Annotated in this window: 49 protein-coding genes, 1 tRNA gene and 3 rRNA genes (2 of these 53 cut by a window edge); 20 read left to right on the plus strand and 33 right to left on the minus strand. The window is 72.5% G+C overall.

Annotated elements, in window-relative coordinates; all coding sequences use genetic code 11:
* Positions 1-109, minus strand: the start of a protein-coding gene (gene trpC / locus H0S66_RS19515; RefSeq protein WP_179616838.1) for an indole-3-glycerol phosphate synthase TrpC. 674 nt of this gene lie to the left of the window's left edge; 109 of the gene's 783 nt are visible here — the first part of the coding sequence; it begins with the start codon at positions 107-109; the stop codon falls past the left edge of the window.
* Between the two features lie 197 nt (positions 110-306).
* On the opposite strand from trpC, the gene H0S66_RS19520 reads away from it, so the two are divergent.
* The gene (locus tag H0S66_RS19520; protein WP_179616839.1) at positions 307-627 is read left to right on the plus strand and encodes a CD225/dispanin family protein; all 321 of its coding nucleotides are present in this window, start codon (positions 307-309) and stop codon (positions 625-627) included.
* Between the two features lie 5 nt (positions 628-632).
* A complete protein-coding gene (locus H0S66_RS19525) occupies positions 633-1,088 on the plus strand; it encodes a DUF2752 domain-containing protein (protein WP_179616840.1) in 456 nt (151 codons plus the stop codon).
* A gap of 22 nt (positions 1,089-1,110) precedes the next feature.
* On the opposite strand, the gene H0S66_RS19530 is transcribed toward H0S66_RS19525, so the two are convergent.
* From H0S66_RS19530 to H0S66_RS19560, 7 genes are all read right to left on the minus strand, one after another.
* On the minus strand, positions 1,111-1,551 hold the full coding sequence (locus H0S66_RS19530) for a DUF2752 domain-containing protein (protein WP_179616841.1): 441 nt from the start codon (positions 1,549-1,551) through the stop codon (positions 1,111-1,113).
* A gap of 13 nt (positions 1,552-1,564) precedes the next feature.
* A complete protein-coding gene (locus tag H0S66_RS19535) occupies positions 1,565-1,768 on the minus strand; it encodes an HGxxPAAW family protein (RefSeq protein ID WP_179616842.1) in 204 nt (67 codons plus the stop codon).
* Between the two features lie 58 nt (positions 1,769-1,826).
* Positions 1,827-2,480, minus strand: coding sequence for a Trp biosynthesis-associated membrane protein (locus H0S66_RS19540; protein WP_179616843.1), 654 nt, complete (start codon positions 2,478-2,480; stop codon positions 1,827-1,829).
* Positions 2,473-2,838 (minus strand): phosphoribosyl-AMP cyclohydrolase, encoded by a 366-nt coding sequence (gene hisI, locus H0S66_RS19545; protein ID WP_179616844.1) that lies wholly within the window; start codon positions 2,836-2,838, stop codon positions 2,473-2,475. Before hisI ends, H0S66_RS19540 begins: the two co-directional genes overlap by 8 nt.
* A gap of 85 nt (positions 2,839-2,923) precedes the next feature.
* Positions 2,924-7,297: a carboxypeptidase regulatory-like domain-containing protein gene (locus H0S66_RS19550; protein ID WP_179616845.1), complete on the minus strand. Its 4,374-nt coding sequence runs from the start codon at positions 7,295-7,297 to the stop codon at positions 2,924-2,926.
* A 175-nt stretch (positions 7,298-7,472) separates the two neighbouring features.
* Positions 7,473-9,284: an ABC transporter ATP-binding protein gene (locus tag H0S66_RS19555; RefSeq protein WP_179616846.1), complete on the minus strand. Its 1,812-nt coding sequence runs from the start codon at positions 9,282-9,284 to the stop codon at positions 7,473-7,475.
* Positions 9,281-11,170: an ABC transporter ATP-binding protein gene (locus H0S66_RS19560; protein ID WP_219633595.1), complete on the minus strand. Its 1,890-nt coding sequence runs from the start codon at positions 11,168-11,170 to the stop codon at positions 9,281-9,283. The genes H0S66_RS19555 and H0S66_RS19560 overlap by 4 nt, the downstream gene beginning before the upstream one ends.
* A gap of 123 nt (positions 11,171-11,293) precedes the next feature.
* Here H0S66_RS19560 and H0S66_RS19565 point away from each other — a divergent pair, with 123 nt between their 5' ends.
* Positions 11,294-12,895 carry an amidohydrolase gene (locus H0S66_RS19565; protein ID WP_179616847.1) on the plus strand — a complete coding sequence of 534 codons (1,602 nt, stop codon included), beginning with the start codon at positions 11,294-11,296 and terminating at the stop codon, positions 12,893-12,895.
* Positions 12,896-12,924: 29 nt separating this feature from the next.
* Here H0S66_RS19565 and H0S66_RS19570 read toward each other — a convergent pair whose 3' ends face one another.
* The 3 genes from H0S66_RS19570 to H0S66_RS19580 are packed head-to-tail and all read right to left on the minus strand — an operon-like array spanning position 12,925 to position 16,105.
* Positions 12,925-14,172, minus strand: coding sequence for a bifunctional RNase H/acid phosphatase (locus H0S66_RS19570; protein ID WP_179616848.1), 1,248 nt, complete (start codon positions 14,170-14,172; stop codon positions 12,925-12,927).
* Positions 14,169-14,966: a zinc ribbon domain-containing protein gene (locus H0S66_RS19575; RefSeq protein ID WP_258017008.1), complete on the minus strand. Its 798-nt coding sequence runs from the start codon at positions 14,964-14,966 to the stop codon at positions 14,169-14,171. The genes H0S66_RS19570 and H0S66_RS19575 overlap by 4 nt, the downstream gene beginning before the upstream one ends.
* A complete protein-coding gene (locus H0S66_RS19580; protein ID WP_179616849.1) occupies positions 14,909-16,105 on the minus strand; it encodes a Nif3-like dinuclear metal center hexameric protein in 1,197 nt (398 codons plus the stop codon). Before H0S66_RS19580 ends, H0S66_RS19575 begins: the two co-directional genes overlap by 58 nt.
* A gap of 45 nt (positions 16,106-16,150) precedes the next feature.
* Between H0S66_RS19580 and H0S66_RS19585 the strand changes: the two genes are divergently transcribed.
* On the plus strand, positions 16,151-16,456 hold the full coding sequence (locus tag H0S66_RS19585; protein WP_179616850.1) for an antibiotic biosynthesis monooxygenase family protein: 306 nt from the start codon (positions 16,151-16,153) through the stop codon (positions 16,454-16,456).
* Between the two features lie 13 nt (positions 16,457-16,469).
* On the opposite strand, the gene H0S66_RS19590 is transcribed toward H0S66_RS19585, so the two are convergent.
* The gene (locus H0S66_RS19590; RefSeq protein WP_179616851.1) at positions 16,470-18,023 is read right to left on the minus strand and encodes an AMP-binding protein; all 1,554 of its coding nucleotides are present in this window, start codon (positions 18,021-18,023) and stop codon (positions 16,470-16,472) included.
* 225 nt (positions 18,024-18,248) lie between these two features.
* On the opposite strand from H0S66_RS19590, the gene H0S66_RS19595 reads away from it, so the two are divergent.
* From H0S66_RS19595 to H0S66_RS19620, 6 genes are all read left to right on the plus strand, one after another.
* On the plus strand, positions 18,249-18,995 hold the full coding sequence (locus H0S66_RS19595; RefSeq protein WP_179616852.1) for a hypothetical protein: 747 nt from the start codon (positions 18,249-18,251) through the stop codon (positions 18,993-18,995).
* A 67-nt stretch (positions 18,996-19,062) separates the two neighbouring features.
* Positions 19,063-19,719 (plus strand): copper chaperone PCu(A)C, encoded by a 657-nt coding sequence (locus H0S66_RS19600; protein ID WP_218876382.1) that lies wholly within the window; start codon positions 19,063-19,065, stop codon positions 19,717-19,719.
* Positions 19,716-20,936, plus strand: a complete 1,221-nt coding sequence (locus tag H0S66_RS19605) for a Dyp-type peroxidase (protein ID WP_179616853.1) — start codon at positions 19,716-19,718, stop codon at positions 20,934-20,936. The genes H0S66_RS19600 and H0S66_RS19605 overlap by 4 nt, the downstream gene beginning before the upstream one ends.
* A 184-nt stretch (positions 20,937-21,120) precedes the next feature.
* Positions 21,121-21,450: a hypothetical protein gene (locus H0S66_RS19610; protein ID WP_179616854.1), complete on the plus strand. Its 330-nt coding sequence runs from the start codon at positions 21,121-21,123 to the stop codon at positions 21,448-21,450.
* An 80-nt stretch (positions 21,451-21,530) separates the two neighbouring features.
* Positions 21,531-22,925, plus strand: a complete 1,395-nt coding sequence (locus H0S66_RS19615) for a sensor histidine kinase (protein WP_258017011.1) — start codon at positions 21,531-21,533, stop codon at positions 22,923-22,925.
* A complete protein-coding gene (locus H0S66_RS19620; RefSeq protein WP_179616855.1) occupies positions 22,910-23,590 on the plus strand; it encodes a response regulator transcription factor in 681 nt (226 codons plus the stop codon). Before H0S66_RS19615 ends, H0S66_RS19620 begins: the two co-directional genes overlap by 16 nt.
* Positions 23,591-23,596: 6 nt before the next feature.
* On the opposite strand, the gene H0S66_RS19625 is transcribed toward H0S66_RS19620, so the two are convergent.
* From H0S66_RS19625 to H0S66_RS19685, 12 genes are all read right to left on the minus strand, one after another.
* Positions 23,597-24,475 carry a serine/threonine-protein kinase gene (locus H0S66_RS19625; RefSeq protein ID WP_179616856.1) on the minus strand — a complete coding sequence of 293 codons (879 nt, stop codon included), beginning with the start codon at positions 24,473-24,475 and terminating at the stop codon, positions 23,597-23,599.
* Positions 24,472-24,804 (minus strand): hypothetical protein, encoded by a 333-nt coding sequence (locus H0S66_RS19630; RefSeq protein WP_179616857.1) that lies wholly within the window; start codon positions 24,802-24,804, stop codon positions 24,472-24,474. The genes H0S66_RS19625 and H0S66_RS19630 overlap by 4 nt, the downstream gene beginning before the upstream one ends.
* 119 nt (positions 24,805-24,923) lie before the next feature.
* On the minus strand, positions 24,924-25,862 hold the full coding sequence (locus H0S66_RS19635) for a lysophospholipid acyltransferase family protein (protein WP_179616858.1): 939 nt from the start codon (positions 25,860-25,862) through the stop codon (positions 24,924-24,926).
* Between the two features lie 10 nt (positions 25,863-25,872).
* Positions 25,873-27,456, minus strand: coding sequence for an NPN-dependent hydroxyacid isomerase, LarAH14/15/16 family (gene larAH, locus H0S66_RS19640; RefSeq protein ID WP_219633596.1), 1,584 nt, complete (start codon positions 27,454-27,456; stop codon positions 25,873-25,875).
* Between the two features lie 10 nt (positions 27,457-27,466).
* A complete protein-coding gene (locus H0S66_RS19650; protein WP_258017012.1) occupies positions 27,467-30,997 on the minus strand; it encodes an HAD-IB family hydrolase in 3,531 nt (1,176 codons plus the stop codon).
* Positions 30,998-31,072: 75 nt separating this feature from the next.
* Positions 31,073-31,537: a hypothetical protein gene (locus tag H0S66_RS19655; RefSeq protein WP_258017013.1), complete on the minus strand. Its 465-nt coding sequence runs from the start codon at positions 31,535-31,537 to the stop codon at positions 31,073-31,075.
* Positions 31,534-32,913: a DUF4331 domain-containing protein gene (locus H0S66_RS19660; RefSeq protein WP_179616861.1), complete on the minus strand. Its 1,380-nt coding sequence runs from the start codon at positions 32,911-32,913 to the stop codon at positions 31,534-31,536. Before H0S66_RS19660 ends, H0S66_RS19655 begins: the two co-directional genes overlap by 4 nt.
* Before the next feature lies 1 nt (position 32,914).
* Positions 32,915-33,097, minus strand: a complete 183-nt coding sequence (locus H0S66_RS19665; RefSeq protein ID WP_180923696.1) for a hypothetical protein — start codon at positions 33,095-33,097, stop codon at positions 32,915-32,917.
* A 184-nt stretch (positions 33,098-33,281) separates the two neighbouring features.
* Positions 33,282-33,353: transfer RNA gene (locus H0S66_RS19670), tRNA-Val, on the minus strand.
* A 208-nt stretch (positions 33,354-33,561) separates the two neighbouring features.
* Entirely contained in the window at positions 33,562-34,047 is a 486-nt protein-coding gene (locus tag H0S66_RS19675; RefSeq protein ID WP_179616863.1) for a peroxiredoxin, read from the minus strand.
* Positions 34,044-35,669, minus strand: a complete 1,626-nt coding sequence (locus H0S66_RS19680; protein WP_179616864.1) for an AMP-binding protein — start codon at positions 35,667-35,669, stop codon at positions 34,044-34,046. The genes H0S66_RS19675 and H0S66_RS19680 overlap by 4 nt, the downstream gene beginning before the upstream one ends.
* A gap of 79 nt (positions 35,670-35,748) precedes the next feature.
* Complete coding sequence (locus H0S66_RS19685) at positions 35,749-36,189, minus strand: DUF3052 domain-containing protein (RefSeq protein WP_179616865.1); 441 nt, start codon at positions 36,187-36,189, stop codon at positions 35,749-35,751.
* Positions 36,190-36,521: 332 nt separating this feature from the next.
* Here H0S66_RS19685 and aceE point away from each other — a divergent pair, with 332 nt between their 5' ends.
* Positions 36,522-39,260, plus strand: coding sequence for a pyruvate dehydrogenase (acetyl-transferring), homodimeric type (gene aceE / locus H0S66_RS19690; RefSeq protein WP_258017236.1), 2,739 nt, complete (start codon positions 36,522-36,524; stop codon positions 39,258-39,260).
* 83 nt (positions 39,261-39,343) lie between these two features.
* On the opposite strand, the gene H0S66_RS19695 is transcribed toward aceE, so the two are convergent.
* Positions 39,344-40,315 (minus strand): alpha/beta fold hydrolase, encoded by a 972-nt coding sequence (locus H0S66_RS19695; RefSeq protein WP_219633598.1) that lies wholly within the window; start codon positions 40,313-40,315, stop codon positions 39,344-39,346.
* A gap of 171 nt (positions 40,316-40,486) precedes the next feature.
* Between H0S66_RS19695 and H0S66_RS19700 the strand changes: the two genes are divergently transcribed.
* From H0S66_RS19700 to H0S66_RS19715, 5 genes are all read left to right on the plus strand, one after another.
* A complete protein-coding gene (locus H0S66_RS19700) occupies positions 40,487-41,488 on the plus strand; it encodes a PucR family transcriptional regulator (RefSeq protein WP_258017014.1) in 1,002 nt (333 codons plus the stop codon).
* Positions 41,446-41,682, plus strand: a complete 237-nt coding sequence (locus H0S66_RS20730; protein ID WP_258017015.1) for a PucR family transcriptional regulator — start codon at positions 41,446-41,448, stop codon at positions 41,680-41,682. The genes H0S66_RS19700 and H0S66_RS20730 overlap by 43 nt, the downstream gene beginning before the upstream one ends.
* Before the next feature lie 127 nt (positions 41,683-41,809).
* Positions 41,810-42,994, plus strand: coding sequence for an acyltransferase domain-containing protein (locus H0S66_RS19705; RefSeq protein WP_179616867.1), 1,185 nt, complete (start codon positions 41,810-41,812; stop codon positions 42,992-42,994).
* Positions 42,994-44,007 (plus strand): beta-ketoacyl-ACP synthase III, encoded by a 1,014-nt coding sequence (locus tag H0S66_RS19710; RefSeq protein ID WP_179616868.1) that lies wholly within the window; start codon positions 42,994-42,996, stop codon positions 44,005-44,007. The genes H0S66_RS19705 and H0S66_RS19710 overlap by 1 nt, the downstream gene beginning before the upstream one ends.
* 98 nt (positions 44,008-44,105) lie before the next feature.
* Positions 44,106-44,351: an acyl carrier protein gene (locus tag H0S66_RS19715; protein WP_179616869.1), complete on the plus strand. Its 246-nt coding sequence runs from the start codon at positions 44,106-44,108 to the stop codon at positions 44,349-44,351.
* On the opposite strand, the gene H0S66_RS19720 is transcribed toward H0S66_RS19715, so the two are convergent.
* Complete coding sequence (locus H0S66_RS19720; protein ID WP_179616870.1) at positions 44,327-44,467, minus strand: hypothetical protein; 141 nt, start codon at positions 44,465-44,467, stop codon at positions 44,327-44,329. The two genes, H0S66_RS19715 and H0S66_RS19720, sit on opposite strands and share 25 nt — an antisense overlap.
* A 6-nt stretch (positions 44,468-44,473) precedes the next feature.
* Between H0S66_RS19720 and fabF the strand changes: the two genes are divergently transcribed.
* From fabF to H0S66_RS19735, 3 genes are all read left to right on the plus strand, one after another.
* Positions 44,474-45,715, plus strand: coding sequence for a beta-ketoacyl-ACP synthase II (gene fabF, locus H0S66_RS19725; protein ID WP_179616871.1), 1,242 nt, complete (start codon positions 44,474-44,476; stop codon positions 45,713-45,715).
* Between the two features lie 17 nt (positions 45,716-45,732).
* Positions 45,733-47,190 (plus strand): acyl-CoA carboxylase subunit beta, encoded by a 1,458-nt coding sequence (locus H0S66_RS19730; RefSeq protein WP_179616872.1) that lies wholly within the window; start codon positions 45,733-45,735, stop codon positions 47,188-47,190.
* 86 nt (positions 47,191-47,276) lie between these two features.
* A complete protein-coding gene (locus tag H0S66_RS19735) occupies positions 47,277-47,723 on the plus strand; it encodes a hypothetical protein (RefSeq protein WP_179616873.1) in 447 nt (148 codons plus the stop codon).
* Positions 47,724-47,739: 16 nt separating this feature from the next.
* Here the strand turns inward: H0S66_RS19735 and H0S66_RS19740 are convergent, their stop codons facing one another.
* Together H0S66_RS19740 and H0S66_RS19745 are read right to left on the minus strand one after the other, a co-directional pair.
* Positions 47,740-48,273, minus strand: a complete 534-nt coding sequence (locus tag H0S66_RS19740) for a DUF3145 domain-containing protein (RefSeq protein ID WP_179616874.1) — start codon at positions 48,271-48,273, stop codon at positions 47,740-47,742.
* A 138-nt stretch (positions 48,274-48,411) separates the two neighbouring features.
* Positions 48,412-49,338, minus strand: coding sequence for an alpha/beta fold hydrolase (locus H0S66_RS19745; RefSeq protein ID WP_258017017.1), 927 nt, complete (start codon positions 49,336-49,338; stop codon positions 48,412-48,414).
* 27 nt (positions 49,339-49,365) lie between these two features.
* Here H0S66_RS19745 and H0S66_RS19750 point away from each other — a divergent pair, with 27 nt between their 5' ends.
* The gene (locus tag H0S66_RS19750) at positions 49,366-49,887 is read left to right on the plus strand and encodes a hypothetical protein (RefSeq protein ID WP_179616875.1); all 522 of its coding nucleotides are present in this window, start codon (positions 49,366-49,368) and stop codon (positions 49,885-49,887) included.
* Positions 49,888-49,900: 13 nt separating this feature from the next.
* Here H0S66_RS19750 and H0S66_RS19755 read toward each other — a convergent pair whose 3' ends face one another.
* From H0S66_RS19755 to H0S66_RS19775, 5 genes are all read right to left on the minus strand, one after another.
* On the minus strand, positions 49,901-50,851 hold the full coding sequence (locus tag H0S66_RS19755) for a tetratricopeptide repeat protein (RefSeq protein ID WP_179616876.1): 951 nt from the start codon (positions 50,849-50,851) through the stop codon (positions 49,901-49,903).
* Positions 50,852-50,929: 78 nt separating this feature from the next.
* A 5S ribosomal RNA gene (rrf, locus tag H0S66_RS19760) occupies positions 50,930-51,046 on the minus strand.
* Between the two features lie 139 nt (positions 51,047-51,185).
* A 23S ribosomal RNA gene (locus H0S66_RS19765) occupies positions 51,186-54,323 on the minus strand.
* A gap of 427 nt (positions 54,324-54,750) precedes the next feature.
* Positions 54,751-56,275 (minus strand): 16S ribosomal RNA (locus H0S66_RS19770).
* Together the 16S, 23S and 5S rRNA genes form the textbook arrangement of a ribosomal RNA operon.
* A 421-nt stretch (positions 56,276-56,696) precedes the next feature.
* Positions 56,697-57,671: the 3' portion of an alpha-hydroxy acid oxidase gene (locus H0S66_RS19775; protein ID WP_179616877.1), read on the minus strand. Its footprint extends 90 nt past the window's final position; 975 of the gene's 1,065 nt are visible here — the last part of the coding sequence; its start codon lies beyond the right edge, outside the window — the gene reads right to left on this strand; it ends in the stop codon at positions 56,697-56,699.

Genomic DNA, 57,671 nt, shown 5'->3' on the forward strand with positions numbered 1-57,671 from the left:
GCGCGTCGACGTCGGCGAGCGCCGCACGCAGGTCGCTCAGCGACGTGGTGGCCTGGCGCTCGGCGAGGTCGACCCGGACGCCGGCGACGATGTCGTCGAGGACGGACACGGGGACTCCTGGAACGGTGGTGGGGACGCCCCTGAGTCTGTCACGCCGCTGGCTGCGCACCCGCCGCGCGGTCCTGTCGCGGGCACCCGGAGATGGTCCTCCGCCTGTTGGCGCGTCCTGCAGCGGCGGGCGGGCAACGGCGATACGTTCGCCCCGTCCTGTCCCGGCCCGCGTGGGCCCACCCCCAGAGGAACCCGATGAGCTACTCCGAGCCGCCTCCCCCGCCGCCCCAGTACGGCCAGCCCGCCTACGGCGGCGGCCCCGACTCCGCCCCGCCGCCCAACAACCTGGTCTGGGCGATCCTCAGCACCCTCTTCTGCTGCCTGCCGCTGGGCGTCGTCTCGATCGTCTTCGCCGCGCAGGTCAACAGCAAGTGGCAGGCCGGCGACCACGCGGGGGCCCGCGAGTCGGCCGACAAGGCCAAGAAGTTCGCGATCTGGTCGGCGGTGGCCGGCATCGTCGTCATCGTGCTCTACGTGGTCGTCGTCATCGCGGTCATGGGTGCCGGCACGGTGTGATGCCGATGCTCGACGAGCTCGACGAGCACCCCGTCGTCCCGGCGCCCGCCGCCCGGCGGGCGCCGGGACGCGCCTGGCTGCCCTTCGTGGCGACCGGCCTCCTGGGGCTGGGCGCCGCCGCCGTGGTCGCCACCGTCGACCCGCACGAGCCGGGGCACTACCCGACGTGCCCGTTCCTGTCCGTCACCGGGCTGTACTGCCCGGGCTGCGGCAGCCTGCGCACGCTCAGCTCGTTGGCCGGCGGCGACCTGGTCGGGGCGGCCGCGCGCAACCCGTTGACGCTGCTGGCCCTGCCACTGCTCCTGCTCGCCTACCTGCAGTGGGGCCGCCGGCTGGCCGGGCGGGGCACCTGGTCGCCCACCTCCCTGCCCGCACGCTGGATCTGGCTCCTGCTGGGCGCGCTGCTGGCGTTCTGGGTGCTGCGCAACCTGCCCGGCTGGGACGTCCTGTCCCCTGCGTGACCTGGGTGACCGCCCCGGAGGGTCAGGGGGCGAGCCAGCCGCCGAGGGGCAGCGGCAGGTTCCGCAGCAGGGTGAAGGCCGCGACCGCGGCCAGCGCCGTCACCAGGACCACCGGGGCGGCACGCCCGCGCAGCCGCGCCACCGGCCGGCCGCGCCAGCGCGAGAGCGCCCACAGGCCCAGCAGCACCACGACGACCGGCGCGAGGACGACCAGCAGCAGGTTGCTCGAGGCCGCGGCGGCGACGTCGCCGTGGGTGAGGTCGTTGACCGCGCGCAGCCCCCCGCACCCGGGGCACCAGAACCCCAGCGCGGCGGAGGGGCACAGCCCCCAGCTGCCGGCGACGTGCGGGTCGCGCAGGCGCAGGGCCAGGGTGGCCAGCGCCAGCCCGCCGACGACCAGCCCCGGCGCCCGGAGCCGCTCGCGCCGCGTCGGCGGCGAGGGGGCGGGGGCCAGGACGCTCATCGGCGCGGCAGGCTCAGTGGCCGGACTCCTCGTGCAGGCCCATCTTGGCCATCACGAGGAAGACGAGGCCGGCGGCGACGGTGATCGCCACGCCCGCCCAGAAGACCGGGTAGCTCACGGGGCTGAAGAGCAGGCCCACGCTGCCGACGGTGAACCCGAGGAGTCCCACGACCACCGCGGTCCAGGCTGCGGGGGTGTTGCCGTGGCTGTTCGACATGTCTGGGCTCCTCGGGGGTACGTCGATCGGTGCGGCCGAGTGTAGTGGCGCGGGCCGCTCAGCCCGCACCCCGGTCCGGCCCGGACGTGTCCTCGTCGTCGGGGGCGGTCGGGTCGTGCCCCTCGTCGAGCGCGCGCCACAGGTCGAGGTCGGAGAGCTCCTCGACGGGGCGGGTGGCCGCAGCGGTCGCGGCGGCGCCCGCGCCACCCGACGGGGCGTCGTAGCGGCTGCCCATCTCGGGCCAGTGCGGCACCAGCCGCAGCGCGGCCAGCGAGGCGGCCACGAGCAGCACCGAGCCGGCGACGGCGGCGGCGTACCAGCCGGTGTGGGAGACGTCGGCGTCGGCGGCCCCCACCTGCTGCAGGGCGGTGCGCAGGTCGTCGGCCAGGCTCCCCCAGGCGGTCGCGGCGGCCGCGAGCGCACCCAGTGCGGCGACGACGCCGACGACCACGACGCCGCGGCGCACCACGCCGCGGGTCACCAGGACCACGCCCCAGGCCGCCAGCGCGACCAGCGCCAGCGAGGTCACCAGCGGCATGTCGTAGGCGGTGTCGGTCCCGCCGAGCCCGACCGAGGCGGTGACGCCGGAGCCGGGGTCGCCGTCGACGTCGACGCCCGGGCGGGTGCCGGCCACCGCCACCAGGGCACCGGCGGCCAGGCCGAGCAGCACGACCGGCGCGAAGGTGCGCCGCGCGCGAGCGGGCTCAGCCACGGTCGGCGGCACCGGTCAGGGGGAGCAGGTCGGCGTCGAAGCAGGTGTGCTCGCCGGTGTGGCAGGCGGCCCCGACCTGGTCGACCTTGACCAGGAGGGTGTCGCCGTCGCAGTCGAGGCGCACCTCGACGACGTGCTGGACGTGCCCGGAGGTGTCGCCCTTGACCCAGTACTCCCCGCGGCTGCGCGACCAGTACGTCGCCCGCCCGGTCGAGAGGGTGCGGGCCAGGGCGGTGTCGTCCATCCAGCCCAGCATCAGCACCTCGCCGGTGTCGTGCTGCTGGGCCACGGCGGGGACGAGCCCGTCGCTGGTGCGCTTGAGCCGTGCGGCGACGGCCGGGTCGAGCTGGTCGGTCATGGGCCCATCATCCCCCGCGCGCACCACCGCCCCCGCGCCGGGAGGCACGGGGGCGGTGGTCGGGGACCGCGGCAGCGGTCGGACGTCAGCGGATGCGGAAGCTGATCGTCTTCTTGGCGTTGCGGACGTCCTCGGAGCCGCTGAGGAACTTGACCCGCACGGTGTGGAAGCCGCGCGAGAGGCCGCGGACCACGATCTTGTGCGTGCCCCCGGTCAGGGACTTCCGGGCCAGGGTGCGCCTGTTCTCCTTCAGCACCAGCTCCCCGGGCACCGTGTCGACGGCGTCGGCGAGCACCGCGACCTTGAGCACGAGCTTGGTGCCCTTGGTCCGCTTGACGACGTCGAGCCGGGGCTTCTCCGGACCGGTCGTCCCCTCGCGCACCGTGCCCGCCGTGACCGTGCGCACCGCCTCGGCGCGCTCGGGGTGGGTGTAGGTGACGCGGGCCGAGAGGAGCGTGCCCAGGTCGGCCCCGGTCGGGCGGTAGCGGGTGCCGATGGCGCCCGGGACGGCCTGGCCGTCGCGCAGCCACTGCACGGCGCGGGTCGCGCCGGCCGGGTCGGTGGTGCCGGTGTCGACGACCACCTCCTCACCGACCTCCGCACGCCCCGAGACGCTGGGGGCGGTGAGGACCACGACCGGCTCGACGGGCTCGGCGGCGACGGTGCGCGCCTTCGAGGTGGCCGAGGCGCTGTCGCCGCCCCGGCGGGCGGTCACCACGGCGGCGACCGCCTTGCCGACGAGGCTCTCGGTCACCACGATCGACGACGAGGTCGCGCCGGCGACCGGGGTGCCGTCGGCCAGCCACTGGTAGGAGTACGTCAGGCCGGTGGCGGGGTCCCAGGTGCCGTCGGTGGTGCTGAGCGTGCCGCCGGGGGCGGCGGTGCCCGAGACGACCGGCAGCGCCGTGTTGGTCAGCGGCCCGGAGGCCACCGGGCCGACCGGGTCGGCGGTGGCGGTCCCGGAGGTGAGCCCGGCCTTGCTGGCCGTGACCCGCACCGTGACCAGCTTGCCGGCCTCGGCGGCCCCCAGCTCGTGGGTCGACCGGGTCGCGCCGCCGATGGCCACGCCGTCGGCGAGCCACTGGTAGGAGAACGACGTCGGCTCGTTGGTCCAGGTGCCCTCGGTGGTCGAGAGCGTCTGGCCGACCTGCGGGGTGCCGGTGATCCGGGGTGCCGTGCGGTTCGACACGGTGGTGGGGTCGGGGGCGACGAGTGCCGTCGACTCCGAGGTCGCCGTGCCCGGGTCCATGGCCTGGGCCACGCTGGCCGCCACGCGCACCGCGACGGGCTTGCCCTCGTCGGCGGCGCCGGGCGTGTAGGTCGTGCCGGTCGCGCCGGGGACGGCGCGGCCGTCGACCAGCCACTGGTAGGCGAACGTCGGCGCGTCGGCGTTCCAGGTGCCCGGCTGGGCGGTCAGCGGCTTGCCGACGAACGGCTGGCCGGTGACGCTGGGCAGCGTGGTGGCGCGCAGGCTGCCGCGCACGACCGCCACGGTGGTGCGCGAGACGGCGACCCGGTCGGGCTCGTTGGTGGTCTCGGTGACCTTCAGCGAGATCTTGCGGCCCAGCTGGGCCGCGCCGAGCCGCAGGCTGCTGGTCGTGGCGCCGGCGACGGCCTGGCCGTCGGCGAGCCACTGCAGCTCGAAGGTGCCGCCCTTGCTCCACTCGCCGGTGGTGCCGGTCAGGGTCTCCCCGACGACCGCCCTGCCGGTGACCTGCGGGTCCTGCCGGTTCTCGGTCGTCGGGTCGGCCGGGGCGTAGAACGGCGAGGCCTTCGCCTTGCCGGTCGGCTTGCTGCTCGCCGCCTCGCTGACGTCGCCGGTGGCGCGCCGCGCGGTCAGGTGCACCAGGTAGTGCTTGGCGTCGAAGGTCCCGATGATCGGCGTCGCGCTGGGGATCTCGTAGGTCGCCTTGTCGGAGGTGCCCGACGCCTTGGTCCAGGGACCGGCGGCGGTGTCGGACTGGAACCACTGGTAGGCGTAGGTGACGTCGGCGGCCGACCAGGTGCCGGGCTTGGCGGTCAGCGTGCCGCCCTCGACGGCCTGCCCGGCGATCCACGGCGGGGCCAGGTTGACCGGCCGGCCGTCGCTGAGGCGCACGTCGACACCGGTCGCGGCGACGGAGCCGAGCGTGACGTCGTCGGCGTCGGCGAGGGTCTCCTGGGGCGTCCCGTCGACGGTGTGGAACCCCTTGCCCGGGACCCCGACGCGGTAGGTGCGCGCCCGCACCTTCAGCTCGTAGGTGCCGTCGGTGGTCGTGGGCGCGGTGGCGGCGGGCAGCCGCCAGCTGCTGAGCACGGGGGCACCGTCGCGGATGTCCTGCACGAAGCGGTAGTGCGCGCGCACGGTCTCACCGCGGGCGGGGGCGCCCGTGGTGGTGGTGACGGTGCCGCGGACGGCCGAGACCGGCGGCAGGGCGTAGGTCTGCAGGGTGCGGCTCTGCTCGGGCGCCAGGCTGATGTCGGGCGCCTGGTCGAGGCCGACCAGGCCGGGCAGGAACCCGTCGTTCTCGCCGGTCAGGCGGGCCAGCATCCGGTAGCTGCCGCTGGGCACGGAGAAGGAGAAGCTGCCGTCGGAGCCCGAGACGGGCTTGGCGGCCACCGGGCGCCACTCGGTGTGCGCGGGGCCGCCCCGCTCGCCCTGCTCGGTGTAGGAGACCTTGCGCCACAGCGACACCTCGCCGCCGTCGTCGTACGCCGACCCGTCGGCCTCGGTCAGCGCGCCCGCGAGGACGGCCAGCGTGGGCAGGGTGACGTCGCGGCCGCTGAGGACCTGGTGCTTGGCGACCGAGAGGTTCTGGCCCTCGTCGGCGACCGTAGCGGCCGGGAACCAGCGGGGCTCGCGGCCCGGCTTCTGGAAGCGCAGGCGGAAGGGCTCCTCGAGCCCGGCGTCGAGGACCGACACCGCGTAGGCGCCGGACCGGCCGGTGGTGGTGCCCTCGGCGAAGTCGGCCGGGCCCCACTCCCCGGTCGCGGGGTCGAGGACCACCGGGGTCACCGTGACGCCCTGCACCGGCTGGCCGGTGGTGTCGCGCACGGTGCCGACGACCTGGGCGACGCGCTCCAGCTGCGCGTTGACGCCGCCCCTCGGAGTGGCGAACGAGGTCTGCACCTTGGTGGCCTCGCTGCGCGTGCCCTTGCGCTCGAAGAACTGCGGGCGGTAGCCGGGCGCGTGGAAGCCCACGACGTAGCCGCCCCCGGGCGGCACCTCGGCGGAGTAGAAGCCGTCGGCGCCGGTCGTGGCCTGCGTCTTCTGGGCCTCGGTCCACACCGGCTGGCCCGAGGCGTCCGTGGTGCCGGTCTCGACCGAGATCGTCACCCCCTTGACGGGCTGCTCGGTGCCGGCGTCGCGCACGATGCCCTGGATGGTGGTGGTGCTGCGGCTGCCGAGCCGGGCGTCGAGGGGACGGGCGGTGCCCTCCTCGATCCGCACCAGGGCGGCGCGGGACTTGTCCTGGCTCATCGAGCCGTTGTCGAAGTAGTAGGTGCCGAAGGCGGGGGCCTTCACCTCGACGACGTAGTCGCCGAAGACCTGGTCGACGAGCCAGCGGCCCTCGACGTCGGTCGTGTCGCTGACCTCCGACGACTCCTTGCCGTCGGCGTCGACCTGGGTGTGGCTCACGGCCCCGGTGCCTCCGTCGGCGTAGCGCCGGGTGAAGACCCGGATCTCCGCGTCCTTGACGGGGGTGCCGTCCGTGGTCACGACCGTGCCGCCCATCTGCGAGCGGGTCGTCTGGGTGAGGAAGCCGTGGACGGTGCTGGCGCTCTGCTTGTCGGCGAGCGTCACCGAGCCGGCCGCCGCGGGGTCCGCGGTGCTGGCCGTGCTCGAGAGGTAGTGGTGGGTGCGGTAGCCGGTGCGCGCGAAGGACAGCTGGTAGCTGCCGGGCAGCAGGCCGTCGAAGCGGTAGGCGCCCTTGGCGTCGGTGGTCGCCGACCGGGGGGTGGTGCCCGTGCGCGACAGGGTGACGGTCGCGCCCGCGACCGGGTCGCCGGCGAGGCTGCCCTTGCGGGTGACCACGCCGCTGAGCTCGGCGCTGCCGACCTCCAGCTGCTCGTCGACGGCCGTGCGTCCGCCGGTCACGGTCACGTAGGTGGCCTGGGCGAGGTCGGTGGTAGCGCTGCCGCCGTCGCGCAGGTAGGCCGGGTCGTAGCCCTGCGCGGTGTAGCCGACCAGGTAGGTGCTGCGGGTCGCGTCGTCCAGCGTGGTCGACCACGCCCCGTTGGCGTCGGTGGTGCCGGCCACGGCCACCAGCTCCTTGAACGCGCCGTTCTCCCGGTCGCCGAGCTTGACGACGACCCCGGACAGGGGCGCTCCGTCCTGCCCGAGCACCTTGCCGGAGACGGTGACCGTCGCAGCGTGGGCGGCCACCGAGAAGGTGCCCAGCACCAGCGCGAGGACGGTCAGGAGCAGCAGCGGCAGCGAGAGCGCTCTGCGGGGGTGGCGGGACGATGACGAGGGCATGGAACACCTCTCCGGTGGGGGACGCGGCACCGCCCGAGAAGGGTCGGCACTGGCCCCAACCGCCGGCTGTGACCGGTGTTACGGCAGGGGCCCGAGAAACCCCCGAACCGCGTGGGAGGTCTGGACCCACCGGTCCAGACCCGTTGCGCGAAGTAAAAAGTAAAGGTAAAGGAACTCAGCGGCCCTGCTGGGCGACCCACGAGGCGTGCAGGCCGGCGTAGACCGAGCCGGCCTCGGCGACCAGCGTGGCGTGCGGGCCGCGCTGCACGATGCGGCCGCGGTCGACCACGACCACCTCGTCGGCGGCCTCCGCCGTCGACATGCGGTGCGCGATCGTCACCGAGGTGCGCCCGCTCATCAGCCGCTCCAGCGCGCGGCCGATGCGCATCTCCAGCGACGGGTCGACCGCGCTGGTGGCCTCGTCGAGGACCAGGAGGTCGGGGTCGGCGAGGTGGGCGCGCAGCAGGGCCACCAGCTGCCGCTCCCCCGCCGACAGCGACTCGCCGCGCTGCCCCACCCGGGTCCCGAGCCCGGCGGGCAGGCCGGCGAGCCAGTCACCCAGGCCCAGCTCCTCGGCGCTGGCCCAGATCTCGGCCTCGGAGGCCTCCAGGCGCCCGTAGCGCACGTTGGCGGTGATCGTGTCGTCGAAGAGGAAGCCCTCCTGCGGCACCAGCACCACGCTGCGGCGCAGCGTCGCCTGCGCGATGTCGCGCACGTCGACGCCGTCGAGGAGCACCGCACCCTGCGAGGGGTCCATCAGGCGGGTCAGCAGCTTGGCGAAGGTCGACTTGCCCGACCCCGTCTCCCCCACGATCGCCACCCGGCGCCCGGCCGCGATGGACATGGTGACGTCGCGCAGCACCGGCGGACCGCCGGGATAGGCGAAGGTGACGTCGTCGAAGCGCACGTCGATCGGGCCCGGCGGCAGGTCGTGGCCCTCGGGGCCCGGGTCCACCAGGTCGGCGGGGGTGTCGAGGATGCCGATGACCCGGCGCCAGCCCGCGATCGCGAGCTGGGCGTCGGTGAGGATCTGGGTGCCCATCTGCACCGGCCCCACGAACAGGGTGACCAGGAACGCGAAGGCGAGGATCTCGCCGGCGGTGATGTCGCCGGCCAGGCCGAGCAGCACCCCCACCACGATCACGCCGGCGTTGGCCAGGCCCGCGGAGACCCCGCCGAGGGAGAACGAGAACGCCGTGAAGCCCTGGGCCCGGGTGCTCGCGACGCGGTGCGCGTCGACGGCCTCGTCGATGCGGTCCTGGGTGCGCGACTGCACGGCGTACGAGCGCACGACGGCAGCGCCCACGACCGGCTCGGAGATGGCCGAGAGCATCACGCCGACCTGGCGGCGCACGGTGCCGTAGGCCTGCGAGAGCTTGCGCTGGAAGTACTTCAGCGACGCGAAGAGCGGCGCGAAGCACAGCCACACCACCAGCGTGAGCTGCCAGGAGTAGACCAGCATCACCGCGGTCGCGATGACGACCTGGCCGATGCTGACCACGAAGAGCAGGCCGCCGAAGACCAGGAACTGGCTGACCTGGTCGACGTCGCTGGTGACCCGCGCGACCAGGGCCCCGCGCCGCTCGGTGTTCTGGGTCAGCAGCGGGAGGTCGTGGACGTGGCGGAAGGCCTTGGTGCGCAGCGTCGCCAACCCGCCCTCGGCGGTGCGGAACAGCCGGCTGGTCATCTTGTACGACGCCCACGAGGTCAGCACGATCGCGAGCGCCGCCAGCACCCCCATCCACGCGGTGAAGGCCAGGTCGGGCCCGCCCGCGGCGCCGAGCCCGCGGTCGAGCGTCTGCTGGACCGCGATGGGTACCACCACCTGGCCCGCGGAGGCGAGCACCGCGTAGGCCAGGGTCGTGCGGATCCCGACGGTCAGCTCGGGCGAGTGGTGCAGGCCGCGACGGATCGTCTCGACCGCCCGCATCTCCTCGCCGGTGTCGAGGGCGGTGCCCGAGCTCGAGGCGGCGCGCACGGCGCTCATGAGGACTCCTCCGTCGTGGTGCCGGGGGCGGGGTGCTCGTCCTCGTAGGCGTTGACGAGGGCGGCGTAGGAGGGGCTGCGGCCCAGCAGCTCCTGGTGGGTGCCGCGGTCGGCGACCCGGCCACCCTCGAGGTGCACCACCTCGTCGGCCAGCCCGATGGTGGCCTTGCGGTAGGCCACCACGAGCAGGCTCGGACGGTCGGCGGGGTCGTCACCCGGGCCACCCGCGCGCAGCGCGGCCAGGATGCGCGCCTCGACCTCGGGGTCGACCGCGGAGGTGGCGTCGTCGAGGACCAGCAGGCGGGGACGGCGCACCAGGGCGCGGGCCAGCGAGATCCGCTGGCGCTGGCCGCCGGACAGCGACGTGCCGCGCTCGCCGAGACGGCTGTCGAGGCCGTCGGGCAGGGCGGCGACGAAGTCGTCGGCCTGCGCGGCGCGCAGCACCTCCCAGACCTCCTCGTCGCCGATGTCGGCGCCGAGCGTGATGTTGCCGCGCACGGTGTCGTCGAAGAGGAAGGCCGTCTGGGCGACCAGCGAGACCGCCTCGGCCAGCTGGCCGGGCGCGAGGTCGCGCAGGTCCTGGCCGTCGAGGGCGATCCGCCCCTCGTCGGGGTCGACCAGCCGGGTGACCAGGGAGGTCAGGGTGCTCTTGCCCGACGCGGTGGCGCCCACGAGCGCCACGGTGCGGCCCGGCTCGACGGTGAGGGCCAGGTCGTCGAGGAGCCGCTGGCCCGGCTGGTGGGAGTAGCGCAGGCCCTCGATCTCGAGGCGGGCGCCGCGGCGGCCCGTGGGCGTCAGCGACGCGTCGCCGTACGGCATCTCGCCGGTGGCCTCGAGCACGCTGGTGACCCGCCGGAAGCCGACGACGCTGCGGGGGAACTCGCCCAGCAGCCAGCCGATGGAGCGGATCGGGAAGGAGACGATGGTCAGCAGGTAGGCCACCTGCACCACGTCGCCGGGGTCGGTGGCGCCGCTCTGCACCCGGGCCACGCCGACGGCCAGCACGACGAGCACGCCCAGGTTGGGCAGCGCGGCCAGGGCGGGGTCGAACATGGCGCGGATGCGCCCGGCGCGCACCAGCACGCCGCGCAGCTCCTGCGCCTTGGCCGAGAAGCGAGCGGTCTCCTCGCCCTCCCGCCCGAGGGTCTTGACCACCATGGCGCCGTCGAAGGACTCGTGGGCGACCTCGGAGAGCTCCGCGCGCAGCTGCTGGGCGCGGGTCATCAGCGGCGAGCTGAGCCGCTGGAAGACGACGTTGGCGGCGATCACCGCGGGGAAGATCAGCAGCCCGACCAGGGCCAGGACCAGGTCGGCGACGAGCATCTGCGCGACGGCGATCACCATCATCGCGACGGTGCCGACCGCCATCGGCAGCGGCGCGACCGGGCCCCAGGCGGCCTCGACGTCGGAGTTGGCGTTGGAGAGCAGCTGGCCGGTGGGGTGGCGCTGGTGCCACTCCATGGGCAGGGCGAGGTACTGCCGCGTCACCGCCCGGCGGGTGTGGGCCTGCATCCGGTACTGCATGATGCCGGCGCCCAGGCGACGCGCCACGATGCCCACCGCGCGCAGGATGGCGACGCCGAGGAACAGCGCGAGCACCGCCCAGAGCATGCCGGCGCCGATCTCGCCGGTCTCGAAGGCCGGCAGCACCACGTTCTCGGTCGACCAGCCCAGCACCCAGGCGTCGGCGACGGTCAGCGCGCCGAAGAGCACGCTGCCCAGGGTCGAGACCGCGAAGACCCAGGGCTCGCGCTTGATCGCCACCCACAGCACGGCGAAGCCGTCCCGGGTGGTGGTGGCGCGGTTGACCGGACCGGGCGGCGCAGCCGCGTCGACCTCGTCCGTCCCGGTCGCGACCTCGTCGACCTCGTCCGCGACCTGGCTCACCGCTCCCCCACCCGTCTGCTCCCGGGGTCCGCCCGTGCGTCCCCGACCGCGGGCCAACCCCGCGACCCCCGAGGCTATTCCTGCGCCCCCACCGGCCGCACACCCCGGCCCTAGGGTGGCGCCATGGACCACGCCGCCCCCCGCTCCCGTGCCCGACGCACCGTGCTGAGGGGAGGCCGGGTGCTCGACCCCGGCACGCCCGGGCCGCTCGCCGCGCGGCCCACGGCGCTGGCCGTCGAGGACGGCCGGGTCGTCGCGCTCGGCGACGACGACGCGGCGCAGGCGTGGGCCGGCACCGGTGACGAGGCCCCCGAGGTCGTCGACCTCCGGGGCGCCCTGGTCACCCCCGCCTTCGTCGACAGCCACGTGCACACCGTGCGCACCGGCTTCGCGCTCACCGGGCTCGACCTCTCCGGGCCGTCGTACGCCGCCGCGTCGGGGCTCGAGGACGTGCTCGACGCGCTCGCCCGCCACGCCGCCCGCCACCCCGACGACGCGGTGCTGGTGGGCCAGGGCTGGGACGAGACCCCGTGGCGCGCGGGGCGCCCGCCCACCGGCGACGAGCTCGAGCGGGCCGCGCCCGGGCGCCGCACCTACCTGACCCGGGTCGACAGCCACTCCTCGGTCGTCAGCCCCGCCCTGGCCTCCCTGGTGCCCGGCCTCACCGACCTGCAGGGCTGGTCGCCCGACGGCCGCGTCGAGCGCGACGCCCACCACGCGGTGCGGCACACGCTCGAGGGCCTCATCGGCGACGCCGAGCGCCTCGACGCCGCCCGGGCCGCCTGCCACGCCATGGCCGCGGCCGGCATCGCGGGCTTCCACGAGAACGCCGCACCCCACATCGGCCCCGAGTCGGAGATCTCGCTGGTGCGCCGGGCCGCCGAGGACGTCGGGCTGGCCGCGACGGTCTACTGGGGCGAGCTGATGGCCGTCGAGACCGCCGCCCGGCTGGGGGTGGCCGGGCTCGCCGGCGACCTGGTGGCCGACGGCGCCTTCGGCTCGCGCACCGCCGCGCTCGGCACGTCGTACGCCGACGCGGCGACCTGCGGGCACGCCTACGTCAGCGCCGAGCAGGTGCACCAGCACGTCGTGGCCTGCACCCGCGCCGGCCTCCAGGCCGGGTTCCACTGCATCGGCGACGCCGCGCTCGACGCCGTCGGCGAGGGGTTCGCGGCCGCGGCCGCCGAGCTGGGCGACGAGGCCGTGCGGGCCCGGCGCCACCGCCTCGAGCACGTCGAGATGCCCTCGCCGAGCACCGTCGCGCTGCTGGGGCGCCTGGGCGTCACCGCGAGCGTGCAGCCGATGTTCGACGGCCTGTGGGGCGGCCCCTCGGGCATGTACGCCGCCCGCCTGGGCGAGCGCTGGCGCGCGACCAACCCGTTCCGCGACCTGGCCGAGGCCGGTGTGCCCCTCGCCTTCGGCTCCGACTCACCGGTGACGGCCCTGGGCCCGTGGGCCGCGGTGCGGGCCGCGGTCCACCACCACGTGCCCGAGCAGGGGCTGGCGCCGCTGGCGGCGCTGGGGGCCCACACCCGGGGCGGCTGGCTGGCCGCGGCCCAGGACCACCGCGGGCGGCTGGCCCGCGGTTGGGTGGCCGACCTGGCGGTCTGGGAGACCCCGGCGGGCCTCGACGCCGACGGCGTGCCGGTGCTGGAGGCCGGGGCCGCGCTGCCCCGGCTGCTGCGCACCCTGGTGGCCGGACGCACCGTCCACCAGGCCGGCTGACCGACCAGCGACCGGCTACCAGCGACCGGCTACCAGCGACCGGGCTCGACGGTGGCCCGCTCGCCCGGGGGCAGGGCGTTGTAGAGGCGCATCGAGCCGCGGGCCGCGCCGTCGGCGGCCGGGTCGGCGTAGAACGACAGCACGGTGACCGAGGCCGGCGAGAGCTCCATGCGGTAGACCGCCTCGAGGGGCGCGCCCAGCGCGTGGGCCACCAGGGTCTTGATGGGCGTCACGTGGCTGACCACGACGACGGTGCGACCGGCGTGCTCGGCCAGCACCCGCTCGAGCCCGGCCAGCACCCGCTCGCGCACGGTGGCGAACGACTCGCCCCCCGGCGGGGCCACGTCCATCGAGCCCAGCCAGGCGTCGAGACCGGGCCGGTCGCGCTCGGCGACCTCGCTGAAGGTCAGCCCGTCCCACTCGCCGAACTCCATCTCGGCAAAACCCGGCTCCACCGACACGCTGCGTTCCAGCCGCGCCGCCACGACCTCGGCGGTCTCGCGGGTGCGGCGCACCGGCGAGGAGACGACCGCGTCGACCCGCTCGCCGAGGCCGGTCAGCCACTCGGCGGTGTCGCGGGCCTGGGCCAGACCCTCCTCGCTCAGCGCCGGGTCGTCGCCGCCCAGGCCTCCCGAGAAGCGCTTGGCCGCGGTGTGCCGGGTCACGCCGTGGCGCACCAGCACCAGCGTGGTCGGCGGCGCGCCGGGCCCGCTCCAGCCGCGGTGGCCTGCCTGGTCGCGCGGCTGCTCGCCACGCGTCGCGCCCGGCGACTCGATCTCCTCGATGAGCGACTCCTCGTCGGGAGCCCCCTCGGCGGTGCGCTCCTCGACCGGGTCGGCGGCGGGCCCGGCGCCGGCCACGGTGACGCCCTCGCGGACGCCGTCGAGCGCCTCGTTGGCCAGCCGGTCGGCGTGGGCGTTGCGGGCCCGCGGGATCCAGGTGTAGGTGGTGCCCTCGGGGGCGATCTCGCCCGCCTCGGCGGCCAGCACCCGCATGTCGGGGTGCTTGATCTTCCAGCGCCCCGACATCTGCTCGACCACGAGCTTGGAGTCCATCCGGACCTCCACCGCGGCCCCCGGGGCGTGCTCGACGGCGAGCCGCAGCCCGGCGACCAGCCCGGAGTACTCCGCGACGTTGTTGCTGGCCACCCCGATGGTCCGGGCGTCCTCGGCGATCACCTCGCCGCTGTCGGCGTCGCTCAGCACGGCGCCGTACGCCGCGGGGCCGGGGTTGCCGCGCGAGCCGCCGTCGGCCTCGACGACGACGCGCGAGGTCACAGCCCCGACTCCGGGGTGCGCACCAGGATGCGCGTGCACTCCTCGCAGCGCACCACGAGGTCGGCGGGGGCCGAGCGGATCACCGCGAGCTCGGCGTTGTCGATGCTGAGCTGGCAGCCGGTGCAGCGGCGCTGGTGCAGCATGGCCGCACCCACCCCGCCCTTGGCCGCGCGCAGCTTCTCGTAGAGCGCCAGCAGGTCCTCGGGCAGGCCCTCGACCGAGGGGCCGCGCTGGGCCTCGACGTCGACCAGCTGGGCGTCGATGGCCGCGACCTTCTCGTCGCGGGCCGCGATCAGCTCGCCCAGGCGCACGTCGGCCTGCTCGAGGAGCATGGTGACCGAGTCGAGCACCGACTGCGCCTCCTCGAGGCGCTCCATCACCTCGAGCTCGTCGTCCTCGAGGCTGGCGATGCGCCGCTCGAGCGACTCCAGCTCGTGGCCGAGGCGCTCGAGGTCCTTGGGGTTGCCGACCTGGCCCTTGTCCATCCGCTCGCGGTCGCGGGCCCGGCGGGCCTTGACCTGCTCGACGTCGGCGTCGACCTTGGCCTGCTCGACGGCCAGGTCGTCGACGACGATGCGGGCGTCGCGGGCCTGGTCGTCGAGCTCGGTGCGGTGGGCCTGGAGCTCGGCGATCTCGGCGATCTCGGGCAGGCTGCGGCGCTGGTGGCGCAGCTGGTCGGCACGGGAGTCGAGCTCCTGGACGTCGAGCAGCGTGACCTGGGCGGTCGGGTCGGCTTTCAGCGGTCTCTCCTGGCTGTGGGATGTGCTGTGTGTTGATCGGGGCGGAACGTCCACGGGTCGGTGCACCGGGTGCTCACGCGGGTCTCCACCGTAGCGCCCCGCTCGCCCACCAGCGCTGCCCGGAGTCGGGCCTCCAGCACCGGCAGCCAGGTCCACTCCGCCGCCCAGTGCGCCACGTCGACCAGTGCGGGCCCCTCGTGCTCGAGGAACTCCGAGGCCGGGTGGTGACGAAGATCGCTGGTGACGTAGACGTCGACCCCGTTGTCGCGGCCCGTGCCGAGCACGGTGTCGAGCAGGAAGTCGCCGGCGCCGCCGCACACGGCCACCCGGCGCACCTCGCGGTCGGGGTCGCCCCCGACCCGCACGCCGTGCACGGTGGGCGGCAGCACCTCGGCGACCCGGGCGGCGAAGGCGGCCAGCGTCATCGGCTCCACGCTGCCCACCCGACCGGTCCCGGTGCTCGACAGGCCGGGGTCGGCGAGCTCCACGACGTCGTAGGCCGGCTCCTCGTAGGGGTGCACCGACAGCATCGCGCGCACCACCTCGGCGCGGCGCGAGCGCGGCGCCACCACCTCGACCCGCACCTCGGCGACCTCCTCGAGCTCACCGACCCGGCCGATGGCCGGGCTGGCACCCGGCGTCGGGCGGAACCGGCCGACGCCCTCGACGGTGAAGGAGGCCGACTCGTAGTCGCCCAGGCGCCCGGCGCCCGCCTCGGCCAGCGCGACGCGCAGCCGCTCGGCGTCGGCGACCGGCACCAGCACGCCGATCTTGTCGAGGGCCGGGCGCTCGGCGCGCAGGATCGGGCGCAGGTCGTCGAGCCCGAGCGCGAGGGCCAGCGACTCCGAGACCCCGCCCTCGGCCTGGTCGGCGTTCGTGTGGGCGGCCAGCAGCGCGCAGCCGGCCCGGGCCAGGGTGTGCAGGGTGCGCCCCTTGGGCGTCTCGGTGGTGAAGCCGTGCACGCCCTTGAGGAAGAGCGGGTGGTGCACCACCAGCAGGTCGGCTCCCCACTCGGCGGCCTCCTGGGCCACCGCGGGCGAGGGGTCGACGGCCAGCATGATGCGGCGCACCGGCTGCGCGGGGTCGCCGTGCACCAGCCCGACGCGGTCCCAGGAGTCGGCGGTGCCGGGCGGGTACCACCCGTGCACCAGGTCGACGACGTCCCTCAGGCTGGGCTCGGTGCTCGCGTGCATGAGGGGAGGCTATCGGCGCTCGCGCCGGGACCTAGGCTGGGCGCCATGCCCGTCGTGAAGATCAACGCCATCTCCGTCCCCCCGCAGGCCGGCCCCGAGCTCGAGAAGCGCTTCGCCGCCCGCGCCGGCGCCGTCGAGGGCTCCCCCGGGTTCCTCGGCTTCCAGCTGCTGCGCCCCACCGCGGGCGAGGAGCGCTACTTCGTCGTCACGCACTGGCAGGACGAGGAGTCCTTCGCAGCGTGGCGCGACGGCGGCGCCCAGGCCGCGCACGCCGGCGAGCGCGCCAAGCCCGTCGCCAGCGGGGCGGACCTGCTGGAGTTCGAGGTCGTCATGGACGTCCGCCCCTCCTGAGCACCCCTGCGCGTCAGTTGACCTGGCGCTCCTGGCCCTCCCAGTAGGGCGCGCGCAGCTTGAACTTCTGCAGCTTGCCGGTCGCGGTGCGGGCCAGCTCGTCGCGGATCTCCACCGAGGTCGGTGCCTTGTAGCCGGCCGCGCGCTCCTTGCACCACGCGATCAGCTCGGCCTCGGTCGCCTCGGCGTCGGGGGCGAGCACGACGAGCGCCTTGATGGTCTCGCCCCACTTCTCGCTCGGGACGCCGATCACGGCGACCTCGGCGACGGCCGGGTGCGAGAACAGCACGTCCTCGACCTCGATCGAGGAGACGTTCTCGCCGCCGGTGATGATCACGTCCTTCTTGCGGTCGCTGATGGTCAGGTAGCCGTCGTCGCCGATGACGCCGCCGTCGCCGGTGTGGAACCAGCCGCCGGCCAGGCAGCGCTCGCTCTCCTCGGGCTGCTCCCAGTAGCCCTCGAGGCACACGTTGGAGCGGGCCAGCACCTCGCCCTGGTTCTCGGGCTCCTCCGAGATCGCGAGCCGTACGCCGAGCGCCGGTGCCCCGGCGCGGGTCAGCCGCGCGGCGCGCTCCTCGGGCTCGAGGTGGTCCCACTCGGCGCGGCCCCGGTTGATGGTCAGCAGCGGGGAGGTCTCGGTGAGGCCGTAGATCTGGATGAACTCCCAGCCCAGCTCCTCCTCGACGCGCACGACGGTGCGCGTCGGCGGCGGCGCACCGGCCATGATGATGCGCACCCGGTCACGACCGGGGATCGGACCATCCCACTCCTGGGCCGCCTCCAGCACCGCGGCGGCCACGGCGGGCGCGGCGCACATGACGGTCACGCCGTGCTCCTCGACGCGGCGCAGGATCTCGGCGCCGTCGATCTTGCGGATCACCACGTGGGTGGCGCCGGCCTGGGTGGCGACGAAGGGCCAGCCCCAGCCGTTGGCGTGGAACATCGGCAGCGTGTGCAGGTAGACGTCGCGGTCGCTGACCCCGGCGTGCATGCCGAAGGTGACCGCGTTGGTCCAGATGTTGCGGTGCGTGATCTGCACGCCCTTGGGCCGCGCGGTGGTGCCCGAGGTGTAGTTGATGGTGGCCGTGGCGTTCTCGTCGGGCTCCCACGGCTGCGGCACGCTGCCCTCGGGGGCGTAGAGCAGGTCGTCGTCACCGATCACGAACCGGTGCTCGGCGGTGACGTCGCGCAGCTCCTCGTCGAGCTCGGGGTCGATGATGAGCACCCGCGCCCCGGAGTGCTCGACGATGTACTGCACCTCGTCGGGGCGCAGCCGGAAGTTCACCGGCACCAGCACCCGTCCGTAGCCCGCCACACCGAAGAACGAGGTCAGCAGCCGGGCGCTGTTGTGGCTGACCACGGCCACCCGGTCGCCGACACCGATGCCGAGCTCGTCGAGGCGGGCCGCCTGGCGAGCGGCGAGGGCCGCCATCTCGCGGTAGGTCAGCCGGCCCTTCTCACCCAGCGGCTGCGCCGGCTGGTCGGGCTCGTCCACGACGCCGACCCGCTCGCCGTAGACCTGCACGGCGCGGTCGATGAAGTCCGAGACGCTGAACGGGACGATCATGGGCTCCTCCAAGCGGTCGTGTGACGGGGCCCACTCTAGGCAGGCCCCGGGTCGCGCCACCCCCGCCCGACCGGGCCCGTACGCCGAGCGGTGCGGCCGCGGCGACGAACGGTCGGTTCGGCCCGCGGCTGTAGCATCGAGGCGTTCCGGACGACCACGCCGGCCGGCAGCACGGAGGACGACATCACCAGCGCGGAGCAGCCCGCCCGCCCCACGAGGACCCTCGTGTGGGCGCGCGCCGCCGTGCTCGGGCCCGTGGTGCTGCTCTCCGGCGTGGTCTCCCACGTGACCGCCGACGGGCTGCTCCCCGGCCCGGGGGTGCTGGTCGTCCTGCTGGCCGCGTGCACCGCCCTCTCGGCGGCGCTCCTGCGCACCCGGGCCTCGGCGCTGCGCCTGGTCGCCCTGCTGGTCGGCGGGCAGGGGCTGACCCACCTCCTGCTCTCGGCGGGCGCGGGCCACACCGGCTCCGGCGCGACCACGACGGCCGCTGCGGGCGGGTCACCGGCCGCCGGCTCCGCGCTGCACGCGGCCGCCGACGAGGGCGGACGCCGCGTCGGGTCACTGACCGACCACTTCGAGGCCGCCTCGGCGGCCGGAGGGCGCGCCGCCGAGGCCGCCCCGCTGGGCGCTGCGCCGGGCGGGCTGGGCTCCTCGTTCGGCCACCTCGTCGACCACGCCCTGGCCCAGGGCCCGCTGATGCTGCTGGCCCACCTGCTGGGCGCCGTCGCGCTCGGCCTGTGGCTCGCCGTCGGCGAGAGCGCGCTGTGGGGGCTGCTCGTCCTCGCGGCCGTGCAGGTCCGGCTCGCGCTGGTCGCCGACGGGTGCGCCCGCCCGCTGCGGGCCTCCCTGCACGGCGCGATGGACGCCGCCCGACGGCTCCCGGTCCCCGCGCCGCTGCACCTGCCGCTGCCCGACTCCCTGCCGCACCGGATCGTCGCCCGCCGCGGCCCACCGCTCCTCCTCGCCGCCTGACCCCGCGCCGCCGACCGCGGCGCCTCCCGCGCGCGACCGCGCGCCCACGTCGTACGAGGAGACCCTGATGAGCAGCACCACCCGCACCACCCGAACCACCAGCCCCCGCGCCCGCCGGCTGGTCCCGGCCGCCGCCCTCGCCCTCGCGCTCGGCGCCGGCCTCGTGGCCTGCGGCGACGAGGAGCCGGCCGACGCCTCGTCGTCGAGCACCGCTGCCGAGGCGAGCGCCGAGATCACCGTCGGGGACCCCTGGGTGCGCGCCACCACCGGCGCCGAGGACACCACGATGTCGGCGGCCTTCATGACCATCGACAACGCCGGCGACGCCGACGTCACCCTCACCGGCGCCTCCACCGACGTGGCCGGCACGGTCGAGATCCACGAGATGTCGATGGTCGACGGCGCCATGGCGATGTCGGTCATGGACGACGGCCTGGTCATCGAGGCCGGGCGCGGCAAGGTCCTCGAGCCCAACGGCTACCACGTGATGCTGATGGACGTGCAGCGCGAGCTCGCCGCCGGCGACGAGGTCGACCTCACCCTGGAGTTCTCCGACGGCACCACCGAGACCCTCACCGTGCCGGTCAAGGAGTTCACCGAGGAGGAGGGCCACTACCACGAGCCCGGCACCGGTGAGCACGACCACGGCGACGACGAGGACCACGGCGACGAGGGGCACAGCGACGACGAGCACTCCGAGGACGAGGAGCACTCGCACTCGTGAGCCCGGCCCCACGCGTCAGCCGCCGTCGCCTCCTGGGCTACGTCGGCAGCACCGGTGTCGGCGCGGCCGCCGGCGCCGGTGCGGTCCTGGCCGTCGGTGCCGAGGAGGCGCCCCCCGCGTCCTCGGCGGCGGCGGCCGTGGGTGCGCCGGGGCGCACCATCGAGCCCTGGGGCGCCCACCAGCCCGGCGTGGCGACGGCGCAGACCGAGGTCACCGAGCTCGTCGCCCTCGACCTGCGCGCCGACGTCGACCGGGAGGCGCTGGGCCGGCTGATGCGCCTGTGGACCGGCGACATCGAGGCCCTGACCGCCGGCCGCGGCGCGCCCGGGGACCCGGCCCCGTGGCTCTCCCAGCCGGCCTCCGACCTCACGATCACGGTCGGCGTCGGCCCCGACGCCTGCCGGCCGGGCCTGTTCGGCGCGGGCCCCGACGGGTTCGCGGCGGTGCCGCCGATGAGCCGAGACCGGCTGCAGGAGCGCTGGAGCGGCGGCGACCTCCTCGTGGTCGTGGCCGGACGTGACGGCACCACCGTCGCCCACGCCGTACGCCGCCTGGTCGCCGACGCGGCGCCCTTCGCGCGGGCGCGGTGGCGCCAGGCCGGGTCGTGGAACCCCACCGGACCCGACGGGCGCCCCCAGACGGGCCGCAACCTCTTCGGCCAGGTCGACGGCTCGGGCAACCCGCAGCCGGGCAGCCCGCTGTTCGACTCGACGGTGTGGGTGCGCGAGGGACGCTGGGCGGGCGGCAGCACCCTGGTGGTGCGACGCATCCGGATGGACCTCGACACCTGGGACGAGCTGACCCGCGACGAGCAGGAGCGCTCGGTCGGACGGGCGTTGGCCGACGGCGCACCCCTGACCGGCGGCATGGAGATCGACGAGCTCGACCTGTCCGCGCGCTCCCAGGGTCGGCTGGTGGTGCCGGTCGACGCCCACGCACGCCGCGCGCACCCCTCCCTCAACGGCGGTCGCCGGATGTTCCGCAAGGGCGCCAACTACACCCGCGAGGTCGAGACCGAGCAGGGCGTCGAGGTCGAGAGCGGTCTGGTGTTCCTGGCCTACCAGGCCGACCTGCTCGACCAGTTCGTGCCGGTGCAGCGGATGCTCGACGAGTCCGACCAGCTCAACGAGTGGACCACCGCGATCGGCTCGGCGACCTTCGCGGTGCTGCCCGGCTTCGAGCAGGGCTCCTGGCTGGGCGAGCAGCTGCTCGCCTGACCGCGACCCGGCGCCACTTCCCCGCCGACCCGGCGCCACTTCCCCGCCGACCCGGCGCCACTTCCCCGCCGACCCGGCTGGTTCACACCAGCCGGGTCGACACCCACCACGCCGGGTGCGCCACATGAGAGCTTTCTCATCGGGCTCTCACGGCCCTCCCACCGCAGGAGAGGATGCTGGCCCCATGAGTCGCCCGTGGAAGGTCGTCCTGCTGGCCGTCCTGGTCCTGCCCGTGCTGGCCTACGCGGCCGGCGCGCTGACGGCGACGTCGCCGCGCGAGCCCGCGCCGCGCCCTCCCATCCTGCTCGAGGATCCACGCGGCGACGTCTCCCCCGGCGCCACGCTGAGGCCCTCCGCCGCGCCGACCTCCAGCCCCTCCTCGGACGACGATGACGACGACGACGATGACGACGACGGGGTCACCGTGATCCGCCCCGACATCGGCGAGGACGACGATGACGACGACGGGGACGACGATGACGATGGGGACGACGACGAAGGGGACGACGACTGACCAGGCCCGGCACTCCTGAGAACCGGCCCGACCGCCAGCCGCGGTCGGGCCTGTCGGTGCGCGCCCGGATCAGCGTCACGGTGGCCCTCCTGGTCGCTGCGACGCTGCTGCTGGCCGGCGTCCTGGTCTACGCCATCGAGGCACGACGTCTCGGCGAGCAGACCGCGTCGGCCGTCGACCAGGAGCTGGCCGAGCTCTCCGCGCTCCAGGAGGACGGGGTCGACCCGACCACCGGCGAGCCCTTCGCCGACGTCGCCACCCTGCTGCGGCTCTTCATGGAGCGCAACGTCCCCGACGACGACGAGCTCCTGGTCGGCTGGGTCACCGGCCAGCAGGTCGAGTACGTCTCCCCCCGCACCGACCCGCTCGCCGAGGACCCCGCGTTCGTCGACCTGGTCGAGCCGATCGTCGAGGAGGGCGGCACGGTGCGCGCCGAGCTGCCGGCGTACGGCGAGCTGCTGGTCGTGGCGCAGCCGGTGGCCATGCGCAGCGGCTCCCAGTCGGGCGCGCTCGTGGTGGTCACCCGGCTCGACCAGACCCGCGCCGGGCTGGTCGAGACGATGCGCACCTACGCGATCGTCTCGGCGCTGGCGCTGCTGGTGGTCACCGGTGCCGCCTACCTGCTGACCGGGCGGCTGCTCGCCCCGCTGCGCACCCTGCGCGAGACCGCCCAGGAGATCTCGGAGACCGACCTGTCGCGCCGGCTGCCCGTGCGCGGCAACGACGACATCACCGCCCTGACCCGCACCGTCAACCAGATGCTGGCCAGGCTGGAGTCGGCCTTCGCCGGGCAGCGCCAGTTCCTCGACGACGCCGGGCACGAGCTGAGGACCCCCCTCACGGTGCTGCGGGGCCACCTCGAGCTGCTCGACGCCGGCGACCCCGACGACGTGGAGCAGACCCGGGCGCTGCTGCTCGACGAGGCCGACCGCATGTCCCGCCTCGTCGGCGACCTGATCCTGCTCGCCAAGAGCGACCGGCCGGACTTCGTCACCCCGGCGCCCTGCGACCTGCGCACCCTCACCGAGGACGTCCTGGCCAAGGCCAGTGCCCTTGGTGGGCGCGACTGGCGCCTCGACGGTGTCGCCGAGGTCGTCGTGCCGGCCGACGCCCAGCGCCTGACCCAGGCCCTGCTGCAGCTGGCCGAGAACGCCACCAAGCACACGGGCCCCGGTGACACGGTCGCGCTCGGCTCCGCCTGGGAGGGCGGCCAGGTGCGGCTGTGGGTGCGCGACAGCGGCCCGGGGGTCGCCGAGGCCGACCGGGAGACGATCTTCGACCGCTTCGGTCGCGGCAGGGTGCCGGAGGGCGACGACGGCTTCGGCCTCGGGCTCTCCATCGTCAGCGCCATCGCCGAGGCGCACGGCGGCCGGGTGGGGGTCGAGGACCCCGGGCCGGAGCATCCCGCCGGCGCCCGCTTCGTCATCACCTTGCCCGCCCACCCCACCGAGGAGTCCACGTGGCCCGCATCCTGATCGTCGAGGACGAGGCCCGCATCGCCTCGTTCATCGCCAAGGGCCTGCGCGCCGACGGCCACCAGGCCACCGTGGTCGGCGACGGGCCCACCGGGCTCGACCTCGCGCTCGCCGGCGAGCACGACCTGGTGATCCTCGACATCGGCCTGCCCGGGATGGACGGCTTCGAGGTCCTCGACCAGCTGCGCTCGCAGGGCTCGCGCCTGCCGGTCGTGGTGCTCACCGCCCGCGACTCGGTCACCGACACGGTCTCCGCGCTGGAGGGCGGTGCCGACGACTACATGGCCAAGCCGTTCCGCTACGCCGAGCTCCAGGCGCGCATCAGGCTGCGGCTGCGGCAGGGGCAGGCCGCCGGCGACGCCGTGTCCTCCGCGACCTCCGACGCGCTCGAGGTGGGCGGGGTGCACCTCGACCTGCGGACCCGGCGGGCCCGGGTGGGTGGGCAGCAGGTCGACCTGTCGGCCCGCGAGTTCGCGCTGGCCGAGATCTTCATGCGCAACGCGGGGCAGGTCCTGTCGCGCGAGCAGCTGCTCGACCACGTCTGGGGCTTCGACTTCGACCCCGGCTCCAACGTCGTGGACGTGTACGTCGGCTACCTGCGCAAGAAGTTCGGGGCCCGCTGCATCACCACCGTGCGCGGCATGGGCTACCGCTTCGACGCCTGAGCAGGCTCAGGCCCGCCAACCGGTGAGCCGCGGGGCCGGCAGCCGGGCCAGGACCGGCTCGCACGCCTGGGCCACCTCGTGCGGGAGCGGGCGGTCCTCCGGTCGCTTCTCCAGCCCGGCCAGCACGACCTTCTCCACCTCGGTGGGCACCCGCGGCGGCAGCGGCCGGGGCGCCTGCACCAGCTGCGGGTGCCGTTCCTCCGGGGTCGCGCCGAGCCGGTCGGGGCGGTCGAAGGGCAGGTGGCCGGCCACCGCCTCGAACAGGGTGACGCACAGCCCCCAGACGTCGCTGGCGTGCCCGGGACCCTCGCCCCGCGAGGGGTCGGCCTGCTCCGGCGACAGGTGGTCGTCGGTCCCGATCACCGCGGTGAGGGCGCGCGCCTGGTCCACCGGCCGGGCCACCGACAGGTCGATGAGCCGCGCCGGGGCGCCCATGATGATGTTGCTGGGCTTGATGTCCAGGTGCGTCCACCCGACGTGGCGCAGGTAGTGCAGCGCCGAGGCGACCTCGATGGCCAGTGGCAGGTACTGCTGCTCGGTGAGACGACCGTGGCGGCGCAGCAGCGTGGAGAGCCTGGGGCCGTCGAGGTGCTCGAGCACGAGGTGCGGGCGTGGCCCCTCCTCCTCGTGCCGCAGTCCGCGCACGACGACCGGGTGGTTGACCGCCGCGAGGGCCTGCGCCTCACGGCGCAGGCCTCGCAGCGCCGAGGCGTCGTCGACCCGGCCGGGCCGCACCACCTTGACCACGACCGGTGCGTAGGTCACCTCGTCGAACGCCAGGTAGGCCTCGTACGTCGACCCGCCACCGAGCAGGCGCACCGCGGTCAGCTCGGGGGTGATCTGGTCGCCGGGGTGGAGGTCCCAGGTGGGTGCGTCCTGGCTCACCGGTGCACACCCGTGGAGCGCGAGCTCGTCGCGTCGGTGCTGTCCTCCAGGCTGTCCTGGCTGCTGGTGGCATCGTTGCTCGTCCCGGTGCCGGTGCCGGTGCTGGTGCCGGTGCCGGTGCTGGTCCCGGTGCGGGTGTTCGTGTGGTCGCGGGTGTCCTCGTCGTCATCGTCGTCGACCGTGGTGACGACGGCCGTGCCGTCGTCGTCGCGCTTCCACGGCTCGGCGTCGACCGAGGTCGAGGCGGCGGGGAGGGCGAGCACACCGGCGCCCACGGCCCCGGCGACACCAGCGACCCCGACGACTGCCAGGGTGGCGATCTTCTTCATGGTGGTTCCTCTCGTCGATGGCCCCAGGGGCCCGTTCGCTGACGAAGGAACTCAACTGCGCCCGGGTGAGCCCACCATGAGGCCGCGATGAGATCGCTCTCACGATCCAGGGCCGGACCTCAGCGGCGCCACACGCGACGTCGCGGTCCGGTGACGGGCTCGACCGAGGGGGACTCGGTCTGGGCCCAGACCCGGCGCCAGGTGGCGGCGTCCGGCCCGCCGGGGTCGGGGGTGGTGCCGGCAGCCCGGCGGCGCTGCGCCTCCCACCAGGTGCTGCGGTCCTCGTCGAGCAGCGCCGCGACGGCGTCGCGCACCCGGGGGGCGAACTCGCGCACCGACTCCCCCTCGGCGGCGCGCAGCGGCTCTCCGAAGCGCACCGTGAGCTGGCGGCGCCCGCCGGCGTCGCGCCCGGGCCACCCGACGCCCCGCGGCATCGCCGCGAAGGTCCCGCGGTGGGCCACCGGCACGATCGGCACGTCGTGGGTGTGGGACAGGTAGGCCGCTCCCATCCGGAAGGTGTGCATCCACCCGTCGCCCGAGCGCGTGCCCTCGGGGAAGACCACCAGGCTCCACCCGTCGGCGAGCACCTCGCCGGGCGTCGCCGAGATCGACCCGCCGCGACGGTCGATGGGGAAGGTGTTGAAGACCAGCGAGGAGCCCACCGCGCGCCACCAGGTGTCGAAGAAGTAGTCGGCGGCCGCCGCCACCGCGGTGCGCCGGCGCCACTCGTCGGGCAGCGAGAGCAGCAGCAGCGGGGTGTCGAGGTGCGAGGCGTGGTTGGCCACGAAGATCACCGGTCCCCGGGTGCGCTCCAGCACGTCCAGGCCCTCGACCCGGGTGCGCACCTGGGAGCGGAAGACCGGCTCGAGGGCGAGCTTCTGGGCGACCTCGCGCGCGGCGATCGCGGGTCGTCGCCGTGCCCAGGCCGAGTCGGCGACCTGCGAGCGCGCCGGCTCGACGTACACCTCGGCCGAGCGCGGCACCTGCGAGCGCCGACCCCAGCGCCAGCCGCGCGCGGTGCGCCGCACGTCGTCGACGCCCTCGCTCCAGAAGCCCACGACCGCCCCCTCAGACCCGCACGTCGGCGAGCAGGTGCGGCGGGTTGTGGAGGTAGGTGATCGACGGGCTGGTGCCGACCGTGCCCGAGGCCATCTCGAGGGCGTCGGCCAGCGTCGAGGCGGCCCGGAAGCCCAGCCTGGCTGCCGCGCGCCGGTCGCCGCCGACCCAGATCACGTCACCCACGTGGTCCATCGCGTGCGCCGCCCAGTACCACATGTAGAAGGGGTGCACCCCGTGGTAGGCGTGCGAGGTGCGGTAGAGGTGGCGGTACCACGGGTCCTCGGCGAACTGCTGCTCGTACTTCTCACCGATCTCGGCCGGGTCGGTGGTCTCGGCGAGCACCTCCTCGTAGAAGTCGACGTACGACGGGTGGTGCAGCTGGTGGAAGCCCTCGTCGAGCGGGTGGTAGAGGATCACCGCTCCCCCGCGCCGCACGACCGGGTGCCCGCGGTAGGAGTTGAAGTAGTAGCCCAGCCCCATGCAGGTGGCCAGGACCGGGTTCATCGAGCTGTTGACGTTGTAGGGCCCCAGGTAGGGCACCCCCATCACCAGCACGTCGGAGACGCCCTGGACCTCGACCAGCTGCTGGCGGTGCACCCGCGCCAGGGTCTGCTCGTGCACGGCCTCGACCTCGCCGGCCGCGATGCCGGTCAGCCCGTACGGCGCCCTCAGGTCGTGGAAGAGCCGGTGGCGCATCCGTTGCGGGGCCAGCGCCAGCCCGCGCCGCACCGCGAGCATCGAGGCCTGGTCGCGCACCGACCACTCCCACTCGCGCTTCATCAGGAACTCGTAGGGACGGGGGAAGACGTCGTTGTTGAGCGTGGTCTCGACCTGGAAGACCGGCACCGTGTCCTTGATGACGCGCCCGATGCGCCACGCCGACTGGTGCATCGCGGAGCGCTCGTGGTCCATGAACGAGCGCGAGTGCACCATCGTGTGGGCGTTGTGGTGGTGGCGCAGGCTCTTGTACGACGCCAGCCCGATGCCCACCGACTTGTGGCCGCCGTCCATGGCGACGAGGTTGACGTTGACGTAGACGAGCAGGTCGGACTCGGCGGCCCGCCTGCTGATCTCGACGTCCTCGCCGAGCTCGGTGGTGCCGAGGTGGCTCAGCGCGTCGCGGTCCTCGGCGTCGAAGTTGTAGAGCCGGCCCTGGGGGTGGAAGGAGCGGAAGACCCGCTCGCCGACGATGTGCTCGAGCTCGGCCGGGGTCATCCGCCGGTGCAGCGCGTTGGCGGCGATGATCTCGACGTCGTCGACACCGGCCTCGGCGGCCATGGTCAGCACCTGCTCGATGACGCGCTGGCGGATGTCGGGGCGGCGCATCGTGGGCAGCGGCAGCGACAGGTCGTCGAAGGCGATGGTCAGCCGCATCCCGGCGAAGAGCCGCTCGGGCAGCGGGTCGCTGTCGACGGGGTGCAGGAGCGCCTCGCGCACGGCGCCCTCGACGTCGGCGACGCCGGGCAGCGAATCGGGTGGGTAGATCACCCGGGTCCCGAGCGGGAAGTCCTCGAGGCGGAAGCCCAGCCCCTCGTGGACCACCAGCGGCGGGGTGCGGTCGTCGACCTCGAGCACGAAGCCTGGTCGGGTCACGGGGACCTCCTCATGCGGTTCTCCTGGGGTCGAGTGCCACCTTGACCGTGCCGAGGCGACCGGTCGAGTGGGCGTGGTCCAGCGCCTCGCGCCAGCGGTGCAGCGGGTAGGTCGCCACCGTGTCGGCGACCGGGCCGAGGGCGTCGTGGCCGCCGAGGGCGAGCGCCGTCTCGAAGGCGCTGCGCCCCCCGGGCTCGCGGTGCGCCGAGGCGTAGGTGCCGACGACCTCGAGCTCGCGGAACCAGGCGGCCGACAGGTCGGCGGGCTGGGGCATGCCCGAGAGCACGACGCGTCCTCCGGCCCGGGTCGCCTGCAGCGACGTCTCCAGCGACTGCTTGGAGCCGACCGCGTCGACGGCGACGTCGACCCCGCCGAGCAGGTACGCCGAGGACAGCGTGGGCCGCAGCGCGAACGCGCCGGTGCGCGGCGGACGCGGCGCAGCACCTCGCGCGGCGCCACCACGTCGGTGGCCCCCAGGGCCAGGGCCAGCTCGCGCTGGTGGGGCGTGCTTGGCGACCACCACGATCTCGGCGGCCGGGGTCAGCTCGCGCAGGGCGAGGGTGGCGAGCAGGCCGACGGCCCCGGCCCCGCTGACCAGGACCCGGTCGCCCTCGACGACGCCGGCGCGCAGCGCCGTGTGCACCGCGCAGGCCAGCGGCTCGACGAGCAGCGCGCGGGTGTCCGACCACGCCTCGGGCACGGCGTGCAGCTGGCTGCGGTGCGCCGCGAGCTGCTGTCCCCAGCCGCCGCCGGTGTCGTGGCAGAACCCGGTCTGCAGGCCGGCGGAGAGGTCGCCGACGGTGATCCGCGAGCACCTGTTCGTGGCTCCCGCGGCGCAGCCCTCGCAGGGCTCGAGGCCGCGGGCGGCGCACGCCAGCACCGGGTCCAGCACGACCCGGGTGCCGGCCGGCAGGTCGTCGCAGTCGTCGAGCAGGTCGGCGACCACCTCGTGGCCCGGCACGAACGGCAGCGACACGACCGCGGAGAAGTAGAGGCTGGTGCGCCCCGAGAGCATCGAGAGGTCGGAGCCGCAGATGCCGCTGAGCCGGGTGCGCAGCCGGGCCCAGCCCGGGCGCCGCACGACCGGCGGCTCGGTCGTCACCAGCCGCAGCGGCGCCGCGAAGCCGGAGAGGCGCCGGGCGCGCGCGAGCCCACCGCCCGGCCCGCGACCGTGCGCGGCACCGAGCGGAACATCTCCAGGGCCAGCATCATCGGCGCGACCCCGCGGGGTTGAGGCTCCGGCCGGGGTGGCCGGGCTGGCCCAGTCGACGATGGTCCAGTGGTGCCGGCGCGCGTGGCGGTAGAGCGGCACGTCGGGGCGCACCGCCACCGGGTGGCCGGCGGCGGCCAGCAGCGGCAGGTCGGAGTGGGAGTCGGCGTAGGCGTAGGAGCGGGCGAGGTCGACGTCGTGGCGGGCCGCCCAGTCGCGCATGAACGCGGCGCGGGACTCCCCCACCAGCGGCGACCCGGCCAGGTGCCCGGTGCACACGCCGTCGGCGTCGGTGGCCAGCTCGGCGGCCTCCACGTGGTCGAAGAGCGGCGCCAGCGGACGGGTCAGCGGCCGGACCGCTCCGGTGATCAGCACCGTGCGGTGCCCGGCGCGCCGGTGCTCGCGCACCCGTCGTACGGCGGCCGGGGCCAGGCGCGAGAGCACGTGGTCGCCGAGCAGCTCGTCGGCCACCGCCTCGAGGTCGGCGAGCCGGGCCCCCTCGTAGTCGCGGTAGACCGCGCGCAGGAACGCGCTGCGCTCGCGGCGCTCGGCCCGCACCAGCGCGGGCACCCGCGACGCCACCCGCACCAGCTCGGCGAAGCGACCGGCGCCGTCGAGCTCCTGCAGACGCAGCCACAGGAAGGTCTCGATGACGTTGGAGGAGAGCAGGGTGCCGTCCATGTCGAAGAAGGCCGCCACCCGCGCGGGGTCGGCCGCCTCGCGGCCCCCGACCTCGGGCAGCCGGGCCCCGCCGGCGCTGCGCCCCCGGGCCGTCCCCTGGCGGCGGGCGCGCAGCTCGTCGAGGCGCCGCACCGGCGCGGTCACGGCCGGGCAGTGCACCTCGCGCAGGTAGGTGTGCCAGTCGACGGCGGCGGTGTCGAAGGCGAAGGTGCGCTGGTCCTCGGGCGAGAGCCGGCCGCGCAGGGCCGAGGTCCGGTCGTCGGAGAAGCGCAGCTCCGCCTGGGCGTACTCCTGGTAGAGCGTCAGGTAGCGGCGCAGGAAGTCGAGGCGGCGCCCGCGCCGGTCGAGCTCGCGGGCCACCGAGCGGGTGCGGTCGCTGCGCGGGGCGTGGCCCACGACGTAGTCGGCGACCTTGAAGGCCCGCTCGCTGGTGGTCAGCAGCCGGTCGACCGAGGCCGCCCCGGGGAAGCGCCAGTCGGGCAGTCGGGCCGCACCCCGGTCGCCGACCTCGAAGGGGTGCTCGTCGAAGTAGGCGCGCACGTGGGCGTAGAGCTCGCTGAAGGTCAGCGGGTTGCGGTCGCCGGAGCAGACGTGCAGGTACGCCGCCTCGCCCGGCTCCGGCGGGTGCGCGAGCGCCGCCACGATCGCGGAGACCACGTGGTCGACCGGCACGATGTCGACGATCGTGTCGGCAGCGGCCGGGAACTCCGGCAGCTCCCCGCGCCCGTAGGCCAGGATCAGCGGCTCGGCCATCTTGAAGCCCTCGATCCACCCCGGGTGCGGACGCTCCAGCGCCGACTCGATGATGCTGGGGCGCAGCACCGTGACCCGGTGACCGGCGCGGGCGTGCGCCTCGACCACCCGCTCGCCCAGCGCCTTGGTGAAGGTGTAGCAATCGGTCCAGCCCAGGCTGCGCGCCCGCTCGGTCCCGACCCGCACCAGCTCGGCGCCCACCCACTCGCGCCGGGCCTGCTCGCTGGCGGTGGCGGCAGTCAGCAGCCCGGCCCGGGAGTGGGCCTTCTCGGCCCGCTTGCGCGCCTCCTCCAGCACGTCGGCGCTGCGGCTGCGGTGCTCGGTCTCGCGGCGCTGGGCCAGGCCCCACGCCAGCTCGGCCTCCAGGTCGACGTCGTGCTCGACCGGCGCCTCCGGCACGTGGCCGCGGCGCCGCCCGGCGACGTACGCCGTCGAGACGTGCAGGTAGTGCACCTCGCGCCCGCCCTCGCGTCCGGCGGCCGCCACGCGCTCCAGCAGGTCGCGGGTGCCCACGACGTTGGTGGCGAACGCCTCGTCGACCGGTGGGTCGAAGCTGACGTCGCCGGCGCAGTGCACGACGGCATCGAGGTCCCCGGGCAGGTCGGGCACGTCGACGAGGTCGCCCTCCACCACGCGGACCCGCGCCGCGAGCAGCGCGTCGACGTCGCCGGCCGCCTCGACCGCTGCGGCGAAGACCGGCTTCTCCAGCATCCGGGCGACCCGTGCGGTGCCGCTGGTCGACCCCTTGGGCCGCACCAGCACGCTGACCCGCACGCCGGGCACCTCCTCGAGGAGCAGGTGCAGCAGGGCCTCGCCGACGAAGCCGGTGACCCCGGTGAGCAGGACGTGGCTGCCCGCCAGCCTCTCGGCGACCGACCCGGACGGTGCCTGCTCCATGCGTCCTCCCTCGCCCGCCACGACGCGGGCTCCCGCGCAGCACCGTACCCAGGTACGGCGCTGCGCGGGAGGGGCTCAGGCCGGCCAGGTGGCCCAGGTGACCTCGCCGCCGCGCACCACGACGTCGAGTGCGACGTCGTCGGTGCCGGGGTGGAAGAGCCGGTAGGCGCCCTCGTCGAGGTCGGGGAAGACCACCGACGGCAGGTCGCCGACGGGGGTCTGCCGGGGCACCACCGCGACGTGGCGACGGTGCGCGTGGTGCCCGTCCCCGTGGTCGTGGTCGTGGTCGTGCCCGTGGTCGTGCCCCTCGTGCTGGTGGTGGCGGTCGCGACCGTCCGCGGGGTCGATCTCGACCTCGTGGCCGACCAGCGCTGCGGGCATGTCGACGACGAGGGCCCCCACGTCGCCCCCGATGTCGAGCAGCACCGATCCCTGGCCGGCCCAGGGGTTCTCGTCGAGGTTGGCCTGCAGGTGGTCCGGCAGGCTGGTCCCCTGGGTCCCCCCCGGGCCGCTCCCCGGGACGGTCGCGACCCCGGTCACGACGCCTGCGTCGTGCCGGGCTCGGTCTGGTACCCGCCACCAGGCAGACCGAGGTAGGGGAACTCGCCCAGCAGCGGCGAGTTGGTGTACTCCGAGCCGTCCTCGACCGCGGCGGCGGCGTCGTCGGGGGTGAAGGAGGGGTCGACGAGCGGGATCGTCAGGCCGGCGACGGCGCGGATCTCGATCGTGGTGACGTTGTCCTCCAGGCGGCGGCCGTTGGGGAAGCCGGCCGGGTCGCCGCCCACGAGCCCCAGCGGGTTGGGGTCGTCGCTGGGCGGGATGGCGACGTTGAGGCGCAGCATGTCCGAGGGCACCGGGCCGGTGTAGTTCTGGAAGCCGGGCACGACCCCCTCGGGGATGCCGGTGAGCAGGATCGCGTGCAGGTCGGCGCGCTGCTTGTCGTAGGCCGCGAGGTTCGGGAACACGCCCGGGTAGAGCACCGGCAGCAGGCCGGCGAGCTCGGGCTTGTAGACGAACTTCTGGTACTTGCTGTCGCCCGAGGGCTCGCGGCTGTTCCAGAGGTCCTTCTCGGCCATCGGCACCACGACCTCGTTGAACAGCGGGTTGCCCAGGCGCGAGACCTGGCGCCACTTGCCGAAGTCGCGGTAGGTGCCGGTCTTCTTGTTGAAGACCCGCGACGTGCGGCGGCTGGCGGTGGCCCACACGCCGATGGTCGACGTGGCCGACATCGGGTCCGAGGGCGTCGAGCCGTCGCGGGTGAGCTCGTCGATCGGCACCTCGATGGCGATCGTGTGCACGTTGAAGGACTGCACCGAGTTGATGCCGTCCATGGCACCCATCGGGATCAGGTGCGCCTCGTTGAAGGGACGCAGCGCGCCGAGGTCGAAGATGCTGCCCAGGTCGACCCAGAACGCGTCGGCGCGCTGGCCGGCGAAGACCTTGCGCCCGCGGGGCAGCTGGTGCACCGCCTGGCCGGCGAGCTTGGCGTAGTCGGGGGTCGAGCGCTTGCCGACGTTGACGGGCGGGCAGGGCAGGTTGCTGCCCAGGGTCGTGGTGTCGTTGCCCTTGACCCGCTTGACCGAGTAGCTCTGCGGCCGGTTCCAGGTCTCGTCGTCGATGTCGGAGATCGGGCCGGTGTTGTAGAGGAACGTGCGGTTGTTGCGCACCTTCGTCTTGAACTTGAACTGGTAGCTGATGTCGGCCTGGGCGGTGCCCTTGTTCGAGACGTGGATCTCGTAGAGCACGTCGTCGCCGAACTCGAAGAAGTTCGGTCCGGAGTCGGGCTTCTGCAGCGGGATGAAGTTGGCGATCAGCACGACGTTGCCCGGGTTGGCCGGGCTGCGGAAGGCGTAGACGTCCGTGCTGTCGGCGACGGGGTCCTTGGAGATCTCGGGGGCTTCGCGGTGGGAGGACATCTCACTTGCCTCCCATGGCGGCCAGCAGGCGGGTGACGAGGTCGCGGTCGCGCACGACCACCTCGTCCTCGCCGATCATGAGGGTCACCCGGTCGGAGCGGTGGTCCTCGACGTAGGCGACGAGCGGCTCCTGCGCGCTGATCGTGCGGGGGCGGGCGGCGGCCGAGGCGGCGCCTCCGCCCATGAGTGCTGCTGCTCCGACCGCGGCGCCGGCTCCTGCCACCGCGATCACGTTTCTCCTGCTGGTCTCACTCATCCGGGTGCCCTCCACGGGTCTGCGGGTCCCGCCCCTGGTGAGGCGGGTCACAGGTGCTTCGGTGCCCTCACCCGAGCGGATGGGACCGGAGGCGGAGAACTTTCGACCGGAGTGGGCGCAGAGGGGATCGAACCCCCGACCACCTCGTTGTAAGCGAGGTGCTCTACCGCTGAGCTATACGCCCCGGGCCCGCGCGCAGCGGACCGGCGGGCGGGCCACAGACTAGACGCTCGCGCACGCGGGTCGGAAATGAGTCGAACCGCTGGCGTCTCGGGTCACCAGCGGTTCGACACCGACAACGGTACGTGCTGCTCCCGGCGAGCGTGAGGGCTCTCGGCCATTCCGTGCGGATTTTGCCCGGCCCGGTCCAGACCAGGCCGGAGCGGGCCGGCTCAGGCCAGCGCGGTGAGCTGGCGCAGGTGCTCGTCGAGGTCGCGCCCCTCGGGGTTGGCGTTGTGCACCGCCCAGCGCACCAGCCCCTGCTTGTCCACGACGTACGACGAGCGGCGCGGGGCCCCCACGGCCTCGTCCAGGACGTCGTAGGCGCGCGAGACCTCGCCGTGCGGCCAGAAGTCGGAGAGCAGCGGGAAGTTCAGCCCGTCGGCGTCGGCGAAGGCGCGCAGCGCGAACATCGGGTCGCAGGAGATCGCCAGGACCTCGGTGTCGAAGGTCATGAACTCGGCCAGCCGGTCGCGCACGCCGGCCATCTCGCTGGTGCACACGCCCGAGAAGGCGTAGGGGTAGAAGAGGATCGCGACCGCCTTGACGCCCCGGTAGGACGACAGCGTGACGTCCTGGCCGAATTGGTCGCGCAGGGTGAAGTCGGGGGCGGGTCCGCCCAGCGTGAGCCCGCGGCGCTCGAGGTCGTGCTGGCTCACGCGTCCTCGCCCCGCAGCTCGCGCTTGAGCACCTTGCCGGTGGCGTTGCGGGGCAGCTCGTCGAGGAAGACGACCTCCCGGGGCACCTTGTAGCGCGCGAGGTGCTGCTTGACCCACCCCTTGACGGCGTCCTCGTCGAGGGAGGCCCCGTCGCGGCGCACGACGAAGGCCCGCAGCCGCTGGCCGTAGTCGTCGTCGTCGACGCCGACGGCCGCGACCTCGGCGACGTCGTCGTGGCGGGCGATGCAGTTCTCGACCTCCTGGGGGAAGACGTTCTCGCCGCCCGAGACGATCATGTCGTCGTCGCGGCCCTCGACGTAGAGCCGCCCGTCGTGGCCGATGCGCCCCACGTCGCCGGTCGACATCAACCCGTCGACGACCTCCTTGGAGCCGCCGCCGGTGTAGCCCTCGAAGAGCAGGCCGTTGCCGACGAAGATCCGTCCGGGTTCACCCGGGGCCACCTCGACCCCTCGGTCGTCGAGCACCTTGACCACCGTGGCGTACGGCGGTCGGCCGGCCGTCGAGGGCGCCTCGCGCAGGTCCTGCGGTCCGGCGACGGCGGCGTAGGCGACCTCGGTGGAGCCGTAGGTCGAGTACAGGTTGTCACCGAAGCGGTCCATCCAGGTCACCGCCAGGTCGCCGGGCAGCGCGGACCCGGAGGAGGCGACCACCTCGACGTGGGACAGGTCGTGGGCGCCCAGGACCTCCTCGGGCAGCGCCAGGATGCGCTGGAGCATCACCGGGATCACCACGACGCTCTCGCAGCGCTCCCCCACGATCGTGCGCAGCGCCTCCTCGGGGTCGAAGCGGCGGCGCAGCACCAGGGTCGAGCCCAGCAGCATGGCCAGCGCCATGTGGGCGAAGCCCCAGGTGTGGAAGAGCGGCGCGGCGACGTGGCAGCGCCAGCCGCGTCGCAGCGGCATGGTCGAGAGCAGCGAGACGGCGGCGTCGATGCCGGCCTCGCTGCGCGGCGCGGCCTTGGGCGTGCCGGTGGTGCCCGAGGTGAGGATGACGGTGCGCCCGTGGCGCGCGGGCGGCTCGAGGTCGCCGGTGCCGTGGACGGCGACGAGCCGCTCCACGGTGGCGGTGCCCTCGGCCAGCTCGCGCTCGTCGTCGACCCAGGCCACGACCCGGTCGGCCACGTCGGCCTCGGCGAGCAGGCCGGTGAACTCCTGGTCGTGCACGACCACGACGGGCCGCTCGCGCCCCAGCACCTCGACCAGCTGGGGGCCGGCGAAGGCGGTGTTGAGGTAGAGGGCGTCGGCGCCGAGCTTGGCGACCGCGCAGGTGACGTCGACGAAGAAGCGGTGGTTGCGGCACATCACCGCCACCGCGTCGCCCTCGCCGACCCCGCGCTCGCGCAGGGCCCGGGCCAGTGCGTTGGACCGGGCGTGCACCTGGGCCCAGGTGAGCTCGCCGAGCTCGTCGACGAGGCCGACGTCGTCGGGGGCGCGCACCGCCAGGGAGGCGAAGCCGCCGGCCGGGCCGGTGCCCCAGTCCTTGACCACCCTGGCCAGCCGTGCCAGCACGACCGGCGAGTAGGGCCGCAGCACCCCTGCGCGGGCCAGCACGCGCAGGCTGGTGCCGGCGGCACCCGCACCGGTGAGCAGCTTCGAGATCACGTGACGTCCGATCTGCCGGGGCCGCGCCCGGCGACCCGTCGACGGGGCACCGGGCGGGACCGAGGTGTCCGGGCCTGGGTCAGGCCGGGGTCTTGGGGGTGACCAGGCGCGTGGCGGCCCAGTCCTTGCTGACCGTGGCCGTGGTGGTCTGCGCCAGGCCGGCGATGGGCGCCGCCTCGGCCACGTCGGCGGGGTCGACCGAGCCGGGCCGCCCGATGCGGGGGGTCAGCAGCCAGATGGCGCCGCCGCCCACGAGGTCGGTGAGCGCGTCGACCAGGGAGTCGACCAGGTCGCCGTCGTCGTCGCGGTACCAGAGGACCACGGCGTCGACCACGTTGCCGTAGTCACCGTCGACCATGTCGGCGTCGATGGCGTCCTCGATCGCCACCCGCAGCGTGTCGTCGGTGTCGTTGTCCCACCCGAGCTCCTGGACCACCATCCCCTTGGCGAGCCCGAGGCGCTCGGCCGGACCTGTCGGGGTGCCTGTCTGGGTGGACCCGCCACCCGCGGTCGAGCTCAACTGAGACCTCCACGTCGTCGCACCCGCGGCACTGCACCGCAGGGTCGTGCGGACAGTCCAGCGGGTTTGGGCGGACGGCGCAACCTCCCGCGCGGGGCTCGAGCCCCTCCGACGGCCGTCCTGCCGGGCCCGTCCCGGGCGCCGGGCGTGCTCGACCAGGGGGTCACGACCGCCTGTCAGGACATCGGTGACCGGATACAGGACATACCGACGGGTAGATTTCGGATCCTCCGCGTGCGTGCCACGATGGACGAGTGACCGACGACTCATCCTCTGTGACAGGCACTCCCGCGGACAGCACCCCCGTCCCGCGCAGCACCGCCAAGACCTCGGTGATCCACGAGGGCCTGCCGACCCAGCTGCCCGACATCGACCCGGACGAGACCCAGGACTGGATCGACTCCTTCGACTCGATGCTCGCCGAGCGCGGGCGCGACCGCGCGCGGTACGTGATGCTGCGGCTGCTCGAGCGGGCCCGCGAGACCCAGGTCGGCGTCCCGGCCCTGCGCAGCACCGACTACATCAACACGATCCCGCCGGAGCGCGAGCCGTGGTTCCCCGGCGACGAGGACGTCGAGCGCCGCATCCGCGCCTTCATCCGGTGGAACGCCGCGGTGATGGTCTCGAGCGCCAACCGCAAGGGCCTCGAGGTCGGCGGCCACATCGCCACCTACCAGTCCTCCGCGAGCCTGTACGAGGTCGGCTTCAACCACTTCTTCCAGGGCAAGGACGCCCCCGGCGGCGGCGACCAGATCTACATCCAGGGCCACGGCTCCCCCGGCGTCTACGCCCGCGCCTTCCTCGAGGGCCGCCTCGACGAGCAGCAGCTCTACCGCTTCCGCCAGGAGGTCCAGCACGGCACCGGTGCCGGTCTGCCCTCCTACCCCCACCCGCGCCTGATGCCGGAGTTCTGGGAGTTCCCCACGGTCTCCATGGGCCTGACCGGCATCAACTCCATCTACCAGGCGCGCTTCAACCGCTACCTGCACAACCGCGGGATCAAGGACACCGACCAGCAGCACGTGTGGGCCTTCCTCGGCGACGGCGAGATGGCCGAGCCCGAGTCGCTGGGCGCCATCGGCGTCGCGGCCCGCGAGGAGCTCGACAACCTGACCTGGGTCATCAACTGCAACCTCCAGCAGCTCGACGGCCCGGTGCGCGGCAACGGCAAGATCATCCAGGAGCTGGAGTCGACCTTCCGCGGCGCCGGCTGGAACGTCATCAAGGTCGTGTGGGGCCGCGAGTGGGACGACCTGCTGGCCCGCGACGTCGACGGCGTCCTGGTCAACAAGATGAACACCACCCCCGACGGCGCGTTCCAGACCTACTCGGTCGAGGACGGCACCTACGTGCGCGACAGCTTCTTCGGCGGCGACCCGCGGCTGCGCAAGATGGTCGAGCACATGAGCGACCGCCAGATCCAGAAGCTGCCGCGCGGCGGCCACGACTACCGCAAGGTCTACGCGGCCTTCGACGCCGCCAAGAAGCACGCCGGGCAGCCGACGGTGATCCTGGCCAAGACCGTCAAGGGCTGGACGATCGACGCCCTCGAGGGCAAGAACGCCACCCACCAGATGAAGAAGCTGACGCAGGACGACGTCAAGAAGTTCCGCGACCGCCTCTACCTGCCGATCTCCGACCGCGACCTCGAGCGCTCCTACGAAGAGACCGGCGCCGCGCCGTTCTTCCACCCCGGCGCCGACTCCCCCGAGATCGAGTACATGATGGAGCGTCGCAAGGCGCTCGGCGGCGCCGTGCCGCGCCGGGTCAACCGGGCCAAGGCCCTCAAGCTGCCCGGCGACAAGGTCTACTCCGAGCTCAAGCAGGGATCGGGCAAGAACTCCATCGCGACCACCATGGCCGTCGTGCGGCTGCTGCGCGACTGGATGAAGGACCCCGAGATCGGCCAGCGCATCGTGCCGATCGCGCCTGACGAGTACCGCACCTTCGGCATGGACGCGATGTTCCCCTCGGCGAAGGTCTACAACCCGCAGGGCCAGCTCTACGAGTCGGTCGACCGCAAGCTGCTGCTCTCCTACAAGGAGTCCCAGCAGGGCCAGATGCTGCACGAGGGGATCTCGGAGGCGGGCGCGATGGCCTCGGCCACCGCCGCGGGCTCGGCGTACACCACGCACGGCGAGCACATGATCCCGTTCTACATCTTCTACTCGATGTTCGGCTTCCAGCGCACCGGCGACTCGATCTGGGCGATGGCCGACCAGCTGGCCCGCGGCTTCCTCATCGGCGCCACGGCCGGGCGCACCACGCTGACCGGTGAGGGCCTGCAGCACGCCGACGGCCACTCGCCCCTGCTCGCCGCCACCAACCCCGCGGTCGTGCACTACGACCCGGCGTTCGCCTACGAGATCGGGCACATCATGCGCTCGGGCCTCGAGCGGATGTACGGCACCAGCGAGGAGCACCCCGACGGCGAGAACGTCATCTTCTACCTCACCGTCTACAACGAGCCGGTGCACCAGCCCAAGGAGCCCGACGACGTCGACGTCGAGGGCATCCTCAAGGGCGTGCACAAGGTCTCGACGGCCCAGGGCGACGGGCCGCGCGTGCAGCTGCTCACCTCCGGCGTGGGCTTCCCCTGGGTCGAGAAGGCGCGGGTGCTCCTGGCCGAGGAGTGGGGCGTGCAGGCCGACACCTGGTCGGTCACCTCGTGGAACGAGCTGGCCCGCGACGCGGTGGCCGCCGAGGAGCACAACCTCCTCAACCCCACCGCCGAGCCCCGGACCCCGTTCGTGACCACCAGGCTCGCCGGGCACGACGGGCCCTTCGTGGCCGTCAGCGACTACATGACCGCGGTGCCGATGCAGATCGCGCGCTGGGTCCCCGGCGACTACTGCGTGCTGGGCGCCGACGGCTTCGGCTTCGCCGACACCCGGCCCGCGGCCCGTCGCTTCTTCCACATCGACGCCGAGTCGGTCGTGGTGCGCTCGCTGCAGGCGCTCGCCGACGCGGGCGAGATCGACCCCGGCCTCGTGGCCAAGGCGTTCGAGAAGTACCGCATCGACGACCCCACCGCGGTGAGCGGCGTCAAGCAGGAGGGCGGCGACGCCTGAGCGTCGTCCACCCGGCGTGACAGCAGCGGCCCCGAGGCGATGCCTCGGGGCCGCTGGTGCGTCCGGTCCGTCCCGGGGTCCGCTCAGGCGCCGGCGTCGCCGGCCACCGCCGTGAGCGGCACCACCGGGGCGACGTCCCCGGTCGGGTCCGCGGGCCCGTTCTCCAGCAGCCGGCGCCACCGGGCCCGCGAGTAGGTCGCCGCCCGGGTGCTGCGCACGAACTCGTGCACGATCTGCACGAAGCGCTCGGGGTGGTCCTTGTGCGGGAAGTGGCCGCTGTGCGGGATGACCTCGATGCGTGCCCCGGGCGCCAGCGCCGCCGCCCGGTTCGCGTGCCGCACGGGGATGACGTGGTCGTCGCGCCCCCACACCACGCACATCGGCATCGCCTCGGTGAGGTAGGCCCGGTCGGCCATGGTGACGATCTGGCCCTTCCAGTCGACCACCGCACGCACCACGTGCCGGATGGCGGCCCGGGCCCGGGGGTCCTTGAACGAGTCGTAGATGTCGGCGACCTCGGCGAGGTCGCGGGTGACGGCGGTGGGCAGCGCGGCCAGCCCGCGCAGGCCGGCGGCGCCCACGTGGCGCACACCCGGGAGCGTCAGCACGCCCATCACCTGGTGGAAGCCGGGGGTGGTGATCGCGCGGATGCCCGGGGTGACCTCGGGGCCCAGCCCGCCGGAGGCGACCAGGATCATCCGCTCGGTGCGCTCGGGGAACTGGTAGGCGAACTGCATCGCGACGCCGCCGCCGAAGCTGTGGCCGACCACGGTGACCTTGTCGATGCCGAGCACCGTCAGCAGGTCGCGCACCCCGTTGGCGTAGCCGCCCACGCTGTAGTCGGCGCGCGGCTTGTCCGAGAGCCCGTGGCCCAGCAGGTCGGGGGCGATGACGGTGTAGCGGCGCGCCAGGCCGTCGATGACCGACGACCAGGTGGTGTGGTCGCAGCCCAGGCCGTGCAGCAGCAGCAGGGCCGGGCCCTCGCCGGCCTTGACGAAGGCGCGACGGTGGCCGTGGATGGTGAGGTGCTGGACGTGATGACGGCTCGGGGGCACCGTTCCTCCTGTCGTGGGGCCGCAGACGACCGCTGGCCGGGGGTCGGGCCGCTGCGACATCAGGACACCATGTCGCACTTTCCCCTTGCACGTAAGGCTTTCACCCCTTCGCGCCACGAAACTTGACCCGGCCGCGACGGGCGGCGGCGGGCCGCGGACTAGCCTGCAGGGGTGGTCGATCCCGCCCCCGCGTCGCGCACCCGCGCCGCCCAGACCCTGCTGCGCTCCACGGGGGCGCTGAGCACGGCGGCCACGGGGCGCATGGAGACCTCCCTGCCCTGGTTCCGCGACCTGGCCGCCGAGCACCGCTCCTGGGTGGGGCTGATCGTGCAGGCCGGCGTGCGGCACTTCGTCGGCTGGTACGCCGAGGACGGCGACAGCGCACCGTCGGGCGAGGGCGCGCTGGCCTCCTCGGTCTTCGGCGCCGCCCCGCGCGCCCTCGCGGGGGTGATCAGCCTCCAGCAGACCGTCGACCTGGTCCGCCTGTCCATCGACGTCATCGAGGCCAACGTCGACTCGCTCCTCGACCCCGACGACGCCGCCGAGGTGCACGCGGCGGTGCTGCGCTACGCGCGTGAGGTCGCCTTCGCGACCGCCGAGGTCTACGCCCGCGCCGCGGAGTCGCGCGGTGCGTGGGACGCGCGGCTCGAGGCGCTGGTCGTCGACGCGGTGCTGCGCGCCGAGGCCGACGAGACGATCGCCTCGCGCGCCAGCGCACTGGGCTGGCGCGGACGCGGGCAGGTGGTGGTCGTGCTCGGCGACGCCCCTGCTCGACGGACCGAGACCGACCTCTTCGAGGAGGCGCGGCGCGTGGCCCACGCAGCCGGGATGGACGCCCTGGGCGCGGTCCAGGGCGACCGCCTCGTGCTGCTGCTGGGCGGCGTGACCGACCCCCGTGCGGCCGCGCGGCGCGTCATCGAGGTGTTCGGCGAGGGCCCGGTCGTCGTGGGCCCGGTGGCCGACGGCCTGGCCGAGGCGCACCTGTCGGCACGCGCAGCCGTCTCGGCCCAGCGCGTCGCGGTCGGCTGGCGCCCGGTGCGCCGCGACCGGTGCGCACCGACGAGCTGCTGCCCGAGCGGGCCCTGGGCGGCGACGGCCACGCCCGTCGGCACCTGGTCGACGAGGTCTACGTGCCCCTGCTGCGCTCGCGCGGCACCCTCACCGACACCCTGACCGCCTACTTCGAGGCCGGCACCTCGATCGAGGCCACCGCCCGGGCCCTCTTCGTGCACGCCAACACGGTGCGCTACCGCCTGCGCCAGGTCACCGACCTCGTGGGGCTCGACCCCACCCAGCCGCGCGACGCCTTCACCCTCCAGATCGCCCTGGTGCTGGGCCGCCAGTCCGGCCGCTCCGCCACCGACTGAGCCCGCATACCCCCGCCCGTACCGCGCGCTGATCGGCGCCCTTTGTAGGAACCCGACAACGAATCGCCCCCCAAAATCGTCCGTGGCGCTCGTGAGTCGTAGGAGGTGCTGCGGCACAGTAGTGCTCGTGCTCGTCATCGTCGCTCCCGGTCAGGGAGCCCAGACCCCCGGTTTCCTCACCCCCTGGCTGGAGGACCCCGCCTTCGCCCGGCGCTTCGAGTGGCTCTCGACCGTCGCCGGCCTCGACCTGGTGCACTACGGCACCGAGGCCGACGCCGACGCGATCCGCGCCACCGAGGTCGCCCAGCCGCTGCTCGTGGCCACCGGCCTGGTCGCCGCGCTCGAGCTGTTCCCCCACCCCAGCGACGCCTTCGAGCGGATCGGCGCCGTGGCCGGCCACAGCGTCGGCGAGATCGGCGCCGCCGCGGGCGCCCGGGTGATCACCGCCGAGCAGGCGATGGTGCTGGTGCGCGAGCGCGGGCGCGCCATGGCCAGCGCGGCGGCCGCCACCCCGACGGGGATGACGGCCGTGCTGGGCGGTGAGCGCGAGGAGGTGCTCGCCGCCATCGAGGCCCAGGGCCTGACCCCCGCCAACGACAACGGTCCGGGGCAGGTCGTGGCCGCCGGCACCATGGAGCAGCTCGCGGCCCTCAAGGACGCACCTCCCGCCAAGGCGCGGCTGGTGCCGCTCCCGGTGGCCGGCGCCTTCCACACCCACCACATGGCCCCGGCCGTGGAGCACCTCGGCGCCCTGGCCCGTTCGGTCTCGACGCACGACCCGCGCACCCGGGTCATCTCCAACCGCGACGGCCAGGTCGTCCACGACGGCCGCGAGGTCCTGCGCCGGCTGGTCGGCCAGATCGCCCACCCGGTCCGCTGGGACCTGTGCCTGGAGACGATGGAGGACCTCGGCGTCACTGGCATCCTCGAGATGCCCCCCGCCGGCACCCTGACCGGCATCGCCAAGCGCGCCCTCAAGGGCGTCGAGACCTTCGCGCTCAAGACCCCCGACCAGCTCGACGACGCGCGTGCCTTCGTCGACAAGCACGGGGAGTCGGCCGGTCTCGACCTCACCCCGACCTGGCGGGTCGTCGTCTCCCCCGCCAAGGGCACCTTCCACCGCGACGAGACCGCCGGCGCCAGCTCGGTGCTCAGCGCCGGCGCAGCCGTCGGCGACGTCGCCAGCTCCCGCGACCGGGTCTCGATCACCGCCGCCCACGGCGGCCAGGTCGTCGAGTGGCTCGTCGAGGACGGAGACCTCGTCTCCCCCGGCCAGCCCCTGCTGCGCCTGCACCCCGAGGGAGCCGCCTGATGGCCGCCGGGAGCACCACGCTGAACACCTCGGTCGGCGCACCGCACGCCCGCCTGCTCGGCCTCGGCGCCTACCGGCCCTCGCGGGTCGTCCCCAACTCCGAGATCGTCGAGAAGATCGACTCCAGCGACGAGTGGATCCGCCAGCGCTCGGGCATCGAGGAGCGCCGCTGGGCCACCGACGACGAGTCGCTGCGGATGATGTCGGTCGCCGCCGCCCGCCAGGCCCTCGAGCGCTCCGGTGTCGACCCGCGCCAGATCGACTGCGTCGTGGTCGCCACGGTCAGCCACTTCATGCAGACCCCGGCCCTGGCCACCCTGGTCGCCCACGACCTCGGCACCGACCAGGCCGCGGCGTTCGACGTCTCGGCCGCCTGCGCCGGCTTCTGCCACGGCATCGCCCTGGCCTCCGACATGGTCCGCGGCGGCAGCGCGCGCCACGTGCTGGTCGTGGGCGCCGAGCGCCTCTCCGAACAGACCGACCCGACCGACCGGGGTACCGCCTTCATCTTCGCCGACGGCGCCGGGGCGGCCGTGGTCGGGCCCGGCGACGAGCCCGGCATCGGGCCGGTCGTGTGGGGCTCCGACGGCGAGCAGTACGACCTGATCCGCTCGCGCGACGACTGGCGCGACGTGCTCAGCGCCGAGTCGCCCCGGATGCCGCACCTGGTGATGCAGGGCAACGCGGTCTTCCGCTGGGCCTCCTTCCAGATGGCCAAGACCGGGCTGCAGGCCCTCGACCGCGCCGGCATCGGCGTCGAGGACCTCGACTGCTTCGTGCCCCACCAGGCTAACAACCGCATCACCGACGCGATGGCCCGGGCCATGAAGCTGCCCGAGTCGGTGGCCGTCGCCCGCGACATCATCCACCAGGGCAACACCTCGGCCGCCTCGATCCCGCTCGCCCTCGACCGGATGGTCTCCGAGGGCCAGGCCCGCTCGGGCGACACCGCGCTGCTCATCGCCTTCGGCGCCGGGCTCGCGTACGCCGCCCAGGTCGTCGTCCTGCCCTGACCCACCCTGGACCGACCTCGTACCCACCCTCAGCACCACCCAGCACCACCCAGCACCACGACCGCAGCACCCAACGAGAAACAGGAGACAGCCAGCACATGGCCACCACCGAAGAGATCCGCACCGACCTCGCCGAGATCGTCAACGAGGTCGCCGGCGTCGACACCGACGACGTCCAGCTCGACAAGTCCTTCGTGGACGACCTCGACGTCGACTCCCTGTCCATGGTCGAGGTCGTCGTGGCCGCCGAGGAGAAGTTCGGCGTCTCGATCCCGGACGACGAGGTCAAGAACCTCAAGACCGTGGGCGACGCCGTCGCCTACATCGAGCGCGCCCAGGCCTGAGCAGGCTGCCGGCGGCCGCCCCCGCGGCGGCCGCCGGCCCCGCTGCTCCCCCGCAGCACCAGCACCAGCACCAGCACCAGCACCAGCACCAGCACCCACCCTCCACGTAAGGACACCCACGCATGTCGTCGAAGCGAGTCGTCGTCACCGGTCTCGGGGTCACCTCCCCGGTCGGCGGTGACGTGCCCAGCACCTGGGACGCTCTCGTCAACGGACGTTCCGGCGTCCGGCCGCTGACCCAGGACTGGGCCGAGACCCTGCCGGTGCGCATCGCCGGCACCGCGGCGGTCGACCCCTCCGAGGTCCTCGAGCGCGTCAAGGCACGGCGCTGGGACCGATCCACCCAGCTGGCGATGGTCGCGGCCACCGAGGCCTGGACCGACGCCGGCCTCGACCAGAGCACGGACCTCGACGGCGACCGGGTCGGCGTCGCGTTCGCCTCCGGCATCGGCGGCGTCACCACGCTGCTGGCCAACTACGACGCCCTGCTCGAGAAGGGACCGCGGCGGGTGTCCCCGCTGGCCGTCCCGATGCTGATGCCCAACGCGCCGGCCGCGAGCGTCAGCCTCGCCTTCGGCGCCCGCGCCTTCGCCAGCACCCCCGTCTCGGCCTGCGCCTCCGGCAACGAGGCGATCTCGCTGGCCCTCGACCAGATCCGGCTCGGGCGCGCCGACGTCGTGGTGGCCGGCGGCACCGAGGCGGCCATCCACCCGCTCAACATCGCCGCCTTCGCCAACATGATGGCGCTGTCCAAGAACGACGGCGACCCCACGACGGTCTCGCGGCCCTGGGACACCGCCCGCGACGGCTTCGTGCTCGGCGAGGGGTCCGGCGCGCTGGTGCTGGAGTCCGAGGAGCACGCCCTGGCGCGCGGCGCCCGCATCTACGCGGTCGTCATGGGCGCCGGCGTCACCGCCGACTCCCACGACATCGCCCAGCCCGACCCCGAGGGACGCGGCGGCACCCGGGCCATCGCCCGCGCGCTGTCCGAGGGCGAGGTCGACCCCGCCGACGTCAAGCACGTCAACGCGCACGCCACCTCCACCCCGCTCGGCGACATCGCCGAGGGCCTGATGCTCCACGCGACGCTGGGGGCACACGCCTCCGACGTCGTCGTGACCTCGACCAAGTCGATGACCGGGCACCTGCTCGGCGGTGCCGGCGCCCTCGAGGCCGTCGCCACCGTGCTGGCCCTGCACCACCGGGTCTCGCCGCCGACCATCAACCTCGACGACCAGGACCCCGCGGTCGACCTCGACATCGCCACCAAGGCCCGCGACCTCCCGATGGGCGACATCGTCGCCCTCAACAACTCGTTCGGGTTCGGCGGCGCCAACGTCGCCGTCGCCTTCGGCAGCGCCTGAGACCAGGAGACCACCACGTGAGCACCGCCTCCGCCCCCGCCGCCGCACCGACCTCGGCCGGCAAGCCCGCCAAGCTCCCTCGCGAGCAGGACCCGCGCCACCCCCGGCACCGGCTGGGGGCGCTCCTCGACGAGGGCAGCCTCGAGCTGATCACCCCTGACGACGAGTCGGGGATGCTGGCGGCCGTCGGGACCGTCGGCGGCGCCCCGGTGGTCGCGTTCTGCTCCGACGCCACCGTGATGGGCGGCGCCATGGGTGACCAGGGTTGCCGCGTCGTGGTCGACGCCTACCACCGCGCCATGACCGACCGGGTCCCGATCATCGGGCTCTGGCACTCGGGCGGCGCGCGGCTGGCCGAGGGCGTGCTGAGCCTGCACGCCGTCGGCAGGATCTTCCAGGTGATGACCCAGGCCTCGGGGCGCATCCCGCAGGTCTCGGTCGTGCTGGGCCCGGCCGCCGGCGGTGCGGCGTACGGCCCGGCGCTGACCGACGTGGTGGTGCTGGGCCCCGAGGGCCGCATCTTCGTCACCGGCCCCGACGTCGTGCGCTCGGTGACCGGCGAGGACGTCGACATGCTGCGCCTGGGCGGGCCCGAGCCGCACGGACGACGCTCGGGGGTGGTCCACGTGCTCACCGACTCCGAGGAGGAGGCCCTCGAGCGTGCCCGCACGATCGCCAACCTGCTGGGCGCCCAGGGCAGCCTGCGCGTCGCCGACGTCGAGGACCGCGACCTGGCGGCGGTGCTGCCGGAGTCCAAGAAGCGCGCCTACGACGTGCACCCGCTGGTGGAGCAGGTCCTCGACGAGGGCACCGTCCAGGAGCTCCACGCACGCTGGGCACCCAACATCGTGACCGCGCTGGGTCGCTTCGGCGGTCGGACCGTCGGGGTCGTGGCCAACAACCCGCTGCGACTCGGCGGCTGCCTGGACTCGCTGTCGGCCGAGAAGGCCAGCCGGTTCGTCCGCATGTGCGACGCCTTCGGCATCCCGCTGGTCGTGCTGGTCGACGTCCCCGGCTACCTGCCGGGCGTCGGCCAGGAGTGGGACGGCGTCGTGCGCCGCGGCGCGAAGCTCCTGCACGCCTTCGGCGAGTGCGTGGTCCCGCGCGTGACCCTGGTGACCCGCAAGACCTACGGCGGCGCCTACATCGCCATGAACGCCCGCTCGCTGGGTGCCACCAAGGTCTTCGCCTGGCCCGGGGCCGAGGTGGCGGTGATGGGCGCGGTGGCGGCGGTGCGCATCCTGCACCGCCGACGACTGGCCGAGGTCTCCCCCGACATCCGTCCCGCGCTGGAGGCCGAGCTGGCCGCCGAGCACGAGCGGATCGCCGGCGGGGTGGAGCGGGCCGTCGAGATCGGGGTCGTCGACGAGGTCGTCGAGCCGGCCGCGACCCGCTCGGCCATCGCGCGCGCCATCGACGAGGCGGTGCAGAGCGTCGGTGTGCGTCGCGGGGCGCACGGCAACATCCCTCTCTGACCCCCGCGCCTCCGGCGGAGGTGTGACGGACGTAACGTGGAGCGGGCAGCCGCGTTGATCCACCGACGTCACTTCGGGAGGCCTCCATGACCACCGCCCTCAACCGCCTGCTCGCCGCACCGCTGGCGGGCCTGCTCGCAGCGGGCCTGCTCGGGGCCGCCGGCGGTGCGCCCGCCACGGGTCACACCGGCGACGACCGGCACGACGCCTCCGAGCACGCGCGGACCTGGGCCAAGGACCAGGTGCTCCGCAAGGGCTGCCGCGACTACAGCTACCGCTACCGGGTGAACCCCCCGACCGACCAGGCCTGGGGCCTGGAGACGTTCCTCGTCGCACCGGGCGGCAGGAAGCTCGCCTCGGGCGCCCTCTCCGACAACGCCGACCGGAAGAAGGGCCGCGACACCTTCACGGTCTGCCGGACCTCGACCCGGCCGGGGAAGTTCCGGATCCGCGCGAAGCTCACCTACTACGACGGCTTCACCGCCCACGACGGCTGGGCCGACACGACCCGATTCCGGCTGCGCCGCCGCTGACCCGCTCCGGCTGGGCTCAGACCACCTGGTGCAGCCAGCGCACCGGCGCGCCGTCGCCGGCGTGCCGGAAGGTCTCCAGCTCGTCGTCCCAGGGCTTGCCGAGCAGCTTGTCGATCTCGACCAGCAGGGTCGTCTCGCCGACGGCTGCCTTGACCACGGCCGCCTTGAGCCGGTCCTCGGGGATCATGATGTCCCCGTGCAGGCCCGTGACGGCGTGGTAGACGCCGAGGTCGGGGGTGTAGGAGTAGCGCGTGCCCTCGACACCGGGGCTGGGCTCCTCGGTGATCTCGAAGCGCAGGTGGTTCCAGCCGCGCAGCGCCGAGGCGGTCGCGGCCGCCGAGCCGACCGCTCCGGTCCAGGAGAGCTCGGCCCGGTAGGTGCCGCTCTGCGCCGGCTGGGGGGTCCAGTCCAGGCTCACGGGCATGCCGAGCACGCCGCCCACGGCCCACTCGATGTGGGGGCACAGCGCGGAGGGTGCTGAGTGGACGTAGAGCACGCCCCTCGTCGCGGTGCGGGTGGCAGTCGTTGCGGTCACCGTGACCTCCTTCATCTCCGGCGCGAGGTACGCCTTCCCCAGCGGTCTCGTCAGGAGTCTCGAAGGATCGAGTGACACGTATGTGGTTTGGGACCATTGTGGCCCATGAGGCGCGCGAGCACCAGTCCCCGCACCTCGTGTCGCGCCGGCGTCTCAGGCGCCCCGCGGGGCGCGGCGCCGGCCGAGCGCGACCAGGGTGCCGAGCACGTCCTGGGCGATGCCCAGGCCGCCGAGGTGGCTCTCCCCCTCGATCACCTGCAGCGTCGCGTCCGGCAGCAGGTCGACGACGTGCCGGCCGTGGCGCAGCGGCACGATGTGGTCGTCTTCGCCGTGCCACCACCGCACCGGCACCCGCACGTCGGCGGGCGAGAAGCCCCAGTCGCGGCAGAAGAGCAGCAGGTCGTTGAGCGGGGCCGTGGACTGGAAGCGGTTGCCGTTGAGGATGTCGTCGACGAACATCGCCCGGAACTCCGGCCGGGAGAGCAGGGTCCGGTCACCGTCGGGCTGGAGGGCGGCGTACAGGTCGATGCACGAGCCCGCCACCGGCCGGGCCACCCGGATGAGCTGGTGCACCGCGATGCCCAGCGGCACCCGGCCGGCCCTCAGCAGCGGCGCGAGGCGGACGGCCAGCCGGATCGGGCCGCCCTCGGCGGCATCGGGCCCCACCGTCGGCGCCACTCCCCCGAGCACCGCCACCCCGTGGACGCGATCGGGCATGGCGGCGCCCGCCGCCAGGACGTAGGGGCCACCACCCGAGAGCCCCACCAGGTGGAAGGTGTCCACGGCCAGGGCGTCGAGGAGCAGGCGCAGGTCGTGCGTCCAGTCGAGGAGGTCGGGATAGAGGTGGGGCGTCGAGGAACCGATCCCCGGGCGGTCCACGCCGATGATCCGCACACCGTGCTCGAGCGCCCACCGACGCGCCTCGAGCGGGATCTGGCGCCGGGCACCCGGGGTGCCGTGCATCCACACCACCGCACGACCGCGCGGCGACCCGAACTCCGCGAAGCTGAGCCGCCGGCCCTCGCGCACCGCCACGCTGCCCTCCAGGGCTGGCCTGTCCACGGTCAGAGGAGCACTCACGCGCTCATCATGCCCTACGCTCCAGCCATGCCCGAGCACAGCAGCGAGCCGGCGCTCGGCGTCACGCCGGGCAGGTGGCTGCGCCGACTGGCGCTGGCCGCGGGTGCGGTCGCCGGGTTGCTGTTCGCGTGGTGGTTCGTCACGAACCCCTCCAGCCTGCCCGTGCGCACCGGTCACGTCACCGCGGTCACCACCGTGGGTCGTCCCGTCTACGTGGGGTTGTGGAGCACCGGCGCCGACTTCGGGCGCACCCTCGACGTCGCCGGCGTGCGGCTGCGCGCCGACGCCACCGTCGAGGTCTCCCTCGAGCCGGTGCTGTGCAGAGGCGGCTCCGTCGGCGTCACCACCGACCCGGCGCCGTTCTGCCGCGAGCTGCTCGACCCGGCCGGCGCCGAGCTGCGCCCGGGCGACTCGCTGGTGGTGCGCGTCCTGGCCGACGACGCCGGGGCGGTCTACCTGGACCGTCCCGTGCTCGCCTTCCGCGAGGGCCCCCGGTGGGGCACCCGCGAGGCGGGCACCGAGGCGGTGCTCGCCGTGGTCACCCCCTGAGGAGCCGGCCGGCTCAGTCGCGCTGGGTCTTCTCCAGCAGGGCGGCCCGCTCGGCGGCGTCGGTGAGCTCGTCGCCGTCGATCGCGTGCGTGCGGTGGAACCAGGCCAGGGCGTCGGTGGTGCGCCCGGCGGCCTCGAGGGTGTCGGCGTAGGCATAGCGCAGGCGGACCACCCAGGGGGCCCTGTTCTTCGACTGCAGGGGCGCCAGCTCGAGGGTCCGCAGGGCGGCGTCCATCTGGCCCATGTCACGGCGGGCCCCGGCCTCGACGATGGTCATCTCCGCCTTCGCCTCGGACTCGAAGTTCGCCACCGACGGGCTCTTGGCCAGCTTGAGCGCCTGCTCCGGCTGCCCGAGCGCCCGGTGGCAGTCGGCGATGATCGGCAGGTAGGCCGTGGCGCCGTTCATCCGCTTCGCGGCCCGCAGGTCGGCCAGCGCCTCGGAGTAGTGCCCGGCGGCGTAGGCCGCCTCACCCGCCGCCTCACGCACCACGGCCAGGCGGGGCGCACGGGCGCGCGCGGCCAGGGTGTGCTGGTAGGCGGTCTCGGGGTCCTCGTCGATCAGCGCACCCGCAGCGGCGAGGTGGCGCGCCACCCGGGCTGCCAGCTTCTCGGGCAGACCCTTCAGCTGGGCGATGACGGCGCGGTCGAGCTCCTTGCCGGTGATGTCCTCCGGCAGCTCCGGGCCGTCGTAGACGGCCTGGTCGGCCGAGCGGGGGGCCTCCTTCTCGACGTACCGGCCACCGCCGGCGCCACGAGGACCGGACTGGCGCCGGTCGCGCGACTGCCCACCACGCGCGTCGCGGTCACCACGCGAGTCCTGACGACCCCCGCGGTCGGGGCGACCACCGCGCTCGGGCCGGCCGCCACGGTCCGGTCGTCCCTCGGAACCGCGGCTCGACGAGGGACGGCCACCGCCGGTGGGCTTGCCTCCGGAGGGACGCTGGTTACGACGCTGCTCGGCCACGGTGGTGCTCCTTCGCTGACCTCTCGGTCGGGTAAATGCACGTAGGGGCCACCTTGCGGTGGCCCCTACGGAGTGTATGTCCGGCGGCGTCCTACTCTCCCACAACCTCTCGGTTGCAGTACCATCGGCGCTGAAAGGCTTAACTTCCGGGTTCGGGATGGGACCGGGTGTTTCCCTTTCGCTATGGCCGCCGTAACTCTTGCGGCACACACCCCAGGTAGATGATCACTGGGTGGCGTGTGTGCCAAGCCATTATTCACATGTGATGACACGTGTGTTGTGTGTGTTGGATTCGTGGACGCGAACAGCCTTTGCAGGTTCAGCTGAGTGGTTGTGGGACAAGCCCTCGGCCTATTAGTACCGGTCGGCTAGGCATTGCTGCTGTACACCTCCGGCCTATCAACCCAGTGTTCTGCTGGGGGCCTTACCCGGTTGACCCGGTGGGAAACCTCATCTTGAAACGTGCTTCCCGCTTAGATGCATTCAGCGGTTATCACTTCCGAACGTAGCTAACCAGCCGTGCCCCTGGCGGGACAACTGGCACACCAGAGGTTCGTCCATCCCGGTCCTCTCGTACTAGGGACAGCCTTTCTCAAGTTTCCTGCGCGCGCGGCGGATAGGGACCGAACTGTCTCACGACGTTCTAAACCCAGCTCGCGTGCCGCTTTAATGGGCGAACAGCCCAACCCTTGGGACCTACTCCAGCCCCAGGATGCGACGAGCCGACATCGAGGTGCCAAACCATCCCGTCGATATGGACTCTTGGGGAAGATCAGCCTGTTATCCCCGGGGTACCTTTTATCCGTTGAGCGACGTCGCTTCCACATGCCGACGCCGGATCACTAGTTCCGACTTTCGTCCCTGCTCGACATGTCTGTCTCACAGTCAAGCTCCCTTGTGCACTTACACTCGCCACCTGATTGCCAACCAGGCTGAGGGAACCTTTGAGCGCCTCCGTTACTCTTTAGGAGGCAACCGCCCCAGTTAAACTACCCATCAGGCACTGTCCCTGATCCGGATAACGGACCTAGGTTAGACATCTAGTACGACCAGAGTGGTATTTCAACGATGACTCCACACTCACTGGCGTGAATGCTTCACAGTCTCCCACCTATCCTACACAAGCCGAACCAAACACCAATACCAAACTATAGTAAAGGTCCCGGGGTCTTTCCGTCCTGCCGCGCGTAACGAGCATCTTTACTCGTAGTGCAATTTCGCCGAGTCCACGGTTGAGACAGCGCCCAAGTCGTTACTCCATTCGTGCAGGTCGGAACTTACCCGACAAGGAATTTCGCTACCTTAGGATGGTTATAGTTACCACCGCCGTTTACTGGGGCTTAAATTCTCCGCTTCGGTATTGCTACCTAACAGGTCCTCTTAACCTTCCAGCACCGGGCAGGAGTCAGTCCGTATACATCGTCTTACAACTTCGCACGGACCTGTGTTTTTAGTAAACAGTCGCTTGGGCCTGGTCTCTGCGGCCCTTCCCGCTCCCACCGCAAGGGTGTTCACGTTCCGGGCCCCCCTTCTCCCGAAGTTACGGGGGCATTTTGCCGAGTTCCTTAACCGTGGTTCGCTCGATCGCCTTAGTATTCTCTACCTGATCACCTGAGTCGGTTTGGGGTACGGGCGGCGCATAGCTCGCTAGAGGTTTTTCTCGACAGCATAGGATCATCCACTTCCCCCCAACGGGGTCCCCATCACATCTCAAGCCCGACATCAAAGTCAGAGATCCGGATTTGCCTAGATCTCGCCCTACATGCTTAGCCGTACACAACCATCGGTACGGTTGGACTACCTTCCTGCGTCACCCCATCGCTTGACTACTACCAGTTCGGGTCCCACGCTACGCTCAACCGCCTCGCCCCGAAGGGTCCGGTCGGCTGAGTTTCAGATGGTTAGCATCACCGGGTTCGTCATGGGCGCTACTTTGCCGGTACGGGAATATCAACCCGTTGTCCATCGACTACGCCTGTCGGCCTCGCCTTAGGTCCCGACTTACCCAGGGCAGATTAGCTTGACCCTGGAACCCTTGATCATTCGGCGCACGTGTTTCTCACACGTGATTCGCTACTCATGCCTGCATTCTCACTCGTGTCGCATCCACACCTGGATCACTCCGGCGCTTCACTCGCGACACGACGCTCCCCTACCCATCCACACACCTGAACACCCATCAAGTGGGTGCTGGGCTTATGTGAATGCCATAGCTTCGGCGGATGACTTGAGCCCCGCTACATTGTCGGCGCGGAATCACTTGACCAGTGAGCTATTACGCACTCTTTCAAGGGTGGCTGCTTCCAAGCCAACCTCCTGGTTGTCAGTGCGACTCCACATCCTTTTCCACTTAGTCACCGCTTAGGGGCCTTAGCTGATGGTCTGGGCTGTTTCCCTCTCGACTACGGAGCTTATCCCCCGCAGTCTCACTGCTGCGCTCTCACTTACCGGCATTCGGAGTTTGGTTAACGTCAGTAACCTGGTCGGGCCCATCGGCTATCCAGTGCTCTACCTCCGGCAAGAAACACGCAACGCTGCACCTAAATGCATTTCGGGGAGAACCAGCTATCACGAAGTTTGATTGGCCTTTCACCCCTATCCACAGGTCATCCCCTCAGTTTTCAACCTAAGTGGGTTCGGTCCTCCACGCGGTCTTACCCGCGCTTCAACCTGCCCATGGATAGATCACTTCGCTTCGGGTCTTGATCGTGCTACTCAGACGCCCTATTCGGACTCGCTTTCGCTACGGCTTCCCCACACGGGTTAACCTCGCAACACAACGCAAACTCGCAGGCTCATTCTTCAAAAGGCACGCCGTCACCCCATCACCACAAGGATGAGTAAGGCTCCGACGGATTGTAGGCACACGGTTTCAGGTACTATTTCACTCCCCGCCAGGGGTACTTTTCACCTTTCCCTCACGGTACTTGTCCGCTATCGGTCATCAAGGAGTATTTAGGCTTAACGGGTGGTCCCGCCAGATTCACACGGAATTTCAGGGGTTCCGTGTTACTTGGGATAACGCATCACAGCCCAGGCCTTACACTTACGGGGCTATCACCCTCTACGGCGCCACTTTCCAGCGGACTTCAACTTCAACCTGCTGGGTTTCTTACTGTGTGGTAGGCCGGCAGACCCACCCATGCGATCCCACAACCCCACATACACAACCCCTGCCGGGTATCACATGTACGTGGTTTGGCCTCATCCGATTTCGCTCGCCACTACTCTCGGAATCACTATTGTTTTCTCTTCCTGTGGGTACTGAGATGTTTCACTTCCCCACGTTCCCTCCACACACCCTATATATTCAGGTGCGGGTAACTGGACATGACTCCAGCTGGGTTTCCCCATTCGGACACCCCCGGATCACAGCTTGGTTGCCAACTCCCCAGGGCTTATCGCAGGCTCCTACGTCCTTCATCGGCTCTTGATGCCAAGGCATCCACCATGTGCCCTTCATAGCTTGTCTCACAAACACTCAACAAAAACTACAAAGACTAGATTAATTACACATCTAGAAAGACACGACCAACCACACCCACCCCACACAAGAGGCAGAAGCATTGATCGCGTCAGATGCTCGCGTCCACTATCCAATTCACAAACAACCAGCCCACCAAGCCCCCAACCCCACCATCCGGTGGACCTGGGATACCAGGAGGCAACCTGAGCAACCAGTCACCTGATCCCTCAAAGCTCAACAGTGTGCCAACCCCGACCCGACCAGCAGAGGACTCCAGGTTCCACACCCCCACACACGCTCAGCAGAGCGTGCATACGGGTAGTACTGAGAAGACCCCGCCCACCAGGAACGGAGACATCATCGACGATTCCACTAGTGAACACCACCATGCGTACCAGAACAGTCGTCTGGTATCGGGGCGTGTGCTCCTTAGAAAGGAGGTGATCCAGCCGCACCTTCCGGTACGGCTACCTTGTTACGACTTCGTCCCAATCGCCAGCCCCACCTTCGACGGCTCCCTCCCACAAGGGGTTAGGCCACCGGCTTCGGGTGTTGCCGACTTTCGTGACGTGACGGGCGGTGTGTACAAGGCCCGGGAACGTATTCACCGCAGCGTTGCTGATCTGCGATTACTAGCGACTCCGACTTCATGGGGTCGAGTTGCAGACCCCAATCCGAACTGAGACCGGCTTTTTGGGATTCGCTCCCCCTCACGGGATCGCAGCCCTTTGTACCGGCCATTGTAGCATGCGTGAAGCCCTGGACATAAGGGGCATGATGACTTGACGTCATCCCCACCTTCCTCCGAGTTGACCCCGGCAGTCTCCTATGAGTCCCCACCATCCCGAAGGACGTGCTGGCAACATAGGACGAGGGTTGCGCTCGTTGCGGGACTTAACCCAACATCTCACGACACGAGCTGACGACAGCCATGCACCACCTGTACACCGACTAAAAGGGGCCGTATCTCTACAGCTTTCCGGTGTATGTCAAACCCAGGTAAGGTTCTTCGCGTTGCATCGAATTAATCCGCATGCTCCGCCGCTTGTGCGGGCCCCCGTCAATTCCTTTGAGTTTTAGCCTTGCGGCCGTACTCCCCAGGCGGGGCGCTTAATGCGTTAGCTGCGGCACGGAATCCGTGGAATGGACCCCACACCTAGCGCCCAACGTTTACGGTGTGGACTACCAGGGTATCTAATCCTGTTCGCTCCCCACACTTTCGCTCCTCAGCGTCAGGTCATTCCCAGAGAACCGCCTTCGCCACCGGTGTTCCTCCTGATATCTGCGCATTTCACCGCTACACCAGGAATTCCGTTCTCCCCTGAATACCTCTAGTCTGCCCGTATCGAAAGCAAGCACCGAGTTAAGCCCGGTGTTTTCACTCCCGACGCGACAAACCGCCTACGAGCCCTTTACGCCCAATAATTCCGGACAACGCTCGCACCCTACGTATTACCGCGGCTGCTGGCACGTAGTTGGCCGGTGCTTCTTCTGTAGGTACCGTCACTTGCGCTTCGTCCCTACTGAAAGAGGTTTACAACCCGAAGGCCGTCATCCCTCACGCGGCGTTGCTGGATCAGGCTTCCGCCCATTGTCCAATATTCCCCACTGCTGCCTCCCGTAGGAGTCTGGGCCGTGTCTCAGTCCCAGTGTGGCCGGTCACCCTCTCAGGCCGGCTACCCGTCGAAGCCTTGGTAGGCCATTACCCCACCAACAAGCTGATAGGCCGCGAGCACATCCCCCACCGAAAAAACTTTCCACCACCATCTCATGCGAGAAGCGGTCATATCCGGTATTAGACCCCGTTTCCGAGGCTTATCCCGAAGTGAGGGGCAGATTACTCACGTGTTACTCACCCGTTCGCCGCTCGTGTACCCCGAAGGGCCTTACCGCTCGACTTGCATGTGTTAAGCACGCCGCCAGCGTTCGTCCTGAGCCAGGATCAAACTCTCCGTTGAAAAACAACACCACACCAACCCTCTCGCGAGAGCCGATGCAGAAAAAGAGATGCCTGACAAGAGAACAAAACTGACAATTGTCAGAATCATCGTCTTACCAAAGAAACCATCAACCACAAACATCGCAAAGACATCCATGATCGACGGGGCATAACAAACTAATTCGTCGACTATGACACACTGTTGAGTTCTCAAGAATCAGACGCACACCGTCCCAGCACCTCTCGGTACCAGCGGCGGGGCTCTGTGCTCGTCGTCGCAGCGAGCTGCGATCTGAGCGGTGGTCGTCCTGGGGCCGGGAGCCCGGCCAGACCGGCCTTGCTCCCCGCCGCTCCCTGGCGACATGGAAAACATTAGGCGAACGTCCGCTGGACGACAAATCGAGTGGGCGTGACCCGGAGCACATACGCGTTTGCGCAGGTCAGAGGGGGTGTGGCCGTTCCTGGCGTGTGTCGGGCAGCAGCTCGCGGGTGTCAGCGGGCGTGCGGCACCCCGCCAGCCGCATGGCCTCGACGGTCTCGTCGAGCAGCGCGGCGTGCCAGCGCGCCACGCCCGCCTCGCCGTCGACCAGCGCGTGCAGCACCGGCCGCCCGACGAAGACGGCGTCGGCGCCGGCGGCCAGTGCGGTGAGCACGTCGAGGCCGCTGCGCACTCCCCCGTCAACGTAGACCTCGGCCTCCTCGCCCACGGCCGCCCGGACGTCGGGCAGCGCGTCGGCGGTGCTGACGCTGCGGTCGAGCTGGCGCCCGCCGTGGGTGGAGACCCACACCGCGGCCGCACCGGCCTGGACGCAGCGTCGGGCGTCGTCGCCGCGCAGGACGCCCTTGACCACGACGGGCAGACCGGTGCGGTCGCGCAGCCAGTCGATGTCGTGGGGTCCCAGGTCGAGCGCCTTCTCCGAACCAGGTTGGTCGTCGTGGCCCGGGCCGAAGTTGACGCGGGTCCACGCCGGGTCGGCGACGTCCCAGATCAGCGCCTGCGTGGGGTGCCAGGTGGCGACCACCGGGGTGTCCACGGTCAGGACCACCGCAGCGGCACCGGCCTCGACGGCCCGGTCGAGCAACGGGCCGGCCAGCGTGCGGTCGGAGGGCAGGTAGACCTGGAGCCACCAGGTGACCCCGGTGGCGGCGATGTCGGCGAAGGTGCTGCCCGCGTTGCTCGAGACCACCATCACCGCGCCGGCCGCCGCGGTGGCGCGCGCCGTGGCCACCTCCCCGTCGGGGTGCACGGCCTTCTGGAGCGAGGTGGGGGCGACGCCGAAGGGGGCCCGGCTGGTGCGACCGAGCAGCGCGACGGAGGGGTCCACGTCGGTGACGTCGCGCAGCACGTGCGGGTGCAGCCGCAGCCGGCCCCAGGCCTGCGTGGCCTCACCCGCGGTGACCGAGGCACCGCTGCC

It is taken from the genome of Nocardioides marinisabuli, assembly GCF_013466785.1.
Taxonomy (GTDB): Bacteria; Actinomycetota; Actinomycetes; order Propionibacteriales; family Nocardioidaceae; genus Nocardioides; species Nocardioides marinisabuli.

Coding starts and splice junctions, on each gene's coding strand:
- H0S66_RS19610 (WP_179616854.1), top strand. CDS start 21,121: ATGAGTCGCCCGTGGAAGGTCGTCCTGCTGGCCGTCCTGGTCCTGCCC.
- H0S66_RS19590 (WP_179616851.1), bottom strand. CDS start 18,023: ATGATCGTCCCGTTCAGCGTCTCGGACTTCATCGACCGCGCCGTGCAG.
- H0S66_RS19710 (WP_179616868.1), top strand. CDS start 42,994: ATGGCCGCCGGGAGCACCACGCTGAACACCTCGGTCGGCGCACCGCAC.
- H0S66_RS19650 (WP_258017012.1), bottom strand. CDS start 30,997: ATGGAGCAGGCACCGTCCGGGTCGGTCGCCGAGAGGCTGGCGGGCAGC.
- H0S66_RS19580 (WP_179616849.1), bottom strand. CDS start 16,105: ATGCACGCGAGCACCGAGCCCAGCCTGAGGGACGTCGTCGACCTGGTG.
- H0S66_RS19600 (WP_218876382.1), top strand. CDS start 19,063: ATGAGCAGCACCACCCGCACCACCCGAACCACCAGCCCCCGCGCCCGC.
- H0S66_RS19630 (WP_179616857.1), bottom strand. CDS start 24,804: ATGAAGAAGATCGCCACCCTGGCAGTCGTCGGGGTCGCTGGTGTCGCC.
- H0S66_RS19535 (WP_179616842.1), bottom strand. CDS start 1,768: ATGTCGAACAGCCACGGCAACACCCCCGCAGCCTGGACCGCGGTGGTC.
- H0S66_RS19715 (WP_179616869.1), top strand. CDS start 44,106: ATGGCCACCACCGAAGAGATCCGCACCGACCTCGCCGAGATCGTCAAC.
- fabF (WP_179616871.1), top strand. CDS start 44,474: ATGTCGTCGAAGCGAGTCGTCGTCACCGGTCTCGGGGTCACCTCCCCG.
- H0S66_RS19550 (WP_179616845.1), bottom strand. CDS start 7,297: ATGCCCTCGTCATCGTCCCGCCACCCCCGCAGAGCGCTCTCGCTGCCG.
- H0S66_RS19750 (WP_179616875.1), top strand. CDS start 49,366: ATGCCCGAGCACAGCAGCGAGCCGGCGCTCGGCGTCACGCCGGGCAGG.
- H0S66_RS19585 (WP_179616850.1), top strand. CDS start 16,151: ATGCCCGTCGTGAAGATCAACGCCATCTCCGTCCCCCCGCAGGCCGGC.
- H0S66_RS19520 (WP_179616839.1), top strand. CDS start 307: ATGAGCTACTCCGAGCCGCCTCCCCCGCCGCCCCAGTACGGCCAGCCC.
- H0S66_RS19565 (WP_179616847.1), top strand. CDS start 11,294: ATGGACCACGCCGCCCCCCGCTCCCGTGCCCGACGCACCGTGCTGAGG.
- H0S66_RS19735 (WP_179616873.1), top strand. CDS start 47,277: ATGACCACCGCCCTCAACCGCCTGCTCGCCGCACCGCTGGCGGGCCTG.
- H0S66_RS19525 (WP_179616840.1), top strand. CDS start 633: ATGCTCGACGAGCTCGACGAGCACCCCGTCGTCCCGGCGCCCGCCGCC.
- H0S66_RS19665 (WP_180923696.1), bottom strand. CDS start 33,097: ATGGGCGGAGGCGCCGCCTCGGCCGCCGCCCGCCCCCGCACGATCAGC.
- H0S66_RS19555 (WP_179616846.1), bottom strand. CDS start 9,284: ATGAGCGCCGTGCGCGCCGCCTCGAGCTCGGGCACCGCCCTCGACACC.
- H0S66_RS19740 (WP_179616874.1), bottom strand. CDS start 48,273: ATGAAGGAGGTCACGGTGACCGCAACGACTGCCACCCGCACCGCGACG.
- H0S66_RS19530 (WP_179616841.1), bottom strand. CDS start 1,551: ATGAGCGTCCTGGCCCCCGCCCCCTCGCCGCCGACGCGGCGCGAGCGG.
- H0S66_RS19660 (WP_179616861.1), bottom strand. CDS start 32,913: ATGTCCTCCCACCGCGAAGCCCCCGAGATCTCCAAGGACCCCGTCGCC.
- hisI (WP_179616844.1), bottom strand. CDS start 2,838: ATGACCGACCAGCTCGACCCGGCCGTCGCCGCACGGCTCAAGCGCACC.